The following is a 55,628-nucleotide window of genomic DNA, read 5'->3' on the forward strand; positions in this document are numbered from 1 at the left end:
AACCGGAATATCCCGTCCCGCATCTTGGCGCTACCTGGGTACGCTACCGGCCTGTTATCCCTGCCGAAAGCGCATATGTGGTCCGCGCGCTCTCTAACATAGGGCTAACTGGGCGGCAAAGCGGCATTCCGATGATAAATTGCCGTTTCTCCTTAGGTTTCTACCGCAGCTTGGATTCGTTCTAGTTGCGAAAAACTTGCATCTGATGGGCATCCTTTTTATATTTATAAGGAATATTGCCTGAGTTGGGTGCATAGAGTGGATATGAACGACGAAGTACCGGCTGTGAACGATGATGCCGTGCACCCGGCTGCCCGGGGCGCTGGGCACCACCCTGCCCTGACCGGTTGTCCGTGGCATGACGTCAACGAGATGCTGCAGTCTGCCGGCCTCCGGCCGACCCGTCAGCGCATGGCGCTGGGTTGGCTGCTGTTCGGCAAGGGAGCCCGCCACCTGACCGCTGAAATGCTGTACGAGGAAGCCACGCTGGCCAAGGTTCCGGTGTCGCTGGCGACCGTCTACAACACGCTCAACCAGCTGACCGATGCCGGCCTGCTGCGCCAGGTCAGCGTCGATGGCACCAAGACCTATTTCGACACCAACGTGTCGACGCATCACCACTTCTATCTCGAGCACAACCACGAGCTGGTCGACATTCCCGACCCGAACCTCGTGCTGTCGAAGATGCCCAACGTGCCTGATGGCTACGAGATTTCCCGCGTCGACATGGTCGTGCGGCTGCGCAAGAAGCGCTGATCCGGCCTTGGCATCGATTTGAGTTGTGATGGCCGGGCTCGTCCCGGCCATTGTCGTTTCAGGACTGCGTCAGTCCACCTTCTCGTCGGCGTAGACTCCCCACAGGCGTTGCTGCTCGATCCAGCCGTCGAACCCGTTACCGGTGACCCGGCACCAGTTATTGGCGCATTTTTTGACCTGCGCGACGACGCCGGCCTGCAGGCGCGCCGCGATGGCGCTGGTGGCGTCGGGACGATCGTACAGCGAGGCCAAATCGTCCTTGTTCTTCATCGTGACGACCGCGGTGCGGCGGCCGGACAGCAGGGAGTGATAGACCCAGCCTTCGGCGCCCTCGGAATCGCGCACCCGGCGCCAGTTCTCGAACTCGGCGGTGATCTCGACCGGCAGCCCCGACCGCGTGTAGACCCAGGCGACGTCATTGTCCTTGGTCGGGCCGGCCCGGACGTTCACGTGATCGGATTTCAGGCTGACATAGCGCGGAATCGGCAGGCCGCTGGTGGTGGGGCTCAGATCCTTGGCGGTATGTCCGGGCATGACCGACGCACTCAGCATGCTCCCGACCAAAGCCACCAATGAACCCAAACGCCAGACCATCAACTCGTCTCCTGCCGAGATGCCCAACCCGCATTCGGCGAGCTGCAACCCGAACCCAAATTCAAACCCGTGCCCGAAGGCCCCTGCGCGTCCCTGCCCGCATCGATCCGAGGGGTTCTTGTCTTGGCCCGGCCTTCTGCTAGAGAGGACGGAACGCCTGAGAGCCAGAACACCCGAATTTCCCGTTGTCTCCCCTTGGCGACAGCCGGGGCAAGTATCGGGGAACCCTAGGAAACGCGAAGGAAACGCCGGGACAGCGCGGCTATCAGCAGTGTCGAACAACCGGGTTAATGAGGCCTCAACGGCTCGGTTTTTGACGGGCCGCGCGCCTCATGAAAGCAGGACATGTCGGTGAAGAAAAAGCCTCTCGTCGTCGTCACCCGCAAGCTGCCGGACTCGATCGAGACCCGGATGCGCGAGCTGTTCGATGCCAGACTGAATCTCGACGACACGCCGATGACGCCGGAGCAGATCGCGGAGGCGGCGAGGACCGCCGACGTGCTGGTGCCGACCGTGACCGACATGATCCGCGAGGACGTGATCAATCAGCCCGACTGCAAGCTGAAGCTGATCGCCAATTTCGGCAATGGCGTCGACAATATCGACGTCACCGCCGCGCATGCCCGCGGCATCACGGTGACCAATACGCCGAAGGTGCTGACCGAGGACACCGCCGACATGACCATGGCGCTGATCCTTGCGGTGCCGAGGCGCATGATTGAAGGCGCCGCGATCCTGACCGAAGGCAAGCAGCACTGGGCCGGCTGGTCGCCGACCTGGATGCTGGGCCACCGCATCGGCGGCAAGCGGCTCGGCATCATCGGCATGGGCCGCATCGGCCAGGCCGTGGCGCGCCGCGCCCGCGCTTTCGGCCTCCAGATCCACTATCACAACCGCCGGCCGGTCGCGCCCGTCATCGCCGAGGAGTTGGGGGCGACCTATTGGGAAAGCCTCGACCAGATGCTGGCGCGGATGGACATCATCTCGGTGAACTGCCCGCACACGCCGGCGACCTATCATCTGCTCTCGGCGCGGCGGCTCAAGCTGATCCGGAAGGAAGCCTATATCGTCAACACCGCGCGCGGCGAGGTGATCGACGAGGACACGTTGATCAAGCTGATCGAAGCCGGCGATGTCGGCGGCGCAGGCCTTGACGTCTATGAGCACGAGCCCGCGGTAAACCCGAAGCTGGTGCGGCTCGCCAGAGCCGGCAAGGTGACGCTGTTGCCGCATATGGGCTCGGCCACGATCGAAGGCCGCGTCGAAATGGGCGAGAAGGTGATCATCAACATCCGAACCTTCCTCGACGCCCACAAGCCGCCGGATCGCGTGCTGCCGAGCATGTTGTAGGGTTCGTAGCCCGGATGGAGCGCAGCGAAATCCGGGACAGCATCGCCGCGTCAAGACCGCCCCCGGATTGCGCTTCGCTTCATCCGGGCTACGGGACGTGGATAGCCCTGCCGTCGCAGGGCTAGCCGCCAAAATATCGAAAACAACCCCATGCAAAGTAGCCGGCGCGGCCGACCAACATTCGGTGTCGTCCCTGCGAAGGCAGGGACCCATAACCACCGATGTTCATGGTTGCACCGAGCTGGAGCTCCAGCGTTCGTAATTGTAAGAGCTGTGGTTATGGGTCCCGGCTCAAGGCCGGGACGACGATGTGGGTCTAGCTCGGCTTCGTCTTCCGCCGCGCCTGCTTGCGCCAATCGGCAACGAACGACACGAACGCGGCGAGCGCCGGCGGCGGCTGACGGCGGCTCGGGTAGTACAAAAACGGCCCGTCAAACGGCGGACACCAGTCGTCGAGCACGCTGACCAGCGCGCCGGATTTGATGCCGTAGCGGACATAGCCCTCGAACGTCGCCCAGTAACCGACGCCGTCATGCACCGCGCGCAGCGCGAGGCCGAGATAGGTCGCGGTCAGCTTGGCCGGCGGCGAAATCTTCACCACGCGGCCGCTCTTCTCGAACTCCCAGTCGAACAACACGCCGTTGCTGAAGCGGCTGCGGATGCAGGCATGCGCCAGCAGATCCTTCGGATGCGTCGGCCGGCCATGCTTCGCGACATAGTCGCCTGACGCCACCACCGCGTAACGCTGCGGCGCGCCGAGTTGGACGGCAATCATGTCCTGCGCCAGGTGCTCGCCATAGCGCACGCCGGCGTCGAAGCCCTGCGCGACGACGTCAACGAACGCACTCTCGGCGACCACGTCGAGCTCGACTTGCGGATATCGGGCGAGGAACGGCGCGATCATCGGCGCCAGCACGAGATCGACCGCGGGCGGCGGCGCGTTGATGCGCAGGCGGCCCGACGGCTCGGTGCGCAGGCCGCGCACCTCGGTGATCGCGTCGGCAACGTTGACCATTGCCGGCGCGACACGGGCGAGCAGCAACTCGCCGGCCTCGGTCAATGCAACGCTGCGGGTGGTGCGGTTCATCAGGCGGACGCCGAGCCGCTCCTCCATGTCGCGCAGGCGCTGGCTGAGGCTCGAGACCGAGACGCGGCTCTCCAGCGCGGCACGCCGGAAGTTGCGCGTGCGCGCCACCGTCACGAAGGCATCGAGGTCGCGAAGGTCGAAATCCTGCATTGTTCGATATAGTGAACAACCCATTCGGGATTGTCCAGCTTATTCCAAAAACCGAACCGGCCCATATCAGCCGCGTCATTGGCGGCGGATCATCCGCTGCAACGTTTTGGGAACACCATCATGGACACACGCAAACTCGGTTCCACCGGCCCGGCGGTTTCGCTGATCGGCCTCGGCTGCATGGGCATGTCCGACTTCTACGGCCCGACCGACGGCGGCGAGAGCATCGCCACCATCCATGCCGCGCTCGAGGCCGGCATCACGCTGCTCGACACCGGCGACTTCTACGGCATGGGCCACAACGAGATGCTGATCGGCGAGGCGCTGAAGAGCCGCAGCCGCGACAATCTCGTGATCAGTGTCAAGTTCGGCGTGCTGCGCGATCGCAACTACGGCTTTCTCGGCTATGACTGCCGGCCCAATGCGCTGAAGAATTTCGTCGCCTATTCGCTGCAGCGGCTCGGCGTCGATCACATCGATATCTATCGCCCGGCGCGGCTCGATCCCAATGTGCCGATCGAGGACACTGTCGGCGCGATGGCGGACATGATCAAGGCCGGCTGGATCAGGCATATCGGCCTCTCCGAAGTGGGCTCCGACACCATTCGCCGCGCCCACAAGGTGCATCCGATCGCCGATCTGCAGATCGAGTATTCGCTGATCTCGCGTGGCATCGAGACCGACATCCTGAAGACCTGCCGCGAGCTTGGCATCGGCGTCACCGCCTATGGCGTGCTGGCACGCGGGCTGATCAGCGGGCACTGGTCGAAGAACCAGGCAGGCGAAAAAGATTTCCGCCTGATGAGCCCGCGCTTCCAGGCCGGCAACATCGACACCAACCTCGCTCTCGCCGATCGGCTGCGCGGCATCGCCGGCGAGATCGGCGCCTCCCCGGCCCAGGTCGCGATTGCCTGGGTCGCGGCGCAAGGCAAGGACATCGTGCCGCTGGTCGGCGCGCGGCGGCGCGAGCGGCTGACCGAGGCACTCGGCGCGCGCGATGTGAAACTGACCGCGGCGCATCTCGCCGCACTCGCCGAAGCGTTTCCGCCTGGCGCGGCCGCCGGCGGGCGCTATCCGGAGGAGCACCTGCGGCACATGGACAGCGAGAAGTCCGTGACTGCGTCCTGACCTCTACAGATGCCCGCTCAGATCGGTGATCCCTGGTGCATCACCGTTGAGCGGGTTCTGCGGATCGCGCGCGTAGCGCAAGGTTTCGAACCGCATCGCGCGCGCATCCACCATCAACAGACGGCCGACCAGGCCCTCGCCGAAGCCGACGATCTCGCGGATCGCCTCCAGCGCCATCATCGATCCCAGCACGCCGGCGAGCGCGCCCATCACGCCGGCCTCGGCGCAGGCCGGCACCGTGCCCGGCGGTGGCGCCTCCGGGAACAGGCAGCGATAGGTCGGGTTGAACACGCCGTCCGCATTCTTCTCATGCGCGCGGATCGTGGTCAGCGAACCGTCGAACTGGCCCAGCGCCGCCGTGATCAGCGGCCGCTTCGCGAGGAAGCAGGCATCGGCGACGAGGTATCGCGTTTCGAAATTGTCGGAGCCGTCGAGCACAAGATCGTAATTCGCAATCAGCGCCATCGCATTGTCGGCGGTGAGCCGCACTGGATGCGCCTCGAACGCCACATGCGGGTTGAGCGCACCAATCTGCGCCGCCGCGCTGTCGACCTTGCGCTGACCGATATCCGACGTCGTATGGATGATCTGGCGCTGCAAATTGGAGAGCGAGACGATGTCATCATCGATCACGCCGAGCCGGCCGACGCCGGCGGCGGCCAGATACATCAGCACCGGCGCGCCAAGACCGCCGGCGCCGATCACCAGTACCGACGCCTCTTTCAGCGCATTCTGACCGGGGCCGCCCACTTCGCGCAGCACGATGTGGCGGGCATAGCGTTCAAGTTCGTCGGCACTCAGCATCTTTATGTCCTGCGCGCTGTTCCCTGAACCGGAGCGCGGTTGTTGCCGACCAAGCAGATGTGCTTAATTGCGTGGACGTCAATGGTATCAGTCATTTCCCCCGGATTTGTCATGAGATTGGTGCTTTCGGCAACATCGATGGTCGCGGCCGTGATGGTCGCAGGTATGGGCGCCGCGCACGCCCAGTTGACGCCGCCGACGACGGCTGGGGCCAAGCCGAAGACCGTGACGACGGTGCCGGTCCGCCCCGCGCTGCAGAAGCCGGAGGACACCGCCAATGCGATGGCGCAGGCCGAGCGGCTGGCGCTGCAGTCTGACCTCGCCTGGGTCGGCGAATATAACGGCGCGATATCAGGCGACGTCAGCGAGCGCATGGTCAATGCGATCAAGGAATTCCAGAAGAACCGCGGCGGCAAGCCGACCGGGGTGCTGAATCCGCAGGAGCGCGGCGTGCTCGCCGACACTGCGCGGCGGAAGCAGGAGAGCGTCGGCTGGAGGGTCGTCACCGAGCCTGCCACCGGAGCGCGGCTCGGCATTCCCACCAAGCTGGTGCCACAGCTCACCAGCGACGCCTCCGGCGCCAAATGGACTTCGCCGACCGGTACCGTCCAGGTGCTGCTGACCCGGCGCAAGGAAGCGAGCCCGACCACCGCAAAGCTTGCCGAGCAGGAAAAGAAGGAGCCGGCCGGCCGCACCATCGACTACACCGTGGTGAAGCCGGATTTCTTCGTGCTGTCGGGCATGCAGGGACTGAAGAAGTTCTATCTGCGCGGCACCTTGAAGGGTGACGAGGTCCGCATCCTCACCATTCTCTATGATCAGGCGATGCAGACCACCGTCGAGCCGGTGGTGATCGCGATGTCGAGCGCCTTCAACGCATTTCCGTCCGGCGTGCAGGCCGGCCCGCCGCCGCGCAAGACCGTCGAATATGCCACCGGCGTCGTGGTCAGCGACGATGGTGCGGTCATCACCGACCGCGTCGCGACCGACGACTGCATCGCACTGACGATCCCGGGCTACGGCAATGCCGATCGGGTCGCGGCGGACAAGGAGCACGATCTCGCACTGCTGCGCATCTATGGCGCGCGCGGACTGAAGGCGCTCAACATCGCAGGCCAGGCGACGCAGACCGCGCTCGACATCACCGGCATCGCCGATCCGCAGAACCAGGGCGGCGGCGCGGCCGCGAGCAGCGTCAAGGCCTCGGTGGCGCAACTCGGCGGCGGCGATCAGGCGCTGTCACCGCCGCCCGCGATCGGATTCTCCGGCGCGGCGGCACTCGACGGCGGCGGCAAATTTGCCGGCATCGCGGTGCTGAAACCGGTCATCGTTGCAGGCCCAGCAAACGCGGCACCGCCGGCGCAGGCGGCTTTGGTGCCGGCCGACACGGTGCGCAGCTTCCTGAAAGCGCACGGCGTCAACGCGTCAGGCGAATCGGCTGACGCCAAGGCCGCCGTGGTCCGCGTGATCTGCGTCAGGAAGTAGAATGCGGTCGTCGCCCGCGCATGCGGGCGATCGGGTATTCCAGAGACTCCTGTGAATCAGCCACGACTCTTCCCATGCGTCGTCCTGGCGAAAGCCAGGACCCATAACCACCGCATTCAGCGATGGAAACGGATCGCGGCCCCCGGCGTCGCACAACAGTGAGATTTGGGGTAATGGGTCCTGGCTTTCGCCAGGACGACGTTGAGGCGGCGTCACCTTAGCGCAAACCGCACCCCGGCGCGGGCCAGGCCGCCGGCGATGCCGACCGGCGTGCCGTCGGCGCGCCAGCAGGCCGCGCCCGACATCGTCCCGTCAGCGTGGAACTGGATCGCGTTCATGCCGCCGGCAACCGTCGGCACCGCTTGCACCTTGTGGCCCTTCGCAGACAGCGCGGCGCGGATACTCTCCGGGACTGCCTGCTCGACCTCCAGGGCGTTGCCCTCGGTCCACACCCGTGGCGCCTCGACCGCCTCCTGCAGGTCCATGCCGTGGTCGATCAGGTTGATCAGCGCCTGCATCGCGCTCGGGAAGATGCGCTTCCCGCCTGGCAGGCCGAGCGCGTAAACCAGCCTGCCGTCGCGCAGCGCCATCATCGGCGACATCGAGGTGGTGACGCGCTTGCCCGCTGCGAGCGACAGCGCGTGTCCCGGCCGCGGATCGAACAGGTTCATGTAATTGTTCGGCACGGCGCCGAGGCCCGGGATCAGGATCTTGGCCCCGAACAGATTGTTGATGGTCTGGGTGGTCGCGACCACATTGCCCATCGCATCCGCCGAGGTCATGTGCGTGGTGTGCGCGCTCTCGAGCTGGCTGACGCCGGCGCCCCAGGCCTGCGCGCGGTCGGGATCGATCGCGCGGCGGCGCTCGTCGGCATAGGCCTTCGAGGTCAGCCGCTCCACCGGCACGTTGATATAGGCGGGATCGCCGCTCGCCGCCGCGCGATCGGCAAAGGCGATCTTCAGCACCTCGGCGAGATAATGGATCGTCTCGGTCGTGCCGAAGCCGAGGCGCGCGACGTCGTAGCCTTCGAGGATGTTGAGCATCTGCGTGATGTGCACGCCCGACGCTGCCGGCGGCGGGGGCCCGAGGATTTCCCAGCCGCGGTAGTCGCAGCGGATCGGCTGCCGCTCGACGGTCTTGTAGGTCGCGAGATCCTCCTGCGCGATGAAGCCGCCGTGCTTCTTCATGTAGTCGACCAGGATGTCGCCGAGCGGTCCCTGATAGAGCGCGTTGTCGCCGTGGTCGGCGATGTATTTCAGCGTCTCGGCATATTCGGCCTGCACCACACGCTCGCCCGGCTTCAGCGGGGTGCCGTTGGGCAGATAGATCGCCGAGATCGGCTTGTCCTTCAGCATCTCCTCGGCGCCGTCGGTGATGCATTCGTGTAAGTAGGGCGTCGCCGCATAGCCGCGCGCAGCATGCTTGATCGCGGGCTGCATCACGTCGGCCAAGCTCATGGTGCCGAAGCGGCGCAGGGTTTCGCACCAGGCCTTCAAGGAGCCCGGCACCGCGACCGCCTTCGGCCCGTTCAAATTCTCGTTGCCGACGGTGTCGAACACGTCATGCGCCGAGCCGGGCTTCGAGGTGTAGGTATCCGGCCGCACTGCCTTCGGCACCGTGCTCTGGCCGTCGATGAAGCGATGGCTGCCGTCCGCGAGGCGGATATGCGCCATGCCGCCGCCGATGATGCCGACCATCATCGGCTCGACCACGGTCAGCGTGAACAGGGTCGCAATCGCCGCATCGATCGCGTTGCCGCCGGCCGCCAGCATCTCGGCACCGGCGCTCGACGCCAGCGGATGATTGCTCACCACCATGCCGCGGCTGCTGGTGGCCGGCTGTTTCTCGCACTGAAAGCTTGTCGCGGCGCGATCGCGCCAGTTGCCGTTCATCGCCATTGTGTTCTCGTTGTTGATGGAGCGATGGGACCCATGTTCTGCGGCCTCGCATCCGCGGTCAAGCCGCCGCGAATTTCCCCACGGCGGCATTCGCAAACGGCGTCACGTCGCCGGGCGATCGCGCAGCCAGGTTTCGCGCGTGACCTTCCACTTCTCCGCTCGGGACTCGCCATTGTGGTGTGCAAGTTCGACGAAGCCGACGAATTCGGCTCCGGTCTTCTGCTTGACCCGGCGCGAGGCGACGTTGGACTGCGCGTTGCAGACGTGGAAGTGATCGAGGCCGAGCGTCAGGAAGGCGAAGTCATTCACCGCGGCGATCGCCTCGGTCATGAGGCCGCAATTCCAGTAAGGCTCGGCCAGCCAGAACCCGCGATTGCCTTTGCGGCCGTCGGCACGCGGCCGGAAATTGATGTTGCCGATCGCCTCGCCATCACCGGCGCGCAGCACCAGCACCCATTGATAGCTTTCCTCGCCGGCCGCGATCTTGTCCAACTCGCGCTTGATGAAACTTTCCGCGCCGTCGTCGGGATACGGCCACGGCACCACCGTGGCGAGCGTCTTGATCACGTTCCAATTGTTGAAGTGACGCTGGATCGCCGCGGCATCCGACAGCGCAAGCGGCCGCAGGATCAGGCGTCGCGTCTCGATGCGTGGCGTCTCGAACATGTTACTTCTGGCACTTCGGGCACCAGAACGTGGAGCGGCCGTTCTGGGTGAAGCGCCTGACGATGCCCGCGCAGCCCGACGTGCGGCATGTCTCGCCTTCGCGGTCGTAGACCTGGAAGGAATGCTGGAAGTAGCCGAGATCGCCGTTGGTCAATCGATGGTCGCTGATCGAGGAGCCGCCGGCCTTGATCGCCTGGTTGAGCACCGAATGAATCGCGTCGACCAGCCGTTTGGCGTGGTCGGTGGGCTCGGCCTTCTTGGTTGCAAGCGTCGCGGCCAATCGCCGCGGCGACAGATGCGAGCGAAACAGCGCCTCGCAGACATAGATGTTGCCAAGTCCTGCCACCACGCGCTGATCGAGCAGTGCGGCCTTCAGGCTGGTCTTCTTGTTGTGGCAGGAGCGCGCCAGCATCGCCGCGTCGAACTCATTGCCGAGCGGCTCGGGACCGAGCCCCTTCAACAGCGGTTCATCCTCGATCGCGTTGCGGGCAATGATCTTCATGTAGCCGAAGCGCCGCGGATCGTTGAAGACGACGGCCGCGCCGGACGACATGTGGAACACGACGTGATCATGCGCGCGATCCTCGCTGCGCGGATGATGGAATTGCCCCGGCGCCGCCGCGCCGTCCTGCTTCAGCACGCGGAACGAGCCCGACATGCCCAGATGCATCAGCAGCACGTCGCCGGAGTTCAGGTCCGCCATCAGATATTTGGCACGGCGGCCGAGCCCGGTGATGGTCTGGCCCTCGAGCCGGGCGATGAAGTCTTTCTGGAACGGAAACCGCAAATCCTTGCGGCGGGCCTCGGCCTTGAGGATTTTGGACCCTTCCATGGCCGGTTGCAGGCCGCGGCGGACGGTCTCGACTTCGGGTAATTCCGGCATAGGAGGCATTCACCTTTTGGAAGTGACGTGATAGCGCCATTGCGGCCGCCGCGCTATGGTCTGGCTGGAGCGTTTTCGAGCGAAGCGGGCACCGGTTCGCGTGAAGAAAACGCGACCAAAAAGGTAAGAGTTCTGAGTGATGGATCGGCCGGATCAAACCACCCATTTCGGCTTCAGGGACGTGCCCCTGGGCGAGAAGCAGACGCTGGTGAACGAGGTGTTTCACAGCGTGGCGTCCCGCTACGACCTGATGAACGATCTGATGTCGGTCGGCCTGCACCGGGCCTGGAAGGACGTCATGATCACGACGCTCGATCCGCCGAAGGGCGACCGGCCGTTCGCGCTGCTCGACGTCGCCGGCGGCACCGGTGACATCGCGTTCCGGGCGGCCAAGACCGCGGGCACCGGCTTTCATGCCACGGTCTGCGACATCAATACCGACATGCTCGCCATCGGCCGCGAACGCGCCGCCAAACAGCACCTCGATGACCGGGTGTCGTTCGTCGAGGGCAATGCCGAGGCACTGGGTTTCGCCGACCGCGCGTTCGACGCCTACACCATCGCGTTCGGCATCCGCAACGTGCCGCAGATCGACCTCGCGCTGCGCGAGGCCTACCGGGTGCTCAAGCCCGGCAGCCGCTTCCTGTGCCTGGAGTTCTCCACTGTCGATGTGCCCGGCCTCGACCGGATCTACGACCTGTTCTCCTTCAAGGTGATCCCGCCGCTCGGCCGCGTCGTCACCGGTGATGCCGAGTCCTATCAATATCTCGTCGAGTCGATCCGCAAATTCCCGCGGCCGAACGCGTTCGCCGACATGATCGGCGCCGCCGGCTTTGCGCGCGTGAAGTGGCAGAGCCTCTCCGGCGGCATCGTGGCGCTGCATTCGGGCTGGCGTTTGTGATCTCTGCACTGACCCACATCGCGCGCCTTGCCCGCGCCGGCTTCGTGTTTGCGCGCGAGGGCGTGTTCGGCGTCGTCGATCCCTCGCTGGTGCCGCCGCCCGGGCAGCTCGCGCTGAAGCTGGCGCGGCTGATCGAGCGCCGCTCCGCCAAGTCAGGTCCGCGGCTGTCGCGCGCGCTGACCCGGCTCGGGCCCGCCTATCTCAAGCTCGGGCAATTCCTCGCCACCCGGCCCGACGTCGTCGGCGTGGCGATGGCGCGCGATCTCGAAGCCCTGCAGGACCGGCTGCCGCCATTCGCGCAGGAAGAGGCCGAAGCGGTCCTCACGCAATCGCTGGAACGGCCGCTGTCGCAGGCCTTTGTGCATCTGGGTCCGGCGGTTGCCGCAGCCTCGATCGCGCAGGTGCACCGCGCCGAGGTCGAGCGCGACGGCGTCCGGCATCAGGTTGCGGTCAAGGTGCTCCGGCCCAACGTCGCGGCGCGCTTCCGCCGTGACCTCGGCGACTTCTTCTTTGTCGCGCACAAGGCCGAGACGCATTCCGCCGAGGCGCGACGTCTGCGGCTGATCGAGGTCATCAACACGATGTCGCGCTCGGTCGCGATGGAGATGGACCTGCGGCTCGAGGCGGCCGCGCTGTCCGAGATGGCCGAGAACATCCGCGACGATCCGGATTTCCGCGTGCCCGCGGTGGATTGGGATCGCACCGCCCACAGCGTGCTGACGATGGAGTGGATCGACGGCATCGCGCTGAACGACCACGCCCGGCTGGCGGAGGCCCAGGTCGACCTGCCCGATCTCGGCCGCAAGGTGATCCAGAGCTTCCTGCGCCACGCGCTGCGCGACGGCTTCTTCCATGCCGACATGCATCCGGGCAATCTGTTCCTCGACGAGGCCGGCCGGCTGGTCGCGGTCGATTTCGGCATCATGGGACGGCTCGGGCTGAAGGAGCGGCGCTTCCTTGCCGAGATCCTGCTCGGCTTCATCACCCGCGACTATCGCCGCGTCGCCGAGGTGCATTTCGAGGCCGGCTATGTGCCGAGCCATCATTCGGTGGAGAATTTCGCGCAGGCGATCCGCGCCATCGGCGAGCCGATCCACAACCGCACTGCCGAGGAAATCTCGATGGCGAAGCTGTTGACGCTTCTGCTCGAGGTCACCGGACTGTTCGACATGCAGACGCGGCCCGAACTGATCCTGCTGCAGAAGACCATGGTGGTGGTCGAGGGCGTCGCGCGCGGCTTCGATCCCAAGCTCGACATCTGGAAGGTCGCAGACCCGGTGGTGCGCGAATGGATCACGCACAATCTCGGTCCGGCCGGACGCATCCAGGGCGCGATATCGGGTGTGGGCGAGCTCGGCCGCGTCATCGCCAACCTGCCATCGATCGCCAGCCGCGCCGTGACGGTGCTCGAGCAGCTCGAGACCATGACGCGGGAGGGCCACATGCTGTCGTCGGACTCGATCGACGAAATGGCCCGCGCCGAGGCCCGCAAGGCGCGGGTGCAGACCGTCGGCCTCTGGGTCATTGCCGCCGCCCTGATCGCAATCTTTTTCGCCATTCGAGCCCACTGATTGCAATGCATGCACTATGTGATAGCATCGCTATCGTTCTTGAGCATGATGCTGGGGGCACGCCATGGCCAGCCTGACCATCCGCAAACTCGACGACACGCTGAAGGCCTATCTGCGGCTCCGCTCCGCCAAAAACGGGCGCTCGGTCGAGGAAGAGATCCGGGTGATCCTCCGGGAGCTCGCAGAGGGCGGTACGGCGCCCGCGGAGGCGCCCAGTCCGGGTTCCCTGACGGTTGCAGCCGCTGCTCCACGGGTCGCCAGCGTGGCCGGCGAGCCCCGCGTGACCCTGATCATCGGTGGCGGGATCGCGGCCTACAAGGCGCTGGATTTGATCCGGCGGCTCAAGGAGCGGCACATCCAGGTCCGCTGCGTGCTGACCAAGGCGGCGCAGCAGTTCGTCACGCCGCTCGCCGCCAGCGCCCTGTCGCATGAGCGGGTCTACACCGACCTGTTCGACGCCGAGAGCGAGTTCGACGCCGGCCATATCCGCCTGGCGCGGGACTGCGATCTGATCGTGGTGGCGCCGGCGACTGCCGACCTGATGGCCAAGATGGCGCAGGGCCATGCCGACGACCTCGCCACCGCCACGCTGCTTGCGGCCAACCGGCCGATCTTGCTGGCGCCGGCGATGAATCCGCTGATGTGGAACAATCCGGCGACCCGCCGCAACGTGCTGCAGCTGCGCCGCGACGGCGTCCACACCGTCGGTCCGAATGCAGGCGAGATGGCGGAAGCCGGTGAGGCCGGCGTCGGGCGGATGGCCGAGCCGACCGAGATCGCCGCCGCCGCCGACCGCATGCTGCGGCCGCCGCAGCCGCGCCCGCTCGCCGGCAAGCGCGTGCTGATCACCGCCGGCCCGACCCATGAGGCGATCGATCCGGTCCGCTACATCGCGAACCGCTCGTCCGGCAAGCAGGGCTTCGCCATTGCCGCCGCTGCGCGCGCCGCTGGCGCCGAGGTCGTGCTGGTGACCGGCCCGGTCGAGCTCGGCGATCCCCAGGGCATCTCCGTCATGCGGGTAGAGTCCGCGCGCGACATGCTGCACCGGGTCGAGGCCGCGCTGCCGGTCGACGTCGCGATCTTTGCCGCCGCGGTCGCCGACTGGCGGGTCGCAACCGAAGGCAGCCAGAAACTGAAAAAGACGGCGGCCGGGATGCCGCCGCTGCAGCTCGTCGAGAACCCCGACATCCTCGCGACGATCTCCAAGCTGAAGGAGAAGCGGCCGCCGCTGGTGATCGGCTTTGCCGCCGAGACCGAGCATCTGATCGAGAACGCCAAGGCGAAGTTCGCGCGCAAGGGCTGCGACTGGATCGTCGCCAACGACGTCTCGCCGGCGACCGGCGTGATGGGCGGCGATCGCAACACCGTTCACCTGCTCTCGCGCGAGGGCAAGGACGTCACCGTCGACTCCTGGCCGGTCATGACCAAGGAAGAAGTCGCGAGCGCGCTGGTGTCGCGCATCGCGAGAGCCGTAGGAACCGCATCGTGAGCGCCACCATCAAGGTTGAAGTCCACCAATTGCCGCATGGCGCAGATCTTCTGCTGCCGATCTACCAGACCGCCGACGCAGCGGGGCTCGACCTCCTGGCCGCGGTGCCGCGGTCGGCGCCGCTGCTGCTGCTGCCGGGCCGCTACGAGATGGTTCCGACCGGGCTGACGATCGCGCTGCCGCCGGGCTACGAGGCGCAGGTGCGGCCGCGTTCCGGCCTCGCCGTCAAATACGGCGTCACGGTGCTGAACTCGCCCGGCACGATCGACGCCGACTATCGCGGCGAGATCAATGTGCTCCTGATCAATCACGGCCAGGAGGTGTTTTCGATCCGGCGTGGCGAGCGCATCGCGCAAATGGTGATCGCGCCGGTCACCCGGGCCGAGCTGGTTCCGGTCGACGTGCTGTCGCCGACCGATCGCGGCAGCGGCGGCTTCGGCTCGACCGGACGCTAGAACGCGCTCGGAGAAGTGTGCGGCCGTCTCCGCAAGATCACGCTCCGGGCGCGCTCTCCGCGTGAATACGGAGTCAATTCGCGTAAAATCCGCATCAGCCGCCGCATTTTTTCACAGCGGATTCTGCGTTCACGGTCTGGACTCTTACTCGCCGAGTCCGGTTGGGACTATTCTGGATTGATTCGAGCGCGACGGGGGGGTCTTCGTCGGGCTGTTGGGTCCTGCTTGGGCATGATCCCCGGACAAACGTTATACGTTTGCCGTGGGGGAATACCGGTCTCCTGTTTTCCGGATCATGCCTTAAGGTTTGTGCGTTCTGGGGCAACATATGTCGGGCGTAGTCGCGGCAATGCGTCGAACCCTGCTGTCATGCACCTCACTGGCGCGCGACGGCATGCTTGGGCTCGCCATCACCGCATTGCTGCCGGCCCGCGCCTCGTTTGCCGCCGAGAGCCTGGTGACCCAGGCGCTGTCGGATCATTTCGGCTTCAATCATCAGGAGGTCGCGGTTCTCGCGACGTCGTTCGCGCTGGTCGGCTTCTCCGCCGTCGCCGCGATCCTCTTAATGCGCACCCGCCAGCGCGCGACGCGGAACGAGGAGCAGCTGCAGTCCGAGATCACGGACCTGCAGGCGCAATCGGACCGGCTGCGTGCCCTGTTGTTCGTCGAGCCGCAGGTCCTGATCTCCTGGGCCGCCGGCGACAACCGGCCGCAGATCTCGGGCGACGTCTCGCTGGTGATGTCGCAGGAAAGCGCGCCGCAACGCATCCTCGCCTTCGGAACCTGGCTGCCGCCCGAGCCGGCGCTGCAGATGGACCACGCGGTCGACGCGTTGCGCGAGAAGGGCGAGGCGTTCCTGCTCAACCTCTCGACCTCGGCCGGCCGCGCCATCGAGGCGATGGGCCGCGCGATCGGCGGCCAGGCCATCCTGCGTATCCGCGAACTCGGCGGCCTGCGCCGCGAGCTCGCCGAATCCAACCTGCGCTACAAGACGCTGCAGGAGGAGACCGAGCTGCTGCGCGATTTCGCTGCCGCCGCGCCATGGCCGATCTGGGCCAAGAGCCTCGAGGGCAATCTGCGCTATGCCAACGCGGCCTATGTCCGCGCCACCGAGGCCAAGAGCGTGTCGGATGCGCTGCAGCGCAACCTCGAACTGCTCGAAAGCGACCAGCGCACCGAGCTGACCCGCGCGCTGAACGACAACGCCAATTATGCCGCGCGGCTGCCGATCGTGGTCAGCGGCGAGCGGCGGATCTACGACGTGCAGGCGCTCAAGCTGTCCGGCGGCAGCGCCGGTATCGCGATCGACGCCAGCGAAGCCGCGGCGCTGCGCGCGGCGATCGCGCGGATGGTCGAAGCGCACCGGCGCACCCTCGATCAGCTATCCTCGGGCGTCGCGGTGTTCGATGCCGACCGGCGGCTCACCTTCTACAACGAGTCCTATCGGCGGCTGTGGGGCCTCGACCAGGCTTTCCTCGACAGCAATCCCGACGATTCCAGCGTCCTGGACCGGCTGCGCGCCAACCGCAAGCTGCCCGAGCAGCCGGACTTCCGCGCCTGGAAGGCCAAGCTGCACGAGGCCTATCGCGCGGTCGAATCCGAGACCTACACCTGGTTCCTGCCCGACGGCCGCGCCATCAGCGTCGTCACCACGCCGAACCTCGAGGGCGGCGTCACCTATCTGTTCGACAACGTCACCGAGAGCCTCGACCTCGCGCGCCGCTACGACCGCTTGACGCGGGTGCAGCGCGAGACCCTCGACAATCTCGGCGAGGCGGTCGCGGTGTTCGGCAGCAATGGCCGCGCCGAGCTGTTCAACCCGCCCTTCGCCAAGATGTGGAAGCTGCCGGCCGACGCGCTGCAGGGCGAGCCGCATATCGAGGCGGTGGAAGCGCTGTGCCGGCCGCTGTTCGACGACGCGCTGACCTGGCGGACGCTGCGCGAGCAGATCACCGCGATCGAGAACCGCGCCCAGGTCGCGCTCAAGCTGGAGCGCAAGGACGGCAGCGTGCTGAATTGCATGACCATCCCGCTGCCCGACGGCAAGACCTTGCTGGCCTTCCAGGACATCACCGACACCGAGAACGTCGAGCGGGCGCTGCGCGAGCGCAACGAGGCGCTGGAAGCCGCCGACCAGATGAAGGTGGATTTCGTCCACCACGTCTCCTACGAGCTGCGCGCGCCGCTCACCACCATCATCGGCTTCGCGCATTTCCTCAGCGATCCCTCGACCGGACCGCTGACGCCGAAGCAGGCCGAATATCTCGACTACGTCACCAAATCGACCAACGCGCTGCTGGCGCTGACCAACAACATTCTCGATCTCGCCACCATCGACGCCGGCGCGATGAAGCTCGAGCTCGGCCCGGTCAATATCGGCCAGGCGATCGAGGCCGCCGCCGAAGGCATCCAGGACCGCCTTGCAACCGACCGCATCACGCTGAAGGTCGATATCGAGCCCAACATCGGCGCCTTCGTCGGCGACGAGCGGCGCGTGGTGCAGGTGCTCTACAATCTGCTCGCCAACGCGGTCGGCTTCTCACCGCATGACGCCACCGTCGCGATCAGCGCGCACCGCACCGAGCACAGCGTGGTGTTTTCGGTGACCGACGCCGGTCCCGGCATTCCGGCCGAGATGCGCGACAAGGTGTTCAACTGGTTCGAGAGCCATTCCCACGGCTCGCGGCATCGCGGCGCCGGGCTCGGCCTGTCGCTGGTCCGCTCCTTTGTCGAACTGCATGGCGGACGGGTGCGCGTCGATTCGACCGTAGGCCGCGGCACGACCGTGACCTGCGACTTCCCGATCGACCAGACCGCACATCGCAACGCCGCGGAATGACGGCGACCTCGACATTCTCGGTGGCGCTCGCGAACGAAACCGCGACGGCCGAGCTGATGGCCGACCTCGCGCTCCTGATCGGCGCCGGCGACGTCATCACGCTGTCGGGTGACCTCGGCGCCGGCAAGACCGCGGCCGCCCGCGCGCTGATCCGCTATCTCGCCACGGACGAGACGCTGGAAGTGCCGAGCCCGACGTTCACGCTGGCGCAGACTTACGAACTGCCGTCGTTTCCGCTGGTTCATGCCGACCTCTACCGCATCAACGATGCCAGCGAGCTCGAGGAGATCGGGCTGTCGCCATTGCCCGACGACATCGTGGCGCTGATCGAGTGGCCGGAACGCGCGCCGGACGCCATGCCCTCCGACCGCATCGACATCGCGTTCAGCCACCGCCCGGCGCTCGGGTCGGCTGCACGCGCCGCCGAGATCACCGGCCATGGCAAAGGCGCGGCGAAGGTTGCGCGGCTCAACGAGCTGCGCCAGTTCCTCGAGCACGGCGGCTTCCTCAACGCCCGCCGCGAGCGCATGCCGGGCGATGCTTCGACGCGCTCCTATGCGCGGCTGCGCAACGACGACGGCAGCGTCATCCTGATGAACTCGCCGCGCCGTCCCGACGGCCCGGCGATCTACAACGGCCGGTCCTACAGCGCAGCGGTGCATCTCGCCGAAGACGTCAGGCCGTTCGTCGCCATCGGAAACGGCCTGCGCAAGCACGGCTTCTCCGCACCGGCGATCCGCCACATCGATCTCGAATCCGGCTTCCTGATCACCGAGGATCTCGGCGCCGAAGGCGTGATCGAGGGCGACCCGCCGCAGCCGATCGCCGAGCGTTACGAGGCCGCCGTCGACATGCTGGCGGCGCTGCATCGCGAGGCGCTGCCCGATACGCTGCCGGTGACACCAGACGAGAGCTACGACATCCCGGTGTTCGATATCGACGCCTGGCTGATCGAGATCGGGCTGATGCTGGAATGGTACCTGCCCGACCGCGGCGTGCAGCCGGACGAGGAGCTCCGCAGCGACTTCCTCGGGATGTGGCGCGGCCTTCTGCAGAAACCCGCCGCGGCGCCGCAGACCTGGGTGATCCGCGATTTCCATTCGCCGAACATCATCTGGCTTGCCGAGCGCACCGGCATCCTGCGCGTCGGCATCATCGACTTCCAGGACGCACTGCTCGGCCCTGCGGCCTATGACGTGGTGTCGCTGCTGCAGGATGCGCGGATCGACGTGCCCGAGCAGCTCGAACTGTCGCTCCTGACCCGCTACATCAAGGCGCGGCGCGCCACCGACGAGAGCTTCGATCCCGCAGGCTTCGCCGAGCTCTATGCGATCATGTCGGCGCAGCGCAACACCCGCCTGCTCGGCACCTTTGCGCGGCTCAACCGCCGCGACGGCAAGCCGCAATATCTGAAGCACCAGCCGCGGATCTGGACCTACCTCGAGCGGTCGCTGGCCCATCCGGCACTGGCCACCTTCCGCATCTGGTACACAGCGAACGTCCCTCCCCCAGTACCGTAGTTTACGGGTTATTAGCCTTGGGTCTCCTAAGGTCGCGGAGGCCGCATATCATCCAGGGCGCGGCCGATCGGGAGCGGGACCACACAATGGGGACGGAACGACGCAAGGGCGATCGTGTCACGTTTGAGCGCGGCATAGCGGCGCACATGATGGGCATCGACGGCACCTGGCGGCGCGACTGCACCATGGAAGACGTGTCGGAGACGGGTGCCAAGCTCTCCGTCGACGGCTCGGTCGAGGGCCTGAACCTGAAGGAGTTCTTTCTGTTGCTGTCGTCAACAGGATTGGCTTATCGCCGCTGCGAACTGGCGTGGGTCAATGGCGACCAGATCGGCGTCAACTTCCTCAAACAAGGCGACAAGAAGAAGACTGCCCGACGCGGCGCGCAGGCTGCCGACGTCTAGGCTATCGTCGCCATTGCCGTCTTACGGCCGTCATGTCCTGTGACTATGGCGTCTGATCGATGCGCTTGCCGAATCGCCGTGATATGATCGGCACCGAGAGATGATGACCGAGAACATCAGGAAAATGCCCGTCACTCCCCATAAGGCTATGGTGCTCGCTGCGGGCCTCGGCGTGCGCATGCGCCCCCTGACCGACACGATGCCGAAGCCGCTGGTGAGCGTCGCCGGTCAACCGCTGCTCGACCATGTGCTCGACAAGCTCGCCGGCGCCGGTGTCAGCGAAGCGGTCGTGAACGTGCATTATCTGCCCGACCAGATCATCGAGCACGTCAAGACCCGCAGCAGGCCGCGCGTGATCATCTCGGACGAGCGCGACCAGGTGCTCGGCACCGGCGGCGCGGTGGTGAAGGCGCTGCCGCTGCTCGGCGATGCGCCGTTCTTCCATCTCAATGCCGACACGATGTGGATCGACGGCGTGCGCTCCAATCTGGCGCGGCTGGCGGAGACCTTCGATCCCGCGCGGATGGATATTCTGCTGCTGATGGCGCCGACCGCCTCGAGCATCGGCTATAGCGGCCGCGGCGACTATTCGATGTTGCCGGACGGCGCGCTGCGCAAGCGGCGGGAGAACCAGGTGGTGCCGTTCGTCTATGCCGGCGCCGCGATCATATCGCCTGCGCTGTTCGCCGACGCCCCCGCCGGTGAATTCTCGCTGACCAAGATGTTCGACCGCGCCAACGAGCAGGAGCGGCTGTTCGGCCTGCGCCTCGACGGCGTCTGGATGCATGTCGGGACACCCGACGCGATCCTGGCCGCGGAAGAAGCTTTCCTGGAAAGCGTCGCGTAAGCGACCACCCCCTCAGCCTTCGCTGTCGATGGCGAGCACCGCAAAACTCGCGAGCCAGTGTTCGCCCATATAGTCGCTGGCGATATGCGGCAGGCCGGCGTCGAGATGGCCTCGCGCCGTATCCTGCAGGATCGGGCGCCGCGCATCGCCCTCCGGCAATGCGCCGGCCAGCGCGCGCCAGCACCATGCCCGGCTGAGATTGAGCCCGTCGAGATGCGCAAGCTTGCCGTCCGACCGATCGGTGACCGCTGCCGGCCGGAACAGGGTTGCGGGTTCGCGTTGCGCGAGCTGAGGCAGGAAGCGGTCGAACCAGGGTAGGAAGTCGCCGGGCGCCAGCAGCCGACGCATGCATTCGGCTTCGATCAGCGCCGACGACTGGAAATCATCGCCGCTGGGCTCACCCCAGGCGGGGCAATCGTGATCGGCTCCGTACCAACGCAGCGCCGTCTCGCGGAACAGCGCACTGAGCGCATCGTCCTGCGTCACTGCGGCGTAGTCGGCGGCCATGCGCAACCCGAACGCAGTGTTGAAGTGCGTGCCGACCCGCACCGGATAGGTGGCGAGCGGCAGGAAATCGCGGAAGCGCTGCGCGAAGATTGCGGCAAGCGGCGTGATTTGCTCGCGCCACTGCGTTTCATCGAGCAGCGCGAGCTCTGCCGCAAGCTTCAAGAGCCAGCCCCAACCGTAAGGCCGCTTGAACCCGCGCGCGGTCGGGGCTGCGAGATAGGCGCATTCGGCCGCGATCTTCTCCGTGACGAACTGCGCGTCGAACAAGGCGCGGATCTCGTCCGCCGCTTCGGACGCCGGATAGCGGCGCAGCAGCCGGGCGAGCATCCAGTAGCTATGGACGCAGGAGTGCCAATCGTAGCTGCCGAAGAACACCGGATGCAGCTCGCGCGGCGTGCGTGCATCCTGCGGACCCGCCAGCACATGATCCGGCTTGTTCGGATATTCGCGTGTGACATGGCCGAGCGCGATGCGGGCAAAACGGACGGCGAGGTCTTCGGTCAGGGTCGTCGCGCTCATGATGGGGCTTTCTCCTTGCGCTCGCGCCGAACCAGCATCTCGATCAGGCGCGGCATCATATAGATCGGAAACTGTGTGGCGGCGAAGAACAGCGCCGTCATCGGCGACACCGCCGCGCCCATTGCCGACCAGACCAGTCCGACGTTGCGGTTGCTCAGAATGAGGCCCGTGGTCAATCGCTCGGCCAGCGGACCCGGCGTCAGCAGCGCGCCAAGCGCTTGCAGCGCGAGATTACAGGCGAAGGCAAGGCCCACCAAAGTCAGCGCGGTGGCCGGCTGTGCTTGGATTTGTGCACACACCCCGGCCATGGTGGCGGTCGCGAACACGAGCAGCGAGGCGAGCACGAGCCCATCGACGATGCGCGAATGCCGCGCCAATTGTGCAGCGGCCTGACGGCGAAGCAGCAATGCCAGCGCGCCGGCGCCGACAACCAGCAGCGCGAGCCGCGCGGCGAGCGCCAGCGGATCGAGCGCGAGACCGGCAAACCCCGCCGCGATCAGCGGAACCGTGATCGGAGCCAGCGCCATCGACAGCAGCGTCACGGCGAGCGGAATGGCCGCGTCGAATCCGAGCATGCGCGCGACCGCCGCCGTGCCGGTCGATGGCGGCGCGCACACCGACAGCACCAGCGCAACGATCAGCTCCGGCCGAAATCCGGCGCCGCGCGCCGCGAAGCCGACCGCAAGCGGACAGGCCAGCATCGCCAGCGCCGGCAACAGCAGCGAAACCAGCGGACGCCCCAGCGCGCGCCGGAACGCCGCGCCGTCGACCTGGAGAAAGGTACCGAGAACCAGAACGAAGATCGCCGCCGCCATCAGCGGGCGTGCGCCGTCCGCGAGGGGCGGGAAAGCCAGCCCGGCCAGCACGCCGATGACCAGCAAGGTCGGCCCGCGCGGCATCAGCTTCGCGAATGATCGTCCCAAGTCTTTTCGCCTCGTGGTCGTGTCGGTCGCGACCGTAGGCGCACGCAAATCATTGTTGAAATCGATTGTTCTTATAAGCATTATTGTTATGATGAATTTAGCTGCCGTCGATCTCAACCTGCTGGTCGCCTTCGAGGCGCTGATCGAGGAGCGCCACGTCACCCGTGCGGCCGAGCGCATTGGCCTCGCCCAGCCCTCGATGAGCAGCGCTCTACGAAGGCTGCGCGCGCTGTTTGCGGACGAACTGTTCCTGCGCGCCGGCGCCGGCATGCAGCCGACCGAAAAGGCACTGGCACTGGCCGGGCCGATCGGAGAGGCGTTGCGGCAAATCAGGGGTGCGCTGGCGCCCGATCGGGGCTTCGATCCGGCCACCGCGCGAAGGCGCTTCACCATCGCGGCGACCGACTACGGCGACCTCGTTCTGGTGCCGGAACTGAGCCGCTTGTTGCGCTTGGAGGCCCCGGGCATCGACCTTGCCGTGCGCCCGCTGACTGACACGACGGCGGCCCTGGTCAAGCTCGAGCGCGCCGAACTCGATGCGCTGATCGGCGGCCATCTGCCGGGCTCGCCACGCTGTGTCCGGCACCGGCTGTTCGAGGAACGCTTCGTCTGCATCCGTGATGGCACGCGCGCAAGCCGATCAGAGGCGCTCAGCCTGGAAGATTACGAAACCCTGCCGCACGCGCTGTTCTCCGCGGCCGGCGGCGATGGGCTGCCGAGCGTGATCGACGCGCTGCTGGCGCGCCATCGGCTGAAGCGACGGGTGGCCGTGACGCTTGCCCATGTGGTGGCCGTTCCTTTCGCCGTGGCCGGCACCGATCTGATCGCCACGATGGCCGAGCGCGTCGCCCGCCGCTTCACGCATCTCGCCGAGATCGCCGTCGTGATGCCGCCGATCGACATCCCTGCCTTCGCGATCGATCTGATCCATACAGTCCGCGCGGCTGAGGATCCGGCGCTGCGCTGGTTCCTGGATGCCGTCGATCGCTGCGCCGCCCGGCTGCGATAATCAGCGGTGATGGCTGACCCGCAGGGGTGGCTAACGACGGCCGCCGCTCCCTATATTGGCGCCTGATTCGAACCAGGCAGCCCATGCGCGTTTTCAGCGTTCCCGTCTCTGCGCCGTTCCTGCGCACCGTCATTTCGGCGCTGGTCGATGGCCGGCTGGTCGCGGGATTCGAGGCACGCAACGATCCGGCGAAACTCGCCGGCGCCACGCTCTATCTGCCGACCCGCCGCGCCGGACGGCTGGCGCGCGAGATCTTCCTCGATGTGCTCGATTCCGACGCCGCGGTGCTGCCGCGCATCGTCGCGCTCGGCGAGATCGATGAGGACGAGCTCGCTTTCGCCGACCAGGGCGACGACGTCGGCGGCGCCGCGCCGCTGGAGATCCCGCCGAGACTCGGCGAGCTCGAGCGCCGGCTGACGCTGGCGCATCTGGTCGCGGCCTGGGCGAAGACGCCGGTGTCGGCGCCGCTGGTGGTCGGCGGCCCGGCCTCGACGCTGCAGCTCGCCGGCGACCTGGCGCGGCTGATGGACGACATGGTAACGCGCGGCGTCGACTGGCGCGCGCTCGACCGCCTGGTGCCGGACCAGCTCGACAAATACTGGCAGCATTCGCTCGACTTCCTGCGCATCGCGCGCGACGCCTGGCCGAACTACCTCAAGGAGATCGGCCGGATCGAGCCGGCCGCGCGACGCGATCTCCTGATCGAGGCAGAGGCGACGCGGCTGACCGCGCATCCCACGGGCCCGGTGATTGCGGCTGGTTCGACCGGCTCGATGCCGGCCACCGCAAAATTCCTCCACGCGGTGGCGAAGCTTCCGAACGGCGCCGTGGTGCTGCCCGGGCTCGACACCGATCTCGACGAGGACTCCTGGGACACGATCGGCGGCGAACGCGGCGACGACGGCAGGTTCACCACGCCGCCCTCGTCCAACCACCCGCAATTCGCGATGCACGCCTTGCTCGACCGCTTCGGGATCAAGCGCCGCGACGTCGAGAGCCTTGCTGAGCCTGCGCCGCTCGGCCGCGAGGTGCTGGTGTCGGAGACGATGCGCCCCTCGACCGCGACCGCGCAGTGGCACGACCGGCTGGAGCGGCCCGAGATCGTGGCGCGGATTTCCGCCGGGATGACCAACCTCACCGTGGTCGAAGCCCCCAATCCGGAAATGGAGGCGCTGGCGATCGCGGTTGCGATGCGCGAGGCACGGCATCTCGGCAAATCGGCAGCGCTGGTGACGCCTGATCGCGCGCTGGCACGCCGCGTGATGGCCTCGCTGACGCGCTGGAAGCTGGAGTTCGACGATTCCGGTGGCGATGCGCTGATGGAAACGCCACCCGGCGTGTTCGCCCGCCTCACCGCGGGGGCCGCGGCCAAGGGGCTGGAACCGCCGACATTGCTCGCTCTGCTCAAGCATCCGCTGTTCCGGCTCGGCGGCGCCCATGGCGCCCTGAAGCGCGCGATCGAGGTGCTGGAGATCGCGCTGCTCCGCGGCACACGGCCGCAAGCTGCGACCAACGGCCTCGCGCGCGATTTTGTGCGTTTCCGCGCCGAGCTCGTCAAGCTGCATGGCGGCGAGACCTCGTCGCTGCACGCCATGGAGCCGCGCGCCCGGCTGCGCGACAACGAGCTCAACCAGGCCCAGGACCTGATCGCCAGATTGCAGGCGGCGCTGGCGCCGCTGGAAGGCATGGCCTCGTCAAAGCCCTATGATTTCGCCGAGCTGGCCGCGCGTCATCGCGAGGCGCTGATCGCGCTGTCGGCCGACCAGAACGGCGTCGCCATCGTGTTCGAGGAGCGCGCCGGCGCGTCGCTCGCGTCCGCCTTCGACGAGCTGCTCGCCAAGCAGCAGCCGAGCGGGCTGATGACGCCGCTGTCAGACTATCCCGAGGTGTTCCAGACCGCATTCGCTGACCGCATGGTGCGGCGGCCGGAATCGGCGCGCGCGCAACTCAACATCTTCGGCCAGCTCGAGGCGCGTCTGACCGAGTCGGATCGCGTCATCCTCGGCGGTCTGGTCGAGGGCGTCTGGCCGCCGGCGCCGCGGATCGATCCGTGGCTGAGCCGGCCGATGCGGCACGAGCTCGGGCTCGATCTTCCCGAACGGCGCATCGGCCTCTCTGCGCACGACTTTACCCAACTGCTCGGCCATGACGAGGTGATCCTTACCCATGCGGCCAAGGTCGGCGGCGCGCCGGCGGTCGCCTCGCGCTTCCTGCATCGGTTAGAGGCGGTGGCGGGCGAAGCGCGCTGGAAGGCTGCGACATCGGCCGGCGAAGCTTACGTGCAATACGCCGCCGAGCTCGACCGACCCGATACAGTCCAGCCGATCCCGCAGCCGGAGCCGCGGCCACCGCGCGAGGCACGGCCGCTGAAAATGTCGGTCACCGCGATCGAGGACTGGCTGCGCGATCCCTACACGATCTATGCGCGCTACATCCTGAAGCTCGATCCGCTCGATCCCGTCGACATGCCGCTGTCGGCGGCCGATCGCGGCTCCGCAATCCACGAATCCCTCGGCGAGTTCACACAAACTTACGCCGACGCGCTGCCTGACGACATCAAGAGCGCGCTGCGCGACATCGGGGCCAAGCATTTCGCGCCGCTGATGGAGCGGCCCGAAGCGCGCGCGCTGTGGTGGCCACGCTTCCAGCGTATCGCGGCGTGGTTTGCCGAATGGGAGCGAGCCCGGCGCGGCAATATTGATTCGATCAAGGCCGAGATTCGCGGCGAGATCGGCATTCCGCTCGACGATGCCAGGACATTCGTGCTCTCGGCGCGCGCCGACCGCATCGAGCGGCGCGACGACGGCAGCTTTGCGATCCTCGACTACAAGACCGGCCAGCCGCCGACCGGCAAGCAGGTGCGCATGGGCCTGTCGCCGCAGCTCACGCTGGAAGCCGCGATCCTGCGCGAGGGCGGCTTCGCCGACATTCCGGCGGACTCTTCGGTCGGCGATCTCGTCTATGTCAGGCTGAGCGGCAACAACCCACCGGGCGAGCAACGTTCGCTGGAACTGAAGATCAAGACCAACGACACGCCGCAGCCGCCCGATGAGGCCGCCGACAGCGCCCGGCGCAAGCTGGAAGATCTGATCCGCGCGTTCGACGACGAGCAGCAGGCCTACACCTCGCTGAACCTCTCGATGTGGGCGAACCGTTACGGCGCCTATGACGACCTCGCGCGCATCAAGGAATGGTCCGCCGCCGGCGGCCTGGGGATCGAGGAATGGTGAAGGCTATCAGACCCATCCCGCCAGCGGTGCGCGACGCGCAGGCGCGCGCGTCCGATCCGAAGGTGTCGACGTTCGTGTCGGCCAATGCCGGTTCCGGCAAGACCCACGTGCTGGTCCAGCGCGTGATCCGCCTGCTGCTGTCCGGCGTGCCGCCAGAGAAGATCCTCTGCATCACCTTCACCAAGGCTGCCGCGGCCAACATGGCCGAACGCGTGTTCACGACGCTCGGCCACTGGGTGACGCTCGACGACGAGGCGCTCAACGTCGCGATCCGCGAGGCCGGCATTGCACATCCGAGCGCTTCGCTGCGGCGCGAGGCGCGCAAGCTGTTTGCCTGCGCGCTGGAAACGCCCGGCGGCTTGAAGGTGCAGACCATCCACGCGCTGTGCACCCGTCTGCTGCAACAGTTTCCGTTCGAGGCCAACGTGCCGGCGCGCTTCGCCGTGCTGGACGACCGCGACCAGAACGAAATGATGGAACGCGCCAATCTCGCGGTGTTCCTCGAGGCGTCGCGGATTCCCGACAGTCCCATCGGCCGCGCGCTGCGGACGGCGATGGCGAATGCCGCCGACGTCACCTTCAAGGAGGTGGTCCGCGAGGCTTGTCTGAGCCGCGACCATTTCATGGCCTGGACCGATGCCGCCGGCAACGCCGCGGCCGCTGCCGCGCAGATGTCGGCCGCGCTCGGTGTCTCCTCTGAGATTCGTATCGAGGATGTCGAACGCGAGATCGTCGACGGGCCGAACCTGCCGCGGTCTGGCTGGAAGGAGCTGGCGACGCTGCTCGACACCAGCAGCAAGGCGGACCAGAAGCAGGCCGAGCGGCTGCGGAGCGCGCTGACCTTCACCGGGGCAGCCCAGGTCGACGAATATCTCGGCGTCTTCCTGACCGATGACCGCGCGCCGCGCGCGTCTGTCATCACCAACAACTTCATCAAGAAGAATGCCGTCGCGGGCCACCGGTTCGAGGCGGAGGTCGACCGGCTCGGCCCGCTGATCGAGCGGAGGCGCGCCGTGGTCGCGCGCGACCGCACCGAGGCGCTGATCCACATCGCGACCGCGGCGGCCGCGCACTACCGGCGCGAGAAGCTGGAGCGCGGCCTGCTCGATTATGACGATCTGATCGACAAGACGCTGGCGATGCTCGACCGCGTCTCCTCAGGCTGGGTGCATTACAAGCTCGACCGCGGCGTCGATCACGTGCTGATCGACGAGGCGCAGGACACCAGCCCGCGGCAATGGGACATCGTCGCGCATATCATCTCGGAATTCACCTCCGGCGCCGGCGCGCGCGACGGCCTGGTGCGTACCGTGTTCGCGGTCGGCGACGAGAAGCAGTCGATCTTCTCGTTCCAGGGCGCAGCACCCCGCGAGTTCGATCTGCGGCGGCGCGAGCTGAAGCGGCGGTTCGAGGAAGCCGGGCTGAAATTCGATCCGGTGTCGTTCACCTATTCGTTCCGCTCGGGGCCGGTGATCCTGCATTCGGTCGACCATGTATTCCGCGAGCAGGAGATCTTCCGCAGCATCCATGCGGTGGAGAACGGCTATCCGATCCACAATGCGATGGCCGACGCCGGCCCCAGCCTGATCGAGCTCTGGGATCTCGCCGTAGCCGACGACCGCCAGGACATCGAGGGCTGGCGCGCGCCGTTCGACGGCGTCTCGGTGACCAGCCCCGAAGTAAAGCTCGCACGGCGCATCCAGGCCGAGATCAAGCGCCTCGTCTCTAGCGGCACCATGACCGGCAGTGAAGGCGGACGACGGCCGCTACGCTATGGCGACATGCTGATCCTGGTGCGGCGGCGCGGCAACGCCTTCGACGCGGTGATCCAGGCGCTGAAGCACGCCAACATTCCGGTTGCCGGCGCCGACCGGCTGAAGCTGACCGAGCACATCGCGATCATCGACCTGATGAACCTCGCCGACGCGCTGCTGCTGCCGCAGGACGACCTTGCGCTGGCGGTGGCGCTGAAGAGCCCGCTGTTCGGCCTCGATGACGACGACCTGTTCAAGCTGGCGTATCAGCGCCGCGGCTCGCTGCGCGAGGCGCTGGCCGCGCAGGCGCCGACCGATGAGCGCTTCTCGGCCGCGCTGCGCCGCCTCGAACAATGCGAGCGCCGCTTCACCGAGGAGACGCCGTTCGCGTTCTATGCTTGGCTGCTCGGCGGCGACGGCGGACGGGCGCGCATCCTGCGCCGGCTTGGCCACGAGGCCAATGATGCGCTCGACGAATTCCTCGAGCTCGCGCTGGGCTATGAGCGCAAGGCGCCGGCCTCGCTGCAGGGCTTTATCGCCTGGCTGCGCGCCGCCGACACCGAGGTGAAGCGCGACATGGAGATTTCGCGCGACGAGGTTCGCGTCATGACCGTGCACGGCGCCAAGGGCCTCGAGGCATCGGTCGTGTTCCTGGTCGACACCACGACCTCGCCGTCCGACACGCAGCGGCTGCGGCTGATCCATCTGCCGCAGGGCAATGCCGCGCCGAACGCGCCCGGCGTCGTGGTGTGGGCCAGCAAGAAGGCCGAGGATCCACCCAATGTCGCCGACGCGCGCAAGGCGATGCTCGGCGACACCGAGGACGAATATCGCCGCCTGCTCTATGTCGCGATGACCCGTGCGGCCGACCGGCTGATCGTCGGCGGCTGCATGCCCGGCAACATGAACACGGTGCGGAAATCCTCCTGGTACGATCTGATCACCAAGGGGCTCGCCAATGCCGGGCTGAAGCTCGAAGAGCTCGAGACGCCGGCCGGCAAGGTGATGCGCTATTCGCGGCCGGACGACGTCGCCGATCTCACCGGCGCCGCCGCTTCAACGGCCGCAGCGCCGATCGCGCTGCCGTCCTGGCTGCGGACCGCGGCCGCACCTGAAGCTTTCGCCGCGGGCGTACTGCGCCCGTCCGATCCGGCCGATGGCGACAGCCATCCGATACGAACCGGCGAATCGGTGCTGCTGCGCGCCCGCGCCCTGCAACGCGGCACGCTGGTACATCGCCTGCTGCAATCGTTGCCCGAAATTGCCGCCGAGCGGCGGCGCACCGCCGCGCTTGGCTACCTCGCGCGCAACGCCGACGGCTGGAGCGACGAGGAGCAAGCCGCGCTCGCAGACCAGGTGCTGGACTTGATTGCCGATCCGCGTTTCGCCGCGGTGTTCGCGCCCGGCAGCCGCGCGGAGGTCTCGATCGTCGGACGGCTCGAGCGGCCGGGCCAGCCGAAGGCGCTGGTCTCGGGCCAGATCGACCGGCTGGTGGTGACGCCGACCGACGTCCTGATCGTCGATTTCAAGACCAACCACGCCCCGCCGAAGACCGCCGCGGAGGCGCCACGGGGCTATGTGCGGCAGCTCGCGCTCTATCGGGCCGTGCTGGCGAAGCTTTATCCCCAGCTGCCCGTCCGGGCCGCGCTGCTTTGGACCGAAACACCTGAAATCATGGAGATTTCCGCCCCCGCGCTGGACGCCGGGCTGGCATAAGTTCATGTCGGCGTGAGCGAGCTTGACCCGGCAAGGGGGCGTTCATAGGTTTGACCCATGCTCCCCGGGCGCGATTCTCCGCCGCGCCCTTTTCTCAACTGTACGAGGTACTCACATGGCCGTTGGCAAGGTTTCTGACGCCGATTTCGAAGCCGAAGTGCTCAAGGCGACCGGGCCGGTGGTCGTCGACTTCTGGGCCGAGTGGTGCGGACCCTGCCGCATGATCGCGCCCGCTCTCGATGAGATTTCCGGCGCGATGGGCGACAAGGTCAAGATCGTGAAGCTCAACGTCGACGAGAGCCCGAAGACCGCGTCGAAGTATGGCGTGATGTCGATCCCGACCCTGATGATCTTCAAGGGCGGCGAGATGGCGTCCCGTCAGGTCGGCGCCGCGCCGAAGGCCAAGCTGCAGCAGTGGATCACCGCTGCGGTCTGATCTGTTTCGAATTAGCCGAATTGCGACACGGCCGGCGTCATGCCGGCCGTTTTGTTTTGAGCGAGATGAATCCTCGCTCGTCATGGCCGGGCTTGACCCGGCCATCCATCCGCTTTGGAAAAGAGGTACTTACGAAGATTGATGGACACGCGGGTCAAGCCCGCGTGTGACGAAGATTGCACGCAGGCAGATTACCTGATCCATCCCGTCGCCAGCGCCGAGGCGAGCTCGGCTTGACCATTGCGCCGCGCCAGCGCCGCCATCGCGGCGTGATCGTAGGGGATGTGGCGGAAGGTGACGTCCCAGTCGCGACCGACCTGTTCAAGAATCGCGTAGCGCGCATCGGGCGAACCGGCCTCCACGACATGCGGATATGGCTTGCCGGCGCGATAGCCGGGTGAGCCGACGCTGCCGGGATTGACGATCAGCCGCCCATCGCGAAACCGCACGGCGCGCGCGGTATGGGTGTGCGCGCACAGGATCAGCGATTGCGTCACGCCGGCCGCCAGCGCCTCGATCGATCCCAGCGTGGACATGCAGACTTCGCCGCCCGGCAGCACCGTCTCGAGCCAGTAGGTCTCGTCGTCCTGCGGCGTCGCGTGACACAGGAACACCTCGTCGCGATAGACCGCATTCGGCGGCAGCGTGCGCAGCCAGTCGAGATGCCGCGGCTCGAGCTGGGTGTAGGTCAGCCGCTCCCAGGAACCCATCTTCTCGTGCGGGCGGTCGATCAGATAGCGGTCGTGATTGCCGAGCAGATGGACCGCATCGAGCGCCATCAGCATGTCGATGGTCGGCCGGGCGTCGAGCGGCCCGCTCACCATGTCGCCGAGATCGACGATGTCGGAAATGCCCTGCGCGCGGATATCCGACAGCACCGCTCCAAGCGCGAGGTGGTTGCCGTGGATGTCGGCGATCGCAGCAAAACGCATGGTGTCTCGTCCTCCCACATGCGCACCGCATCCGGGACGCGGGACCATTTATGCAGGAGGCGTGCCGTTGGCCGCAAGCACGGGACCCGCGAGGTACAGCGAGCCGGTGATCAGGATGCGCGGCGGCACCTCGTAGGCCAGCCTGGCGAGCCGTTGCAGCGCGGCGTCGACGCCGGATGCGATCTCGACGCGCATGCCGAGCGCGCGCGCGGCGTCGGCGAGCTTGTCCGGCGCCATGCCGTTGTCGCGGCCGGGCACCGGGACCGCGATGATGTGGCGCGTCAGCCCGGCGAAATTGGCGAGGAAGGCATTGGCATCCTTGTTGGCCATCATGCCGGCAATCACAACGAGCGGCCGCGACACCCGCTCCTCGAGATCGCCGAGCGCCGCCGCCGCAACGCGGCCACCCTCGGCATTGTGGCCGCCATCGAGCCAGACCTCGGAGCCCTGCGGCCCCTGGCAGACGAGCGCGCCCGAGACCAGCCGCTGCATCCGCGCCGGCCATTCCGCATTGACGATGCCGGCCTCATAGGCCGCGATGTTGAGCTTGAAGGTGTCGATCGCACGCAAGGTCGCGATCGCGAGGCCCGCGTTGTCGAACTGGTGCCGGCCGAACAGCTTTGGCGCGGCGAGGTCCATCAAGCCGCGCTCATCCTGATAGACCAGCCGGCCGCGCTCGACGCCGACATGCCATTGCTGGCCGGCCGCATGCAGCGGCGCGCGCATGCGGTTCGCCTCCGCCTCGATCACGGCCATCGCGTCCGGCGCCTGTTCGGCAGAGATCACCGGCACCTTGCGCTTGATGATCGCGGCCTTCTCGCCGGCGATCAAAGTCAGCGTATCGCCGAGGAATTCCATGTGATCCATGCTGACCGGCGTAATCACCGAGGCCAGCGGCGTCTCCACCACATTGGTGGAATCCAGCCGGCCGCCGAGGCCGACCTCGAGCAGCGCGACGTCGGCCGGATGCTTTGCGAACAGGCAGAACGCGACTGCGGTTTCCATCTCGAATATGGTGATGGGGTTGCCGGCGTTGATGCGCTCGCAATGCTCGAACGTCGTTCGCAGCTCGTCGTCACCGACGAGCTTGCCGCCGCCTGTGGCACCCAGCCGGTAGCATTCGTTGAGCCGGACCAGATAGGGCGAGGTGAAGACGTGCACGCGCAGGCCGGCGGCTTCGAGGATCGCGCGCAGATAGGCAATGGTCGAGCCCTTCCCGTTGGTGCCGGCGACATGGATCACCGGCGGCAGCTTGCGCTCGGGATGATCGAGCCGCTCCATCAGGCCGCGCATGCGATCGAGGCTGAGATCGATGCGCTTCGGATGCAGCGCCGATATCCGCGCGATCAACGCCTCGAACGAGGGTTGCGATGGGGCGGCGCTTGCGGTCACGCGTGCGGCGCGGCCGGCACCGTCTCCGGTGCCGTGACGATCTGGGCCGGCTCGGTGACGGCAACCGTGGGCTTGGACGCGGTTTCAAGCGCCGGCGCCTTGGTCAGCAGGCGGCACAGCCGCGCCAGCATGGCCTTCATCTCATGGCGGTGCACGACCATGTCGACCATGCCGTGCTCGCGCAGATACTCGGCGCGCTGGAAACCTTCCGGCAGCTTCTCGCGAATGGTCTGCTCGATCACGCGGGCGCCGGCAAAGCCAATCAGCGCACCGGGTTCGGCAATCTGGACGTCGCCGAGCATCGCATAGGAGGCGGTGACGCCGCCGGTGGTCGGATTGGTCAGCACCACGATGTAGGGCTGCTTCGCCTCGCGCAGCATCTGCACGCCGACCGTGGTGCGCGGCATCTGCATCAGCGACAGGATGCCTTCCTGCATCCGCGCGCCGCCGGACGCGGCGAACACGATGAAGGGCGACTTCTTCTCGACCGCGAGCTCGAGCCCGCGCACGATCGCTTCACCGGCGGCCATGCCGAGCGAACCGCCCATGAAATCGAAATCCTGCACCGCGACCACGACGCCGGTGCCTTCGAGCTTGCCGTAGCCGACCTTGACCGCGTCGTTCAGGCCGGTCTTGGCCCGCGCATCCCTGATCTTGTCGACATATTTGCGCTCGTCGCGGAATTTCAGCGGATCCGCCGTCACCTCGGGCAACGCGACGTCGAACCAGGTCTCGTTGTCGAAGATCGACTTCAACCGCGCCACGGCGCCCATGCGCATGTGGTAGTTCGAGCCGGGGATCACGAACTGGTTGGCCTCGACGTCCTTGTAGAACACCAGCTGCCCGGAATCCGGGCACTTGATCCAGAGGTTTTCCGGCGTCTCGCGCCGCAGGATGTTACGGATCTTCGGCCGGACGACGTTGGTGAGCCAGTTCATGGTTCGCTCCGAAATGCGGGTCGGTCCCGCACCAGCTGGATATATGGCGGGCCGGGCGAACCCGGCAAGCCGCCGTCTGCGGCCTTGTTGCCGCAAAATGTGGCTTATTCAGCGGCCTGCTTGGCGCCCCGGACCCCCTGCGCCAGCGCGGACACCAGGTCCGCCACCGCGCTCACGGTATTCGGCGTCGCGCGGCCCTCGGCATCGAGATTGGCGCGCACCACGTCGACGATCGCGGTGCCGACCACGGCGCCGTTGGCGTTCTCGGCGATCGCGCGCGCCGTTTCCGGCGTGCGGATGCCGAAGCCGACGCAGACCGGCAGCTTGGTGTGCCGCTTGATGCGGGCAACGGCTTCTGCAACCGCGTTCGAATCGGCCGTCGCAGCGCCGGTGATGCCGGTGATCGAGACGTAATAGACAAAGCCCGAGGTGTTCGCGAGCACCGCCGGCAGGCGCTTGTCGTCGGTGGTCGGCGTCGCCAGCCGGATGAAGTTCAGCCCGGCCTTCAACGCGGGGATGCAGAGCTCGGTATCTTCCTCCGGCGGCAGGTCGACGATGATCAGGCCGTCGACGCCGGCGGTCTTGGCATCGGCCAGGAAGCTCTCGACGCCGTAGATGTAGATCGGATTGTAGTAGCCCATCAGCACGATCGGCGTCGTGTTGTCGTCCTTGCGGAAGTCGCGGACCATCGCCAGCGTCTTGCGCAGCGTCATGCCGCCCTTGAGCGCGCGCAGGCCGGCGGCCTGGATCGACGGGCCATCGGCCATCGGATCGGTGAAGGGCATGCCGATCTCGATGACGTCGGCGCCGGCCTTCGGCAGCGCCTTGAGGATGTCGAGCGAGGTTTTTGCGTCGGGGTCGCCGGCCATCACGAAGGTGACGAAAGCGGAGCGGCCCTGCTGCTTCAGCTCGGCGAAACGTGCGTCGATACGGGTGGTCACTTCTTCCTCGCCTTCAAGATGTCGCCGACCTGCGGCACGTCCTTGTCGCCACGGCCCGAGAGATTGACCACCATCAGATGATCCTTCGGCCGCTGCGGCGCGAGTTCGGACAGTTTTGCGATCGCGTGCGCGGATTCCAGCGCGGGGATGATGCCCTCGAGGCGCGACAGCAGCTGGAATGCGGCCAGCGCTTCCTCGTCGGTCGCCGAGAGATACTTCACGCGGCCGGTCTCATGCAGCCAGGCGTGCTCGGGGCCGATGCCGGGATAATCGAGGCCGGCGGAGATCGAGTGCGCTTCCTCGATCTGGCCGTCGGCATCCATCAAAAGATAGGTGCGGTTGCCGTGCAGCACGCCGGGGCGCCCGCCGGCGAGCGAGGCCGCATGCAGCTGCGTCAGCCCGTGACCGGCCGCCTCGACACCGAATATCTCGACCGAGGGATCGTCGAGGAACGGATGGAACAGTCCCATCGCATTGGAGCCGCCGCCGATGCAGGCGATCAGCGAGTCCGGCAGCCGGCCCTCGGCCTCCTGCATCTGCGTGCGCGTCTCGTGGCCGATGATCGACTGGAAATCGCGCACCATCATCGGATAGGGGTGCGGGCCCGCCACCGTGCCGATGCAATAGAAGGTGTTGTGCACGTTGGTGACCCAATCGCGCAGCGCGTCGTTCATTGCGTCCTTCAGCGTGCGCGCGCCCGACTGCACCGGGACGACCTTGGCACCCAGCATCTCCATGCGGATCACGTTGGGCTGCTGCCGCTCGACGTCGACCGCGCCCATATAGACCACGCATTCGAGCCCGAACCGCGCGCACAGCGTCGCCGTCGCCACGCCATGCTGGCCGGCGCCGGTCTCGGCGATGATGCGCTTCTTGCCCATGCGGCGCGCGACCATGATCTGGCCGAGCACGTTGTTGACCTTGTGCGAACCGGTGTGGTTGAGCTCCTCGCGCTTCAGATAGATCTTGGCGCCGCCGAGATGCTCGGTGAGCCGTTCGGCGAAATAGAGCGGCGAGGGCCGGCCGACATAGTCCTTTAGATAGACATTCATCTCGGCCTGGAACGCCGGATCGGCCTTGGCGTCGGCATAGGCCTTTTCGAGATCGAGGATCAGCGGCATCAGCGTTTCCGCGACGAAGCGTCCGCCGAAAATGCCGAAATGCCCGCGCTCGTCGGGGCCGCTGCGGAAGGAATTGGGCAGGTTTTGATTCATCGAACCATCAGTTCTTGGGTTGCGCGTGCGGCGCGGATGAAGGCGCGGATCAGCTCGGGATCCTTGACGCCCGGCGTGCGCTCGACGCCCGACGACACGTCGACCCCGCCGGCGCGGGTGACGCGGACAGCTTCAGCGACGTTGGCGGCGTTGAGCCCGCCGGAGACCATGTAGGGCAGCGCGAGATCGAGATTTTCCAGCAGGTGCCAATCGAACGGCGCGCCGAGACCGCCGGGCCGGGTGGCATCCTTCGGCGCGCGGGCATCGAACAGGATACGGTCGGCGACGCCGGCATAGCCCGGCAGCGGGGCGAGGTCGGCCGCGGTCTCGACCGGCAGCGCCTTCATCAGCGGCAGGCCGAACTTCTGCTTGATGTCGCGCAGCCGCGCGGTGGTTTCCTTGCCGTGCAATTGCAGGATATCCGGGCGCAGCGTCTCGACGATGTTTTCGAGCGTGGCGTCGTCGGCATCGACCGTCAGCGCGACCTTGACGGCGCGGCCCTTGGCGCGGCTGCCAAGCTCGCGCGCGGTCTCGAGGCTGATATGGCGCGGCGACGGGGAGAAGAACACGAACCCGACCATGTCCGCGCCGCCCTCAAGCGCGACGTCGAGCGTCTCGCGCGTGGACAGGCCGCAGATTTTGACGAGCAGGGGCATGGTCTCGAAACGGGTCTCAAAAACGGGTTTTCGGGCGGCCGGAACAGGGGTTGCCCCGGGTCCGACGGGGCGGGTTCTACAACGTCGCGCCCTGCTTGTCTCGCCCATTGGGCCCGTAAAAGCCCAGCTGGGCCGGGGCCGAACGACGCTGCGCGTCGTCCCGGGAGGCCGTGGCCCTGAGGTCGGCGAGCTCGGCGCGGACGTGGCGGGCGTCGGCCTCATGCTGCCGGGCAGCGCGCCGCCAGCGCCCTTGCTTGAACCAGGTTCCAATGCCACCGGCGATCACGCCGAGAATGGCGGACGCGATGATGACGACGAACAGCGGCAGTGTGACCGCAACCGTCGGCGTCACAGAGTTGAAGGGATCAAACGACACCGTCACCCAGTGACGGTTGGCGACGGCGAAGATGATGAAGATCAGTCCGAGCGGAACGACGACCACTGCCGTGAAGAACTTTCGCATGACCATCTCTCGCAGCGATGGAGAAAGTGCGGGCCCATCGCTCGCAGCAACGACAACGCCGGGCGTCGCGCTAAGCGTCAGCCTTAAGCATCAGCCTTGGGCGCGTCGATCTTGGAGGCTCCCGCCTCAGCCTCGTCGCGATTGAGGCGCTCGCGCATTTCCTTGCCGGTCTTGAAGAACGGCACGCTCTTCTGGTCGACCGGCACATGCTCTCCGGTACGCGGATTGCGGCCGGCACGGGCCGGGCGATGCTTCACCGAGAAAGCGCCAAAACCGCGCAGCTCGACGCGGTCGCCACGCGCCAGCGCCGCGACGATTTCATCGAGAATCGCATTCACAATATTCTCGACGTCCCGCTGATAGAGGTGCGGGTTGTGCTCGGCGATACGCTGAACAAGTTCGGATTTGATCATCGAAAATGGGATCCGGGCTCTTGCGGAAACCCATTTCCGTGAAAATGCCGTGCACTGTCAAGACGCTAAATCGATTTAGGACGCCGTGAAATCGCGTGACAAATAGCCCAATTGGGGCATGCGGCGATTCCCGCAGAGCGAGAATACCCTGATCAGTACGCCTTTCGCTCTCGACTAGTCGGTTCCTCCGGGAGTCCACAACGCCAGCATGCCGTCGAGCCCGAACCGGTCGACCGCCTGGGCAACGCCACCCTGCTCGATCCGCCGCGCGATGCCGCCAAGGCCGAACGCATCGAGCGTCATCGACGCCGCGGTGCGCAGGAAGGTCAGGTCGCTGAATCGCGGATTGAGCTTGTAATTGCGCACCGGCAGGTCGCTTTTGACCTTCTTCTCCGCAACCAGCCAGGCGATCGCGGTCTTCTCATCCCCGAGCTGATCGATCAGCTTGAGATCGACCGCCTGCCGGCCAGTGAAGACGCGGCCATCCGCGACCTTCTCCAGCAGGGCGTCGTCCATGCCGCGCCGTTCCTTCACCAATCCACGGAACCACGCATAGGAATCCTTGACCAGGCCGTCGATCGCAGCGCGGGCCTCCGGACTGGTCGGCTCGAAGCCGTTGGGCGCCGCCTTCAGCGGGGAAGACTTGATCTCCTCCATCTTCACGCCGACGGTCTTGAGCAATTCGGACACGTTGGGAAACTGGAACAGCACGCCGATCGAGCCGACCAGCGAGGTCTGCTGGGCGACGATATGGTCCGAGGCGATCGCCGTGATGTAGCCGCCCGAGGCCGCCAGTCCCTCGACCACGACGACGAGCGGCTTCTTCGCCTTCAGCTGCATCAGCGAGTCGTAAAGCTGCTCGGAGCCCGCAGTGGTGCCGCCGGGCGAATTGATGTGCACGACCACGGCCGCATAGCTTGACTTGCCGAGCCGCTCCAGCGCTTCGACGCGCTCCTGGTCGCTGCGGATCAGGCCGTCGATATTGATCCGCGCGATCGTGTTCGACGTCGAAAAGGTGCCGCGTCCGCCGGCGGCGATCACGCCCACGCCGACGATGGCCGCGATTGCAATGACCGCAGCGGCGACGCGCCAGAACGTCAGCTTGCGCCTGATCCGGCGGCGGTCGACGATCACGTCTGAATCCAGCGACATCCGATCTCTCCCGAAATAGTCAGCGCGCAATCCGCGCGTTTTGCCGTCGCAGCGTCACTATCAGCTTAGCCAAATACATCAATTGCGACGCAATATGAAGAAAACAAGGCCCGTCATGTTGCCTGCATCGTAGCCCGGATGAAGCGCAGCGTAATCCGGGAAGAATCGTCGCGGGGACAGAGCCCCGGATTTCGCTGCGCTTCATCCGGGCTACGGATTACGGGATAACAAAAAGGGCCCCGGCTTGCGCCGGGGCCCCGATTGTTCGCCTCAACGAGACGAAGGCTTACTTGTCGGTGCCGCGGTTCTTCAGCGCGGTGCCGAGGATGTCGCCAAGCGTCGCTCCCGAATCGGAGGAGCCGTACTGCGCGATGGCTTCCTTCTCTTCAGCAACTTCCAGCGCCTTGATCGAGACCTGCACCTTGCGGGCCTTCTTGTCGAACTGGATGACGCGGGCATCGACCTTCTCGCCGACGGCAAAGCGTTCGGCGCGCTGGTCGTTGCGATCGCGGGCCAGCTCGGACCGCTTGATGAAGGTGGTGAACTCGGTGCCCGAAATCCGGACCTCGATGCCGCTCTCCTTCACTTCGAGCACTTCGCAGGTCACGACCGCGCCCTTCTTGACGTCGCCCGGCTCGGCGAAGGGATCGCCTTCGAGCTGCTTGACGCCGAGCGAGATACGCTCCTTCTCGACATCGACATCGAGCACCACGGCCTTGACCATGTCGCCCTTCTTGAAGTTGTCGATGACCTGCTCGCCCGGAAGCTTCCAGTCGAGGTCGGAGAGGTGAACCATGCCGTCGACGTCGCCCTCGAGACCGAGGAACAGACCGAACTCGGTCTTGTTCTTGACCTCGCCCTCGACCACCGAACCGACCGGGAACTTCTCGACGAAGACTTCCCAGGGATTGCGCATGGTCTGCTTGAGACCGAGTGAGATGCGGCGCTTGACCGAATCCACTTCGAGCACCTGCACTTCGACTTCCTGCGAGGTCGAAACGATCTTGCCGGGGTGCATGTTCTTCTTGGTCCACGACATCTCGGAGACGTGGATCAGGCCTTCGATGCCCGGCTCGAGCTCGACGAACGCGCCGTAGTCGGTGATGTTGGTGACGCGGCCGGTGAAGCGGGCACCCAGCGGGTACTTGGCTTCAATGCCCTGCCACGGATCATCCAGCAGCTGCTTCATACCGAGCGAGATGCGGTGCGTCTCGTGGTTGATCTTGATGATCTTGACCTTCACGGTCTGGCCGATGGTCAGCACCTCGGTCGGGTGGTTGACGCGACGCCAGGCGATATCGGTCACGTGGAGCAGGCCGTCGATGCCGCCGAGATCAACGAACGCACCGTAATCGGTGATGTTCTTGACCACGCCGTCGATCACCTGACCCTCTTCGAGGTTCTGCACCAGCTCCTGGCGCTGCTCGGCGCGGGTCTCTTCGAGAACCGTGCGGCGCGACACCACGATGTTGCCGCGGCGGCGGTCCATCTTGAGGATCTGGAACGGCTGCGAGTTGTTCATCAGCGGCGCAACGTCGCGGATCGGACGAATGTCGACCTGCGAGCGCGGCAGGAAGGCCACCGCACCGTCGAGGTCGACCGTGAAGCCGCCCTTGACCTGGTTGAAGATGACGCCGTTGACCTTTTCGTTGTTCTGGAACGCCTTCTCGAGCTTGCCCCAGCTTTCCTCGCGGCGCGCCTTGTCGCGCGACAGCACGGCTTCGCCGAGCGCATTCTCGATCCGGTCGAGGAACACCTCGACTTCGTCGCCGACTTTCAGATCGCTTTCACGGCCGGGGCCGGCGAATTCGCGCAGCGCCACGCGGCCTTCGGTCTTCAGGCCGACGTCGATGACGGCCATGTCCTTCTCAATTGCAACCACCTTGCCCTTGATGACCGAGCTTTCCTGCAAATTGCCGCCGGCAAAGGATTCATCAAGCATCGCCGCGAAATCGTCGCGGGTGGGGGTATAGGAAGACACAGTATTCGAAGCCATTTGTTCTCCAAATGCGGGATCATGCCGGCCGTTCGGGTTGATGGGCGCACCGCGCGCGAAGTGTCAGGGTTCCGCAAACCCTGACGACCGCTCATTGCAGGAGGTGCAACAGCGGGCCGGCAGTAAAACTGCACGTTCGGTACGTTTGAATTGTCGGGAGCCTGAAACGAAAATATCGCCTTCAAGACCTGGGAGCGGGCGTTCCTCCAGATGCGGCGAGGGCTCAAACCCGGCGCCGGCCCGCTCAGACACGGCCTCGACACGGTCGATGGCGCTCCGAACGGCGCTGATATAGCTCCGGGGCCCATTTTGAGCAAGCCGGAAATGCCCGATTTGCGGGCGCTTAAGGCTAATCGCGCCCCGACGGCGCTCCAGATCCGGCGTCGCAACGCGCTGTTGACCGAGTCGCGTGAAATGCCCCCGCAGGAGAACGCCGCGGAACCCACCCTTAAGCAGCACCCCATACGATAGCACCGTTCAAAACAGGGGGATTACCAATGAAAAGCTTTGTGGTGCTGGCGGCGATTGCCGTCCTGACGATTGGAAATGCGATTGCCGGGATGCCCGGCGCTGCTCCGGCCGCACACGGCACGTCTGCCGCGGTGGCGCAGCCGCTGCTCAGCATGGCCGAGCAGGAATTGCCGTTCGACCGCTACTGGTCGAAGAACTGATCCAATGGCTCCAAAACCACACGATCTAGGTGCGCCTGGCGCGGTGACCTCGTCATCGCGCTTTTTCTTTTCCGGGGCTTGGCGGCGGGATCAGCGCCGGGCGCGCGCCGCCTCGACGATGGCGATGGCGGCGCGGACGCCGGCCTCGATGTCGAGATTGGAATTGTCCAGCGTGTGGGCGTCCGCCGCCGGCCGCAACGGCGCAACGGCACGGTTCTTGTCCCGCTCGTCGCGCTTGAGGATGTCAGCCAGCACCGCCTCCTCGTCGGCGTCCTCGCCGCGGGCGCGGGCCTCCAGGGTGCGCCGCCGCGCCCGCACGCGGGGATCGGCCACTACGAAGATCTTCACGTCGGCGTCCGGGCAGATCACGGTGCCGATGTCGCGTCCATCCAGCACCGCACCGGGCGGATCGGCGGCGAACTGGCGCTGGAAGTTGACCAGCGCCTCGCGCACCTTGGGAAAGGCCGAGACGACAGATGCGCCCTCGCCGACCTTCTGGGTCTTCAGGATCGGATTGCCGAACTTCTCGGGATCGAGCTCGAGCGCGACGGCCACCGCCAGCGCCTCATCGTTGAGATCGGCGCCCTGCGCCATCATCGCATAGGCCACCGCGCGGTAGATCACGCCGGTGTCGAGATGGCGGTAGCCGTAGTGGTGGGCGAGCCGCTTGCCGAGCGTGCCCTTGCCGGAGGCGGCGGGTCCGTCGATGGCAATGATCATGCGAAGTCAGCTCCGAGCGCGCGCATCATCGGTATGAAATCCGGGAAACTGGTGGCGATGAAGGCGGTGTCATCGATCTTCACCGGCCGATCCGAAGCACAACCCATCACCAGCGCCGACATCGCGATGCGATGATCCATATGGGTGGCAACAAGGCCGCCGCCCGGAACGTGGCCGCGGCCCTCGACGATCAGGTCATCGCCGGAAACCTCGACCTTGACGCCGTTGACGCGCAGCATGTCGGCGGTGGCTTCGAGACGGTCGGACTCCTTGACGCGCAGCTCCTGCAGGCCGCGCATGATCGTGGTGCCCTCGGCAAACGCCGCCGCAACCGCCAGCACCAGATATTCATCGATCATCGACGGCGCGCGCTCCGGCGGCACCTCGACGCCCTTCAACTTCGAGGCCCGCACGCGCAATTGCGCCATCGGCTCGCCGGCATCGCCGCGCAGATCGCTCTCCTCGATCGAGGCGCCCATTTCGCGCAATGTGGTGAACAGGCCGGTGCGCAGCGGATTGGTCATCACGTCGGAGAACACGACGTCGGACCCTTCGACGATCAGCGCCGCGACGATCGGGAACGAGGCCGAGGACGGATCGGCGGGCACCACGACCTCCGCGCCGTGCAGCTCGGGCTCACCGTTCAGCGAGATCCTGCGGCCGTGGCTGCCTTCCTTCTCCGTGGAGATCTCGGCGCCGAAATGCTTCAGCATCAGCTCGGTGTGGTCGCGGCTCGCCTCCTGCTCGATCACCGTGGTGATGCCGGGCGCGGACAGGCCCGCCAGCAGCACCGCGGACTTGATCTGGGCCGAGGCGACCGGCGTCTTGTAGACGATCGGCACCGGATAGCGGGCACCGTGCAGGGTGAGCGGCAGCCGGCCGCCCTCCCTGACGTCGCTGGTCCGGGCGCCCATCAGCTCCAAGGGATCGAGAATCCGGCGCATCGGCCGCGTACGCAGCGAGGCGTCGCCGTCGAAAATGGCCGCGATCGGGCAGCCGGCCACCGCACCCATCACCAGCCGGCAGCCGGTGCCGGAATTGCCGAAATCGAGCGGCGCCGAGGGCTGGGCGAAGCCCCCGACGCCGACGCCCGAGACCGACCAGGCAAAGGGCGCTGTCCGCTCCACCTTGGCGCCCAGCGCGCGCATGGATTTGGCGGTATTGAGGACGTCCTCGCCCTCCAGAAGGCCGGAAATGCGGGTTTCGCCGACCGAAAGCGCCCCGAGGATCAGGGCACGGTGGGAAATCGATTTGTCGCCGGGAACGCGGACCTTGCCGGCCAGGGGGCCGCAAACGCGCGATTCCAGCGGGGTCGGGGTGTCGGAATGGGCCAAGATTGTGTCCTCTCGCGCCGCGGCAGGTATCACATAGGCAACACCGCGTCACGCGCCCGTCACTTGCGCGCAAACCGCTATTGACAGCGGCTCCTCAACTAGCCAAGTGAAGCACCGTTTTTCAGCAAAATTCTGGGATGACCACGTTGGCCAAGTCCGAGCTCGGAACCAAGCGCATTTGCCCGACCACGGGCAAGAAGTTCTACGACCTCAACAAGAATCCGGTGATTTCGCCCTACACCGGCGAGGTCGTGCCGATCGCGCCCGTAGCCCCGCCGCGGGGCGGCCGTGGCGCCACCGTCAGTTCACCTGCGACCGCCGCCGAGATGCCCGAGGCGGCCGAGACCGAAGAGTTGGTCTCGCTCGAGGAGGCCGATGCCGAGGAGAACACCGGCAAGGTCAAGGCCGTGGTTCCCGAATCCGAGGACGATATCGAGGTCGACGAGACCATCGACGACGATGACGACGACGATTCGACCTTCATCGCCGACGAGGAAGAGGGCGATGAGGACGTGACCGATATTATTGGTGACGTCGGCGGTGACGAAGAGACTTGAGATCGGCGCCGATCTATGATCAACGGTGCTGCCGCGCGAGTCATCCAGGCCGCGCGGGCCGGGATCGATCCCCCAGGATCATCCCAACTGGATAAGGGGCCATAGCTCAGCTGGGAGAGCGCTTGCATGGCATGCAAGAGGTCGGCGGTTCGATCCCGCCTGGCTCCACCACGCTTCGCCCTTCGGGCTACGCGTGGCGCAGCCACGAGTTGCCTGAAGGGCGAAGCGTGGTGTCCGGCGTAGCCCGAAGGGCGAAGACGGACTGCCAAGGGTTCTACTCCCGTCCGGCCTCAGTGGATGCGAATGTGGTGCGTCTACATCATCCGCAGCATCAACTTCCCTGAGCAAGAATACATTGGCGCCACCGAGGATCTGAAACGGCGGATTCCCGAGCATAACGCCGGCAAGTCCGCGCACACCTCAAAATTCAAGCCGTGGCAGCTCGTCTGGTACTGCGCATTTCCCGACAAGTACAAAGCCCTGGCGTTCGAGAAATACCTCAAATCCCATAGCGGCCGCGCCTTCGCCAAGAAGCGCCTCTAGCAACCTCCGCGCCGCATTTTTGATCCAGAACAAAGCTCGAGCGTCCATTGGTTGCTATCTTCTCCGGTGCCAACGGACGCCAAGCCATGCGCGATTCCAGCTGGACCGAATTCTTGCGGTGCCCGAGGTGCCAGCGCACGGGCCATGCCCGGCTTTCGGAGATCACGCCCTTCCGAAATCGGATCGAACTGGTCCCGGAGGGCTTCGAGATTCGTCACGACGAGCGCGGCAGTGATTTCCAGTGCGCGACTTGCAGAGTGCCGGTGCAGCCCTAACAAGCGCGCCCCGTTTCGCGCCCGCTACTCCCCCAGCACCGCATTGAGCCGGTCGCGCAGCGCGACGATCTCGTTCTTCATCGCCATCAACTCGCCAACCGTACAGTCCGAGGCCGCGAGGATCGACTGCGGAACGGCCTTGGCCTTTTCACGCAGCGCGTGGCCCTGCGGCGTCAGCGCGATCAGCACCACCCGCTCGTCTTCGGTGCTGCGGGTTCGCCTGATCAGTTCCGCCGCTTCCAGCCGTTTCAGCAGCGGCGTCAGCGTGCCGGAATCCAGGAACAGCCGCTCGCCGAGGTCCTTCACCGGCACGTCGTCGCGCTCCCACAGCGCCAGCATCACGAGATACTGCGGATAGGTCAGCCCGAGCCGGTCGAGCAGCGGCTTGTAGACGCGGTTGAAGGCGTGCGCGGTCGAATAGACCGCAAAGCAGATCTGGTTATCGAGCCGCAGCGCCTGATCCGCCGCCGTCTGTTTCCTGACCATGATTCCCATCGAATCCATCTCGTTTCCGGGTCATTCTGGGCCCACAGGACCGCGGATTCAATTGCGAACAATTAAATGTGAGACCGCATAATTTATATTGTGCACAATCTAATTGGATGCAATACATGGCTTGTTGAATTCAAGCTGAAGTCCAAACCCAAGGGAGACCACAATGTCTGTGAACGTGCTCTACAAGACCAGCGCCAAGGCAACCGGCGGCCGCGACGGCCATGCGGCAACGCTCGACGGCGCGCTCGACGTCAAGCTCACGACCCCGAAGGAGCTCGGTGGCGGCGGTGGCGCCGGCAACAATCCGGAGCAGCTGTTCGCAGCCGGCTATGCCGCCTGCTTCATCGGCGCCATGAAGTTCGTGGCCTCCCAGGGCGGCCCCAAGGTTCCCGCCGACGCCTCGGTGACCTCGACGGTCGGCATCGGCCCGCGTTCGGAAGGCGGCTTCGGCCTTGCCGTCGACCTCGCCGTCTCGCTGCCCGGCCTCTCCCGCGCTGACGCCGAAGCGCTGGTCGAGAAGGCCCACCATGTGTGCCCCTATTCCAACGCGACCCGCGGCAATGTCGACGTCAAGCTGAGCGTCGTCTAGTTCACCGACTGCCGATAGTCCGCCACGTCCCGCGTGGCGGACTATTGCATTTCAAGAGAGCATTGCATTGCGGATGCCAGTTCGCTCTTTTCAGTTCGCTTGGCGAACGCACGCGCCGCCTGCTGCATGGGCCTGCGCCGACGGAAGCATTGCTGCCTCGCCTGAAGACCGTTAGCTCTGGGACCCTCGTTTTCCGATCCCAACTGAGCGAAGGTTGTTTCCATGAATACCCCAGCGGCTACCGGCGCGATGACCGGACTGCGCGTGATCGATCTGACGCGCGTGCTCGGCGGCCCGTATTGCACCCAGATCCTTGCCGACCACGGCGCCGACGTGATCAAGGTCAAGCCGCCCGCCGGCGACGAGGTGCGCGACTGGGGCCCTCCCTTCCATGAGGAAGACGCGGCCTATTTCGTCGGCATCAACCGCAACAAGCGCTCGATCGGCCTCGACCTCGCCTCCGAGGGTGGACGCGCGGTGCTGATGAAGATGCTCGAAACCGCCGACGTGCTGATCGAGAACTTCAAGCCGGGCACGCTCGACAAATGGGGCATCGGCAACGACGTGCTGCGCGCGAAATTTCCGCGCCTCGTACATTGCCGGATCTCCGGCTTCGGCGCCGACGGCCCGCGCGGCGGCAATCCCGGCTATGACGCGATCATCCAGGCGATGACCGGCATGATCGCGGCGACCGGTTCGCCCGAGAGCGGCCCGATGCGCATCGGCGTGCCGCTGGTCGACATCACGACCGGGCTCTATGCGGCGATCGGCATCCTGATGGCGCTGTCGGAGCGGCAGCGCTCGGGGCTCGGCCAGTTCATCGAGACCACGCTGTACGAGACCGGGCTTGCGATCATGCATCCGCACACCGCGAACTATTTCATGCATGGCAAGCCGCCGTCGCTCACCGGCAACGAACATCCCAACCTCGTGCCTTACGCGATCTTCCCGACCAAGACCGACAACATCTTCATCGGTGTCGGCAATGACGGCACCTTCCGCAAGCTCGCCAAGGAAATCGGCAAGCCCGAGCTCGGCACCGATCCGCGCTTTGCCCGCAACAAGGACCGCATCGCCAACCGCGATGCGCTGAGGGCCGAGCTTGCCGCGGTGTTCAGCCAGCACGAGGCCGAACCGCTGTGCAACCGGCTGCTCGCCGCCGGCTTGCCGGCCGGCCCGGTGCAGAAGATCGACCAGGCGCTGACCAACCCGCACACGATCCATCGCGGCGACGTCATCGAGAAGGATTGGTACAAGGGCGTCGCCTCGCCGATCCGCCTCGAACGCACCAAGCCGAGCCTGCGCCGCACGCCACCGAAGTTCAGCCAGCACGCTGCGGAAGTGCTCGGCGAGTTCGGCTACTCCAAGGACGAGATCAACGGCCTGGTCGACAAGGGCGTGGTCTGCGGTCCCCAGCGCCAGCGCTGACGCGTCAGGAGATCACGTCGAATACCGACCGCGATGGCGGTGCACTCCCTCGCCCCGTTCTTACGGGGAGAGGGTTGGGGTGAGGGGCTGTCTCCGCGCATACGACAGTAGCGGCGTTTGCGGAGAATCCCCCTCACCCGGAACGCATCTAACGATGCGTTCCGGCCTCTCCCCGCACGCGGGGCGAGGTGATGCGGAGTCCGTGTCTTCGAGAACCGTCAGCCCCTGCGGTGCAACGTCGCGTCCGGCGTTGCACCGCACGCACGCGGCTGCGTTCTCCGCCTTTTTTAGCGCTTCCCTTTGCTTCGGCTTCCCCCGTACCATGGCTTTCGTTTATACGGTCATTTGAACGTCATCCGGCGCTGTTAACGCGCGCAACGAAAGATGACGTTCCAACCGGGAGGGGCTTTTGATGATTTTCAGACGACTCGGCGCTGCTGCGGCAGCTGCTGCCACGCTTGTATTCGCGTCGCCTGCGTTTGCAGTGACGGAGATTCAGTGGTGGCACGCGATGACCGGCGCCAACAACGACGTCATCGTCAAGCTGGCCAACGATTTCAACGCCTCGCAGTCCGACTACAAGGTGATCCCGACCTACAAGGGCGGCTACGCCGACACCATGAACGCCGGCATCGCTGCGTTCCGCGCCGGCAACGCGCCGCACATCATGCAGGTGTTCGAGGTCGGCACCGCAACGATGATGGCCGCCACCGGCGCCGTCAAACCGGTCTACAAGCTGATGGCCGACGCCGGCGAGAAGTTCGATCCGAGCGTCTATCTGCCCGCGATCACCGGCTATTACTCGACCTCAAAGGGCGAGATGCTGTCGTTCCCCTTCAACTCGTCGTCGACCGTGATGTGGGTCAATCTCGATGCGCTGAAGAAGGCCAACATCGCGGAGATTCCGAAGACCTGGCCGCAAGTGTTCGAGGACGCCAAGAAGCTGAAGGCGGCCGGCTACACCACCTGCGGCTTCTCCGGCTCGTGGGTCACCTGGGTCAATCTCGAGCAGCTCTCGGCCTGGCACAACGTGCCGCTCGCCAGCAAGGCCAACGGCCTCGACGGCTTCGACACCGTGCTCGAATTCAACGGTCCGCTGCAGGTCAAGCATCTCGAGAACCTGGTCGAGCTGCAAAAGGACAAGACCTACGACTATGCCGGCCGCACCAACACCGGCGAAGGCCGCTTCACCGCGGGCGAGTGCCCGATCTACCTGACCTCGTCGGCCTTCTTCGGCAACGTCAAGGCGCAGGCCAAGTTCAACTTCACCGCCGCGCCGATGCCGTATTATCCCGACGTCAAGGGCGCGCCGCAGAACTCGATCATCGGCGGCGCCTCGCTGTGGGTGATGGGCGGCAAGTCGGCCGAAGAATACAAGGGCGTGGCCAAGTTCCTGACCTTCCTCTCCGACACCGATCGCCAGATCTGGATCCACAAGGCCTCGGGCTATCTGCCGATCACGAAGGCAGCCTACGCCAAGGCCAAGGAAGAGGGCTTCTACAAGGACCAGCCCTATCTCGAGACCCCGTTGCTCGAACTCACCAACAAGGAGCCGACCGAGAATTCCCGCGGTCTGCGCCTCGGCAACATGGTGCAGCTCCGCGACATGTGGTCGGAGGAGATCGAGCAGGCGCTGGCCGGCAAGAAGACCGCCAAGCAGGCGCTGGACTCGGCCGTCGAACGTGGCAACCAGATGCTGCGGCAGTTTGAAAAGACCGCCGTCCACTGACATGATGTCTTGAGACCATCAACCGGCAGGCCGCAAACGCGGCCTGCCATTTTGCCGAGATCATGCAAAAGCAAGCGATTTTCCAGTCAAAGCTGTTGCCTTACGCGCTGGTTGCCCCGCAACTCGCAATCGTCCTGATCTTTTTCTACTGGCCGGCCGCGCAGGCGGTGATCCAATCCTTCCTGCTGCAGGACGCCTTCGGCCTTTCGACCACCTTCGTGTGGTTCGAGAACTATCTCGAATTGTTCAAGGACCCGGCCTATTTCGCCGCCATCGTCCGAACCTTCGCGTTCTCGCTTGCGATCGCGGTGTCCTCGTTGTCGTTCGCGCTGCTGCTCGCGGTGATGGCCGACAAGCCGCTGCGCGGCTCGACGCTGTACCGCACGCTGCTGATCTGGCCGTACGCCGTCGCCCCGCCGGTGGTCGGCGTGCTCTGGGTGTTCATGCTGCACCCCTCGCTCGGTGTGCTGTCGCGCTATCTGCGCGCCATGGGCGTCGACTGGAATCCGCTGCTCGACGGCGACCAGGCCGCAGCCCTGATCATCCTCGCCGCGGCCTGGAAGCAGATCTCGTACAATTTCCTGTTCTTCCTTGCCGGGCTGCAGAGCATCCCGAAGAGCGTGATCGAAGCCGCTGCGATCGACGGCGCCCGCCCGATGCGGCGGTTCTGGACCGTGATCTTCCCGCTGCTGTCGCCGACCATCTTCTTCCTCTTGGTGATCAACATCGTGTACGCCTTCTTCGACACCTTCGGCATCATCGACACGATGACCCGCGGCGGCCCGGGCAAGGCGACCGAAACGCTGGTCTACAAGGTCTATACCGATGGCCTGCTCGGCGGCAATCTCGGCTCCTCCGCGGCACAGTCGGTCATCCTGATGGTCATCGTCATCGTGCTGACCGGCATCCAGTTCCGCTTCGTCGAACGCAAGGTGACCTACTGATGGTCGAGGAGGAGGGTTTCCAGCGCTATCTGGCTCACGCCATCCTGTGGATCGGGATCGCGATCGTCGCCTTCCCGGTCTATCTGGCGATCGTCGCCTCGACCCAGGACAACGCCGTCATCGCCAATGGCCAGATGTCGCTGTTGCCCGGCGGCCATTTCTTCAAGACCTACTACCAGACGCTGTTTGTCGGCACGAGCGGCTCGACCCGCGAGCCGGTGCTCAACATGATGCTGAACTCGCTGATCATGGCGCTCTTGATCGCGGTCGGCAAAATCGCGATCTCGATCATCTCGGCCTATGCGATCGTCTATTTCCGCTTTCCGTTCCGGATGGCGATCTTCTGGATCATCTTCATCACCTTGATGCTGCCGGTCGAGGTGCGCATCTATCCGACCTACAAGATCGTCGCCGACCTGCATCTGCTCGACAGCTATGCCGGCCTGTCGCTGCCGCTGATCGCCTCGGCCACCGCAACGCTGCTGTTCCGGCAGTTCTTCATGACCGTGCCGGATGAATTGCTGGAGGCCTCGCGCATCGACGGCGCGGGCCCGTTCCGCTTCTTCTGGGATACGCTGCTGCCGCTGTCGCGCACCAACATGGCCGCGCTGTTCGTGATCCTGTTCATCCTCGGCTGGAATCAGTATCTCTGGCCGCTTTTGATCACCACGCGCGACGACATGCAGACCATCCAGGTCGGCATCCGCAAGATGATCACCACGACCGACGCGCTGACCGAATGGCCCGTCGTGATGGCGACCGCGCTGCTCGCGATGCTGCCGCCGGTGTTCGTCGTCGTCGTGATGCAGAAACTGTTCGTGCGCGGATTGGTGGAGACGGAAAAGTAATGGCTAACGTCACGCTGCGCAGCGTCCGCAAGACCTATCCCGGCGGCTTCGAGGCCATCAAGGGCGTCGATGTCGACGTCGGCGACGGCCAGTTCTGCGTGCTGGTCGGCCCAAGCGGCTGCGGCAAGTCCACGCTGCTGCGCATGGTCGCGGGGCTCGAGACCATCACCGGCGGCGAGATCGACATCGGCGGCCGCATCGTCAACCAGATCGAGCCCGCCGATCGCGACATCGCGATGGTGTTCCAGAACTACGCGCTTTATCCGCATATGAGCGTCTACAACAACATGGCCTACGGCCTGCGCAACCGCGGCATGGCCGAAGCCGAGGTCAAGACCCGCGTCGAGGAGGCCGCGCGCGTGCTTGAGCTCTCGCCGATGCTGGAGCGCAAGCCGCGGCAGCTGTCCGGCGGCCAGCGCCAGCGCGTCGCGATGGGCCGCGCCATCGTGCGGCAGCCGAAAGTCTTCCTGTTCGACGAGCCGCTGTCGAACCTCGACGCCAAGCTGCGCATCGCGATGCGGGTCGAGATCCGCAAGCTGCAGCGCCGGCTCAACACCACCTCGATCTACGTCACCCACGACCAGCTCGAGGCGATGACGCTCGCCGACATCCTCGTGGTCATGAATGGCGGCCAGGTCGAGCAGATCGGCAATCCCCTGGAAATCTATCAGAAGCCGGCGACCACCTTCGTCGCCTCCTTCATCGGCGCCCCGCCGATGAACCTGATGCCGCTGCGCTCGGACGAGCTGCAATCCCAGATCGGGGGCGCCGATGGTGCCGGCATCGTCGGCATCCGGCCGGAGGATTTCGTGATCACCGGCGAGACCGCATCCGGCGGCGTCGCGCTCGGCCTGACGGTCGAGGCGATCGAGCATGTCGGCGCCGAGACCTTCGTCTATGGCAGCCGCCAGCGCGAGGAACGGGCCATCGCCGCCAATCCGGGCGAGCTGCCGCCGGGCGAGGTGATCGTCCGGGTTCCCGGCGCCACGGGGCCTGCGATCGGCGAGCAGATCCGGGCGGTCGCGCCGCGCGACAAACTGCATCTTTTTACCGCTGACGGCCGCAAGCGCGTCGGCCCGTAACCGATCAGGAACGATCGGGGGCCATCCTGGCGCGTTTTCGAGCGAAGTGGACACCGGTTCGCATGAAGAAAACGCGCCCAAAACAAAAAGTGGAATATATCGGTCCTGATTTGATCAGAACCGATATGCGTCAGGCGGCATTTACGCTGGTTTCAGAAGCGCTTGAACGCTATCCAGATCACTCCCATATTGGCTTATGACCGACGGGCAAGCGGCCCGCCGGTTGCATGGGGTGCCGCAAGGGCCCCTCAAAGTCGCTTCGAGAGGACTTTGTAATGTCTCGTGTTCCATCGTTGTCCAGTCCGTTCCTTCTGGGATTCGACGAGATCGAGCGTGCGCTCGACCGCGTCGTGAAGGGCGCTGACGGCTATCCTCCGTACAATATCGAGCGGTGCGACCGTACCAACGGGCAGCCCGAGCGGTTGCGCATCACGTTGGCGGTGGCGGGCTTCACCCGCGACCAACTCGATGTAACTATTGAGGAAAATCAGCTCGTCATCCGCGGCCGCCAGCAGGACGACAAGGCTCGGCAATACATCCATCGCGGCATCGCCGCGCGCCACTTCCAGCGCACCTTCGTGCTGGCGGAGGGGATGCAGGTGCTGGGCGCGGATCTGAAGAACGGGTTGTTGTCGATCGACCTGGCCAGGCCGGAACCTGAACGGGTCGTTAAGACAATCGCTATCAATGAACACGAATAATAGAAACAACGAGCGGACTCGACCGCTTATCTGACTGAGGAGTCGAGACCATGAGTGAAGCGAATATCATCTTCCAATCCGAGAGCGTCACGCCGGAAGCGCTGGCCCATCTAGGCGAGGGCCATATCGCCTATGTGAAGCAGGTCCGTTCCGAGGACGTGCCGGACCTCTTTCCGCAGGCGCCGAAGATCGCGCCGGGCCTCAAGCTGTTCGCATTGCATGCCGCCGACGGCACGCCGATCATGCTGACCGACAGCCGCGAAGCCGCGATCGCGAACGCCTGGAGCAACGAGCTGCAGGCCGTCAGCGTGCACTAGCGCACGGCTAATTCAGCATCCGCGAGTTCAATGCGCGGGCACGCCTCGACACCGATCGAGGCGGCCCGCGCATTTTTTTGCGGACGTCGTTTGGATCACTCCATCAGGGCCTGTCGTGCTCCTCCGAAATGTCCTTGTTGGTGTAGTCGGGCATCATCGCGGTCGCGACAATGCTGACCACCGCGCAGAACAGAATGTAGAGCGCGATCACGTAGCCGGAGCCGGTGGCGGCCAGCAGCGCAGTGGCGATCAACGGTGCCGGTCCGCCTGAGATGACCGAGGAGAGCTGGTAGCCGATCGAGCAGCCGCTGTAGCGCAGCCGCGGCGTGAAGCATTCGGCGATCAGCGCCGCTTGCGGACCATACATCAGGTCGTGCGGCACGAATGACAGCACGATGGCGATGAAGATCAGCGCCGGCGCTGCGGTGTTCAGCAGGCCGAAATAGACGAAGCCGAACAACCCGGTCAGGACCGAGCCGATCAGATACATCCGCTTGCGCCCGATGCGATCCGACAGGTGCCCGGCCAGCGGGATGGTGACGAGTGAAACGAGACCGGCACAGATCAGGCAGATCAGCAGGAAGTCGCGGTCTTGGTGGATGACCTGGGTGCCGTAGGCGAACACAAAGGCGAGATAGATGTAGGCCGGCGCCTGTTCGGCCATCCGCGCCAGCGCTGCGAGAATGATCGACCGCGGCTGCCTCCTGATCACCTCGATCACCGGAACGCGCGCGACGCGATTCTCGGCCACGATCCGCCGGAACGTCGGCGTCTCCATGATGCCGAGCCGGATGTAGAGCCCGATCGCGATCATCACGAGGCTGAGCAGGAACGGAATGCGCCAGCCCCAGACCAGAAACTGGTCGCCGGAGATTCGGCTGAACACCAGCACCGCGATATTTGCCAGCAGCAACCCGGCGGGGCCGCCGAGCTGCGGCCACGAGGTGATGAAGCCACGGTGCTTGTTGGTTCGCGCCCACTCCATCGAGAGCAGCACCGAGCCACCCCACTCGCCGCCGACGCCGACACCCTGGAGGAAACGGATGACGGTCAGGATGACGGCGCCCCAGATGCCGATCTGGTCATAGGTGGGGACGAGGCCGACCGCCGCGGTGGCGATCCCGGTCAACAGCAGCGTGGCGATCAGCGTCGCCTTGCGGCCGATGCGATCGCCGAAGTGGCCGAAGATCGCGGCACCGATCGGCCGCGCGATGAAGCCCACCGTGTAGATGGCGAAGGCCTCCAGCACGCCGACCAAAGGATCGGACTTGGGAAAGAACAGCTTGCCGAAGACCAGGCCGGTCACCGTGCTGTAGAGCAGAAAGTCGTACCATTCGATGGTGGTGCCTACCGTGCTGGCAATCAATGCGCGACGCAATTGCGCATGATGCTCGGCTTCCGGGAGCGGGGCGACTGCAATGTCCAATGTCGTCATTGTACATCTCCCTGGCCCGACATGTTCGGGCCATCTGGAATGCGTTTCGTCCCCCGTCCACGGCAGTGGACGGGGGTATCGATGCCCGGTTATTTGTTTGGTTGGGGCAGGGCCGCAAATCGCGGGGCGTGCCCATGCAGGCCTCAAGGAAGCCGGTCCTGGATCGCGCGCGGCCTAACCGATCGCCATCGCGGGAGTACGACATCCCTTCATGACACGGTCTTGCAATCCGAAATCTAGTCCTTCGGTCCGCCCGGTAAATTCGACCTTGGTCTGTGGGAATGCTCGTCGGCCACTGCTGCAGCGCGGTGGCGGTCCACGCCTTTATGGCGATGCGGTCGATGTGGCGAGCATCGGGCCCATGCAGTGCTGTACCTCGCCGGGCACATTGTATGTGCGCATGATCGCGCGGCTGTCGCGCATGCCGCACGCTTCCCGCTGCACCACGAACATCCAGAGCGCATGGCCAGCTTCCCGCACCAGGATGCGCCGCGCCTGTTGGGCGGATGCCGGTGCTTCAGCGCGCGGATGAGCGGCATCGAGCTCGCGCAATCTAGCGAGAGCCTGCTCCAGCGCGCGGCCCATGCGTCCGAGCGCGGAGGCCTTCTCCTCGGCGAGCTCGTAAGCGAGAACGTCGACGGGAGTGCGATGGAAGCGAAAGTCGAGGGACATCGGAATCCCCTGGGGTCGGATGCACGACGATGACCCTTGAGTCTTCTGGCGCGATGGGACGCTTGTCAATAGGTGCTCACGCCGGTGCTTCGGGCCGCGGACCATGGCAGCGGCCCCATTTCGCTCCGCGCCATTCCATGCTGTAATTCGTTCCCGCGACCAACGGTCCGCGCAGCCTTGGGCCTCGGAGAAGGCAACGCGATAAGAGGAATTTCCAGCAAGAGAATATCCGCCGCCAAATCGATTGAGGGAGATACGACCATGCGGAAG

52 protein-coding genes and 1 tRNA gene (1 of these 53 only partly in view) are annotated in these 55,628 nt (G+C 65.7%); 30 read left to right on the forward strand and 23 right to left on the reverse strand.

The genetic code is table 11. The annotated features are described in order from the left end of the window. Positions 1–264: 264 nt before the first annotated feature. On the forward strand, positions 265–756 hold the full coding sequence (gene irrA / locus JQ573_RS22525; RefSeq protein ID WP_163156898.1) for an iron response transcriptional regulator IrrA: 492 nt from the start codon (positions 265–267) through the stop codon (positions 754–756). A 69-nt stretch (positions 757–825) separates the two neighbouring features. On the opposite strand, the gene JQ573_RS22530 is transcribed toward irrA, so the two are convergent. Further along, positions 826–1,350: an SH3 domain-containing protein gene (locus JQ573_RS22530; protein WP_097671295.1), complete on the reverse strand. Its 525-nt coding sequence runs from the start codon at positions 1,348–1,350 to the stop codon at positions 826–828. A gap of 345 nt (positions 1,351–1,695) precedes the next feature. Between JQ573_RS22530 and JQ573_RS22535 the strand changes: the two genes are divergently transcribed. Then, positions 1,696–2,700, forward strand: a complete 1,005-nt coding sequence (locus tag JQ573_RS22535; RefSeq protein WP_212312485.1) for a D-glycerate dehydrogenase — start codon at positions 1,696–1,698, stop codon at positions 2,698–2,700. Between the two features lie 316 nt (positions 2,701–3,016). Here JQ573_RS22535 and JQ573_RS22540 read toward each other — a convergent pair whose 3' ends face one another. Beyond that, entirely contained in the window at positions 3,017–3,937 is a 921-nt protein-coding gene (locus JQ573_RS22540; RefSeq protein WP_212312487.1) for a LysR family transcriptional regulator, read from the reverse strand. A gap of 120 nt (positions 3,938–4,057) precedes the next feature. On the opposite strand from JQ573_RS22540, the gene JQ573_RS22545 reads away from it, so the two are divergent. After that, a complete protein-coding gene (locus JQ573_RS22545) occupies positions 4,058–5,065 on the forward strand; it encodes an aldo/keto reductase (protein ID WP_212312495.1) in 1,008 nt (335 codons plus the stop codon). A 3-nt stretch (positions 5,066–5,068) separates the two neighbouring features. Here JQ573_RS22545 and JQ573_RS22550 read toward each other — a convergent pair whose 3' ends face one another. Then, entirely contained in the window at positions 5,069–5,869 is an 801-nt protein-coding gene (locus tag JQ573_RS22550; protein WP_212312502.1) for a molybdopterin-synthase adenylyltransferase MoeB, read from the reverse strand. 111 nt (positions 5,870–5,980) lie between these two features. Here JQ573_RS22550 and JQ573_RS22555 point away from each other — a divergent pair, with 111 nt between their 5' ends. Continuing rightward, on the forward strand, positions 5,981–7,354 hold the full coding sequence (locus JQ573_RS22555) for a serine protease (protein WP_212312504.1): 1,374 nt from the start codon (positions 5,981–5,983) through the stop codon (positions 7,352–7,354). Between the two features lie 212 nt (positions 7,355–7,566). Here JQ573_RS22555 and ggt read toward each other — a convergent pair whose 3' ends face one another. The 3 genes from ggt to mutM all read right to left on the reverse strand — a co-directional run bounded on the left by ggt (position 7,567) and on the right by mutM (position 10,801). Then, positions 7,567–9,246, reverse strand: coding sequence for a gamma-glutamyltransferase (ggt, locus tag JQ573_RS22560; protein ID WP_212312963.1), 1,680 nt, complete (start codon positions 9,244–9,246; stop codon positions 7,567–7,569). 108 nt (positions 9,247–9,354) lie between these two features. After that, a complete protein-coding gene (locus JQ573_RS22565; RefSeq protein WP_212312506.1) occupies positions 9,355–9,918 on the reverse strand; it encodes a GNAT family N-acetyltransferase in 564 nt (187 codons plus the stop codon). Position 9,919: 1 nt separating this feature from the next. Then, entirely contained in the window at positions 9,920–10,801 is an 882-nt protein-coding gene (mutM, locus tag JQ573_RS22570; RefSeq protein ID WP_212312508.1) for a bifunctional DNA-formamidopyrimidine glycosylase/DNA-(apurinic or apyrimidinic site) lyase, read from the reverse strand. A 139-nt stretch (positions 10,802–10,940) separates the two neighbouring features. Between mutM and ubiE the strand changes: the two genes are divergently transcribed. The 8 genes from ubiE (at position 10,941) to JQ573_RS22610 (ending at position 20,827) form a co-directional block, all read left to right on the forward strand. Then, complete coding sequence (gene ubiE, locus JQ573_RS22575; RefSeq protein ID WP_212312511.1) at positions 10,941–11,702, forward strand: bifunctional demethylmenaquinone methyltransferase/2-methoxy-6-polyprenyl-1,4-benzoquinol methylase UbiE; 762 nt, start codon at positions 10,941–10,943, stop codon at positions 11,700–11,702. After that, a complete protein-coding gene (ubiB, locus tag JQ573_RS22580) occupies positions 11,699–13,273 on the forward strand; it encodes a 2-polyprenylphenol 6-hydroxylase (RefSeq protein ID WP_212312519.1) in 1,575 nt (524 codons plus the stop codon). Before ubiE ends, ubiB begins: the two co-directional genes overlap by 4 nt. 64 nt (positions 13,274–13,337) lie before the next feature. Next, on the forward strand, positions 13,338–14,762 hold the full coding sequence (gene coaBC, locus JQ573_RS22585; RefSeq protein WP_212312521.1) for a bifunctional phosphopantothenoylcysteine decarboxylase/phosphopantothenate--cysteine ligase CoaBC: 1,425 nt from the start codon (positions 13,338–13,340) through the stop codon (positions 14,760–14,762). Continuing rightward, the gene (gene dut, locus JQ573_RS22590) at positions 14,759–15,217 is read left to right on the forward strand and encodes a dUTP diphosphatase (RefSeq protein ID WP_212312523.1); all 459 of its coding nucleotides are present in this window, start codon (positions 14,759–14,761) and stop codon (positions 15,215–15,217) included. The genes coaBC and dut overlap by 4 nt, the downstream gene beginning before the upstream one ends. A gap of 328 nt (positions 15,218–15,545) precedes the next feature. Continuing rightward, positions 15,546–18,056, forward strand: coding sequence for a PAS domain-containing sensor histidine kinase (locus tag JQ573_RS22595; RefSeq protein WP_212312525.1), 2,511 nt, complete (start codon positions 15,546–15,548; stop codon positions 18,054–18,056). Next, positions 18,053–19,576: a tRNA (adenosine(37)-N6)-threonylcarbamoyltransferase complex ATPase subunit type 1 TsaE gene (tsaE, locus tag JQ573_RS22600; protein WP_212312527.1), complete on the forward strand. Its 1,524-nt coding sequence runs from the start codon at positions 18,053–18,055 to the stop codon at positions 19,574–19,576. The genes JQ573_RS22595 and tsaE overlap by 4 nt, the downstream gene beginning before the upstream one ends. An 86-nt stretch (positions 19,577–19,662) precedes the next feature. After that, a complete protein-coding gene (locus JQ573_RS22605; protein ID WP_212312529.1) occupies positions 19,663–19,980 on the forward strand; it encodes a PilZ domain-containing protein in 318 nt (105 codons plus the stop codon). Positions 19,981–20,104: 124 nt separating this feature from the next. After that, complete coding sequence (locus JQ573_RS22610) at positions 20,105–20,827, forward strand: nucleotidyltransferase family protein (protein ID WP_212312965.1); 723 nt, start codon at positions 20,105–20,107, stop codon at positions 20,825–20,827. Positions 20,828–20,839: 12 nt separating this feature from the next. Here JQ573_RS22610 and JQ573_RS22615 read toward each other — a convergent pair whose 3' ends face one another. Next, positions 20,840–21,853, reverse strand: a complete 1,014-nt coding sequence (locus JQ573_RS22615) for a DUF2891 domain-containing protein (protein ID WP_212312531.1) — start codon at positions 21,851–21,853, stop codon at positions 20,840–20,842. After that, on the reverse strand, positions 21,850–22,776 hold the full coding sequence (locus JQ573_RS22620) for a hypothetical protein (protein ID WP_249132095.1): 927 nt from the start codon (positions 22,774–22,776) through the stop codon (positions 21,850–21,852). The genes JQ573_RS22615 and JQ573_RS22620 overlap by 4 nt, the downstream gene beginning before the upstream one ends. Here JQ573_RS22620 and JQ573_RS22625 point away from each other — a divergent pair. The 4 genes from JQ573_RS22625 (at position 22,724) to trxA (ending at position 30,921) form a co-directional block, all read left to right on the forward strand. Then, positions 22,724–23,785 carry a LysR family transcriptional regulator gene (locus JQ573_RS22625; RefSeq protein WP_249132097.1) on the forward strand — a complete coding sequence of 354 codons (1,062 nt, stop codon included), beginning with the start codon at positions 22,724–22,726 and terminating at the stop codon, positions 23,783–23,785. The genes JQ573_RS22620 and JQ573_RS22625 overlap by 53 nt on opposite strands. An 83-nt stretch (positions 23,786–23,868) precedes the next feature. After that, entirely contained in the window at positions 23,869–27,015 is a 3,147-nt protein-coding gene (gene addB, locus JQ573_RS22630) for a double-strand break repair protein AddB (protein ID WP_212312533.1), read from the forward strand. Next, positions 27,009–30,485: a double-strand break repair helicase AddA gene (addA, locus tag JQ573_RS22635; protein ID WP_212408738.1), complete on the forward strand. Its 3,477-nt coding sequence runs from the start codon at positions 27,009–27,011 to the stop codon at positions 30,483–30,485. The genes addB and addA overlap by 7 nt, the downstream gene beginning before the upstream one ends. Positions 30,486–30,600: 115 nt before the next feature. Next, positions 30,601–30,921, forward strand: coding sequence for a thioredoxin (trxA, locus tag JQ573_RS22640; protein WP_016847387.1), 321 nt, complete (start codon positions 30,601–30,603; stop codon positions 30,919–30,921). A 191-nt stretch (positions 30,922–31,112) separates the two neighbouring features. On the opposite strand, the gene JQ573_RS22645 is transcribed toward trxA, so the two are convergent. The 10 genes from JQ573_RS22645 to rpsA all read right to left on the reverse strand — a co-directional run bounded on the left by JQ573_RS22645 (position 31,113) and on the right by rpsA (position 41,018). After that, a complete protein-coding gene (locus JQ573_RS22645; RefSeq protein ID WP_212312537.1) occupies positions 31,113–31,853 on the reverse strand; it encodes a metallophosphoesterase in 741 nt (246 codons plus the stop codon). 48 nt (positions 31,854–31,901) lie between these two features. Beyond that, a complete protein-coding gene (locus tag JQ573_RS22650) occupies positions 31,902–33,146 on the reverse strand; it encodes a bifunctional folylpolyglutamate synthase/dihydrofolate synthase (protein ID WP_409334682.1) in 1,245 nt (414 codons plus the stop codon). 95 nt (positions 33,147–33,241) lie between these two features. Continuing rightward, positions 33,242–34,183, reverse strand: a complete 942-nt coding sequence (gene accD / locus JQ573_RS22655) for an acetyl-CoA carboxylase, carboxyltransferase subunit beta (RefSeq protein ID WP_212312550.1) — start codon at positions 34,181–34,183, stop codon at positions 33,242–33,244. A gap of 104 nt (positions 34,184–34,287) precedes the next feature. Beyond that, on the reverse strand, positions 34,288–35,124 hold the full coding sequence (trpA, locus tag JQ573_RS22660) for a tryptophan synthase subunit alpha (RefSeq protein ID WP_212312552.1): 837 nt from the start codon (positions 35,122–35,124) through the stop codon (positions 34,288–34,290). Further along, positions 35,121–36,338, reverse strand: a complete 1,218-nt coding sequence (gene trpB / locus JQ573_RS22665; protein ID WP_194457488.1) for a tryptophan synthase subunit beta — start codon at positions 36,336–36,338, stop codon at positions 35,121–35,123. The genes trpA and trpB overlap by 4 nt, the downstream gene beginning before the upstream one ends. Next, positions 36,335–36,994: a phosphoribosylanthranilate isomerase gene (locus tag JQ573_RS22670; protein WP_212312554.1), complete on the reverse strand. Its 660-nt coding sequence runs from the start codon at positions 36,992–36,994 to the stop codon at positions 36,335–36,337. The genes trpB and JQ573_RS22670 overlap by 4 nt, the downstream gene beginning before the upstream one ends. A 76-nt stretch (positions 36,995–37,070) precedes the next feature. Beyond that, positions 37,071–37,457 (reverse strand): lipopolysaccharide assembly LapA domain-containing protein, encoded by a 387-nt coding sequence (locus tag JQ573_RS22675; RefSeq protein ID WP_207834248.1) that lies wholly within the window; start codon positions 37,455–37,457, stop codon positions 37,071–37,073. A gap of 83 nt (positions 37,458–37,540) precedes the next feature. Further along, positions 37,541–37,870: an integration host factor subunit beta gene (locus JQ573_RS22680; RefSeq protein ID WP_050426527.1), complete on the reverse strand. Its 330-nt coding sequence runs from the start codon at positions 37,868–37,870 to the stop codon at positions 37,541–37,543. A gap of 174 nt (positions 37,871–38,044) precedes the next feature. Beyond that, positions 38,045–39,022, reverse strand: coding sequence for a signal peptide peptidase SppA (sppA, locus tag JQ573_RS22685; protein ID WP_212312556.1), 978 nt, complete (start codon positions 39,020–39,022; stop codon positions 38,045–38,047). Between the two features lie 286 nt (positions 39,023–39,308). Beyond that, a complete protein-coding gene (gene rpsA, locus JQ573_RS22690; RefSeq protein WP_050404279.1) occupies positions 39,309–41,018 on the reverse strand; it encodes a 30S ribosomal protein S1 in 1,710 nt (569 codons plus the stop codon). A gap of 497 nt (positions 41,019–41,515) precedes the next feature. On the opposite strand from rpsA, the gene JQ573_RS22695 reads away from it, so the two are divergent. Beyond that, the gene (locus JQ573_RS22695; RefSeq protein WP_212312558.1) at positions 41,516–41,689 is read left to right on the forward strand and encodes a hypothetical protein; all 174 of its coding nucleotides are present in this window, start codon (positions 41,516–41,518) and stop codon (positions 41,687–41,689) included. Between the two features lie 90 nt (positions 41,690–41,779). Here the strand turns inward: JQ573_RS22695 and cmk are convergent, their stop codons facing one another. Both cmk and aroA read right to left on the reverse strand, forming a co-directional pair. After that, positions 41,780–42,409 (reverse strand): (d)CMP kinase, encoded by a 630-nt coding sequence (gene cmk / locus JQ573_RS22700; protein ID WP_176534641.1) that lies wholly within the window; start codon positions 42,407–42,409, stop codon positions 41,780–41,782. Beyond that, positions 42,406–43,743: a 3-phosphoshikimate 1-carboxyvinyltransferase gene (gene aroA / locus JQ573_RS22705; RefSeq protein WP_212312560.1), complete on the reverse strand. Its 1,338-nt coding sequence runs from the start codon at positions 43,741–43,743 to the stop codon at positions 42,406–42,408. Before aroA ends, cmk begins: the two co-directional genes overlap by 4 nt. A gap of 146 nt (positions 43,744–43,889) precedes the next feature. Here aroA and JQ573_RS22710 point away from each other — a divergent pair, with 146 nt between their 5' ends. The 3 genes from JQ573_RS22710 (at position 43,890) to JQ573_RS22720 (ending at position 44,843) form a co-directional block, all read left to right on the forward strand. Then, positions 43,890–44,300 (forward strand): TIGR02300 family protein, encoded by a 411-nt coding sequence (locus tag JQ573_RS22710; protein ID WP_092126373.1) that lies wholly within the window; start codon positions 43,890–43,892, stop codon positions 44,298–44,300. Between the two features lie 95 nt (positions 44,301–44,395). Then, positions 44,396–44,471 (forward strand) — tRNA-Ala (locus JQ573_RS22715). A 132-nt stretch (positions 44,472–44,603) separates the two neighbouring features. Further along, complete coding sequence (locus JQ573_RS22720; protein WP_212312562.1) at positions 44,604–44,843, forward strand: GIY-YIG nuclease family protein; 240 nt, start codon at positions 44,604–44,606, stop codon at positions 44,841–44,843. 299 nt (positions 44,844–45,142) lie between these two features. Here the strand turns inward: JQ573_RS22720 and JQ573_RS22725 are convergent, their stop codons facing one another. After that, positions 45,143–45,604 (reverse strand): MarR family winged helix-turn-helix transcriptional regulator, encoded by a 462-nt coding sequence (locus tag JQ573_RS22725; RefSeq protein ID WP_212312971.1) that lies wholly within the window; start codon positions 45,602–45,604, stop codon positions 45,143–45,145. 172 nt (positions 45,605–45,776) lie between these two features. On the opposite strand from JQ573_RS22725, the gene JQ573_RS22730 reads away from it, so the two are divergent. The 9 genes from JQ573_RS22730 to JQ573_RS22770 all read left to right on the forward strand — a co-directional run bounded on the left by JQ573_RS22730 (position 45,777) and on the right by JQ573_RS22770 (position 53,251). Then, positions 45,777–46,202: an organic hydroperoxide resistance protein gene (locus JQ573_RS22730; protein WP_076863571.1), complete on the forward strand. Its 426-nt coding sequence runs from the start codon at positions 45,777–45,779 to the stop codon at positions 46,200–46,202. 222 nt (positions 46,203–46,424) lie between these two features. Beyond that, a complete protein-coding gene (locus JQ573_RS22735) occupies positions 46,425–47,630 on the forward strand; it encodes a CaiB/BaiF CoA-transferase family protein (protein ID WP_249132098.1) in 1,206 nt (401 codons plus the stop codon). A gap of 412 nt (positions 47,631–48,042) precedes the next feature. After that, a complete protein-coding gene (gene ugpB / locus JQ573_RS22740; protein ID WP_212312564.1) occupies positions 48,043–49,359 on the forward strand; it encodes a sn-glycerol-3-phosphate ABC transporter substrate-binding protein UgpB in 1,317 nt (438 codons plus the stop codon). Positions 49,360–49,421: 62 nt separating this feature from the next. Further along, positions 49,422–50,303, forward strand: coding sequence for a sn-glycerol-3-phosphate ABC transporter permease UgpA (gene ugpA / locus JQ573_RS22745; protein ID WP_212312565.1), 882 nt, complete (start codon positions 49,422–49,424; stop codon positions 50,301–50,303). Beyond that, on the forward strand, positions 50,303–51,151 hold the full coding sequence (ugpE, locus tag JQ573_RS22750; protein WP_212312573.1) for a sn-glycerol-3-phosphate ABC transporter permease UgpE: 849 nt from the start codon (positions 50,303–50,305) through the stop codon (positions 51,149–51,151). The genes ugpA and ugpE overlap by 1 nt, the downstream gene beginning before the upstream one ends. Then, positions 51,151–52,233, forward strand: coding sequence for a sn-glycerol-3-phosphate import ATP-binding protein UgpC (locus JQ573_RS22755; protein ID WP_212312575.1), 1,083 nt, complete (start codon positions 51,151–51,153; stop codon positions 52,231–52,233). The genes ugpE and JQ573_RS22755 overlap by 1 nt, the downstream gene beginning before the upstream one ends. A gap of 62 nt (positions 52,234–52,295) precedes the next feature. Further along, positions 52,296–52,433 (forward strand): hypothetical protein, encoded by a 138-nt coding sequence (locus tag JQ573_RS22760; RefSeq protein ID WP_212312577.1) that lies wholly within the window; start codon positions 52,296–52,298, stop codon positions 52,431–52,433. Between the two features lie 75 nt (positions 52,434–52,508). After that, positions 52,509–52,934, forward strand: a complete 426-nt coding sequence (locus JQ573_RS22765) for an Hsp20 family protein (RefSeq protein WP_092120814.1) — start codon at positions 52,509–52,511, stop codon at positions 52,932–52,934. Positions 52,935–52,984: 50 nt separating this feature from the next. Then, positions 52,985–53,251, forward strand: coding sequence for a DUF1150 domain-containing protein (locus tag JQ573_RS22770; RefSeq protein WP_176534635.1), 267 nt, complete (start codon positions 52,985–52,987; stop codon positions 53,249–53,251). Positions 53,252–53,354: 103 nt separating this feature from the next. On the opposite strand, the gene JQ573_RS22775 is transcribed toward JQ573_RS22770, so the two are convergent. Beyond that, on the reverse strand, positions 53,355–54,686 hold the full coding sequence (locus JQ573_RS22775) for an MFS transporter (protein ID WP_212312579.1): 1,332 nt from the start codon (positions 54,684–54,686) through the stop codon (positions 53,355–53,357). 324 nt (positions 54,687–55,010) lie between these two features. After that, positions 55,011–55,358: a DUF6665 family protein gene (locus JQ573_RS22780; RefSeq protein ID WP_212312580.1), complete on the reverse strand. Its 348-nt coding sequence runs from the start codon at positions 55,356–55,358 to the stop codon at positions 55,011–55,013. 261 nt (positions 55,359–55,619) lie between these two features. On the opposite strand from JQ573_RS22780, the gene JQ573_RS22785 reads away from it, so the two are divergent. After that, positions 55,620–55,628 carry the 5' end (the start) of a cytochrome P460 family protein gene (locus JQ573_RS22785; RefSeq protein WP_212312589.1) on the forward strand. It continues 549 nt past the right edge of the window, so 9 of the gene's 558 nt are visible here — the first part of the coding sequence; its start codon is at positions 55,620–55,622; the stop codon falls past the right edge of the window.

Source organism: Bradyrhizobium sp. AUGA SZCCT0105, assembly GCF_018129565.1.
Taxonomy (GTDB): domain Bacteria; phylum Pseudomonadota; class Alphaproteobacteria; order Rhizobiales; family Xanthobacteraceae; genus Bradyrhizobium.

What these genes read in the sequence shown, in the direction of transcription:
- irrA (WP_163156898.1), top strand. Translation starts at nt 265, where the DNA reads ATGAACGACGAAGTACCGGCTGTGAACGATGATGCCGTGCACCCGGCT.
- JQ573_RS22530 (WP_097671295.1), bottom strand. Translation starts at nt 1,350, where the DNA reads ATGGTCTGGCGTTTGGGTTCATTGGTGGCTTTGGTCGGGAGCATGCTG.
- JQ573_RS22535 (WP_212312485.1), top strand. Translation starts at nt 1,696, where the DNA reads ATGTCGGTGAAGAAAAAGCCTCTCGTCGTCGTCACCCGCAAGCTGCCG.
- JQ573_RS22540 (WP_212312487.1), bottom strand. Translation starts at nt 3,937, where the DNA reads ATGCAGGATTTCGACCTTCGCGACCTCGATGCCTTCGTGACGGTGGCG.
- JQ573_RS22545 (WP_212312495.1), top strand. Translation starts at nt 4,058, where the DNA reads ATGGACACACGCAAACTCGGTTCCACCGGCCCGGCGGTTTCGCTGATC.
- JQ573_RS22550 (WP_212312502.1), bottom strand. Translation starts at nt 5,869, where the DNA reads ATGCTGAGTGCCGACGAACTTGAACGCTATGCCCGCCACATCGTGCTG.
- JQ573_RS22555 (WP_212312504.1), top strand. Translation starts at nt 5,981, where the DNA reads ATGAGATTGGTGCTTTCGGCAACATCGATGGTCGCGGCCGTGATGGTC.
- ggt (WP_212312963.1), bottom strand. Translation starts at nt 9,246, where the DNA reads ATGAACGGCAACTGGCGCGATCGCGCCGCGACAAGCTTTCAGTGCGAG.
- JQ573_RS22565 (WP_212312506.1), bottom strand. Translation starts at nt 9,918, where the DNA reads ATGTTCGAGACGCCACGCATCGAGACGCGACGCCTGATCCTGCGGCCG.
- mutM (WP_212312508.1), bottom strand. Translation starts at nt 10,801, where the DNA reads ATGCCGGAATTACCCGAAGTCGAGACCGTCCGCCGCGGCCTGCAACCG.
- ubiE (WP_212312511.1), top strand. Translation starts at nt 10,941, where the DNA reads ATGGATCGGCCGGATCAAACCACCCATTTCGGCTTCAGGGACGTGCCC.
- coaBC (WP_212312521.1), top strand. Translation starts at nt 13,338, where the DNA reads ATGGCCAGCCTGACCATCCGCAAACTCGACGACACGCTGAAGGCCTAT.
- JQ573_RS22595 (WP_212312525.1), top strand. Translation starts at nt 15,546, where the DNA reads ATGTCGGGCGTAGTCGCGGCAATGCGTCGAACCCTGCTGTCATGCACC.
- tsaE (WP_212312527.1), top strand. Translation starts at nt 18,053, where the DNA reads ATGACGGCGACCTCGACATTCTCGGTGGCGCTCGCGAACGAAACCGCG.
- JQ573_RS22605 (WP_212312529.1), top strand. Translation starts at nt 19,663, where the DNA reads ATGGGGACGGAACGACGCAAGGGCGATCGTGTCACGTTTGAGCGCGGC.
- JQ573_RS22610 (WP_212312965.1), top strand. Translation starts at nt 20,105, where the DNA reads ATGCCCGTCACTCCCCATAAGGCTATGGTGCTCGCTGCGGGCCTCGGC.
- JQ573_RS22615 (WP_212312531.1), bottom strand. Translation starts at nt 21,853, where the DNA reads ATGAGCGCGACGACCCTGACCGAAGACCTCGCCGTCCGTTTTGCCCGC.
- JQ573_RS22625 (WP_249132097.1), top strand. Translation starts at nt 22,724, where the DNA reads ATGACCAGCAAGGTCGGCCCGCGCGGCATCAGCTTCGCGAATGATCGT.
- addB (WP_212312533.1), top strand. Translation starts at nt 23,869, where the DNA reads ATGCGCGTTTTCAGCGTTCCCGTCTCTGCGCCGTTCCTGCGCACCGTC.
- addA (WP_212408738.1), top strand. Translation starts at nt 27,009, where the DNA reads ATGGTGAAGGCTATCAGACCCATCCCGCCAGCGGTGCGCGACGCGCAG.
- trxA (WP_016847387.1), top strand. Translation starts at nt 30,601, where the DNA reads ATGGCCGTTGGCAAGGTTTCTGACGCCGATTTCGAAGCCGAAGTGCTC.
- JQ573_RS22645 (WP_212312537.1), bottom strand. Translation starts at nt 31,853, where the DNA reads ATGCGTTTTGCTGCGATCGCCGACATCCACGGCAACCACCTCGCGCTT.
- JQ573_RS22650 (WP_409334682.1), bottom strand. Translation starts at nt 33,146, where the DNA reads ATGCGCGGCCTGATGGAGCGGCTCGATCATCCCGAGCGCAAGCTGCCG.
- accD (WP_212312550.1), bottom strand. Translation starts at nt 34,183, where the DNA reads ATGAACTGGCTCACCAACGTCGTCCGGCCGAAGATCCGTAACATCCTG.
- trpB (WP_194457488.1), bottom strand. Translation starts at nt 36,338, where the DNA reads ATGAATCAAAACCTGCCCAATTCCTTCCGCAGCGGCCCCGACGAGCGC.
- JQ573_RS22670 (WP_212312554.1), bottom strand. Translation starts at nt 36,994, where the DNA reads ATGCCCCTGCTCGTCAAAATCTGCGGCCTGTCCACGCGCGAGACGCTC.
- JQ573_RS22675 (WP_207834248.1), bottom strand. Translation starts at nt 37,457, where the DNA reads ATGCGAAAGTTCTTCACGGCAGTGGTCGTCGTTCCGCTCGGACTGATC.
- JQ573_RS22680 (WP_050426527.1), bottom strand. Translation starts at nt 37,870, where the DNA reads ATGATCAAATCCGAACTTGTTCAGCGTATCGCCGAGCACAACCCGCAC.
- sppA (WP_212312556.1), bottom strand. Translation starts at nt 39,022, where the DNA reads ATGTCGCTGGATTCAGACGTGATCGTCGACCGCCGCCGGATCAGGCGC.
- rpsA (WP_050404279.1), bottom strand. Translation starts at nt 41,018, where the DNA reads ATGGCTTCGAATACTGTGTCTTCCTATACCCCCACCCGCGACGATTTC.
- JQ573_RS22695 (WP_212312558.1), top strand. Translation starts at nt 41,516, where the DNA reads ATGAAAAGCTTTGTGGTGCTGGCGGCGATTGCCGTCCTGACGATTGGA.
- cmk (WP_176534641.1), bottom strand. Translation starts at nt 42,409, where the DNA reads ATGATCATTGCCATCGACGGACCCGCCGCCTCCGGCAAGGGCACGCTC.
- JQ573_RS22720 (WP_212312562.1), top strand. Translation starts at nt 44,604, where the DNA reads ATGTGGTGCGTCTACATCATCCGCAGCATCAACTTCCCTGAGCAAGAA.
- JQ573_RS22725 (WP_212312971.1), bottom strand. Translation starts at nt 45,604, where the DNA reads ATGGTCAGGAAACAGACGGCGGCGGATCAGGCGCTGCGGCTCGATAAC.
- JQ573_RS22730 (WP_076863571.1), top strand. Translation starts at nt 45,777, where the DNA reads ATGTCTGTGAACGTGCTCTACAAGACCAGCGCCAAGGCAACCGGCGGC.
- JQ573_RS22735 (WP_249132098.1), top strand. Translation starts at nt 46,425, where the DNA reads ATGAATACCCCAGCGGCTACCGGCGCGATGACCGGACTGCGCGTGATC.
- ugpB (WP_212312564.1), top strand. Translation starts at nt 48,043, where the DNA reads ATGATTTTCAGACGACTCGGCGCTGCTGCGGCAGCTGCTGCCACGCTT.
- ugpA (WP_212312565.1), top strand. Translation starts at nt 49,422, where the DNA reads ATGCAAAAGCAAGCGATTTTCCAGTCAAAGCTGTTGCCTTACGCGCTG.
- ugpE (WP_212312573.1), top strand. Translation starts at nt 50,303, where the DNA reads ATGGTCGAGGAGGAGGGTTTCCAGCGCTATCTGGCTCACGCCATCCTG.
- JQ573_RS22755 (WP_212312575.1), top strand. Translation starts at nt 51,151, where the DNA reads ATGGCTAACGTCACGCTGCGCAGCGTCCGCAAGACCTATCCCGGCGGC.
- JQ573_RS22760 (WP_212312577.1), top strand. Translation starts at nt 52,296, where the DNA reads ATGAAGAAAACGCGCCCAAAACAAAAAGTGGAATATATCGGTCCTGAT.
- JQ573_RS22765 (WP_092120814.1), top strand. Translation starts at nt 52,509, where the DNA reads ATGTCTCGTGTTCCATCGTTGTCCAGTCCGTTCCTTCTGGGATTCGAC.
- JQ573_RS22770 (WP_176534635.1), top strand. Translation starts at nt 52,985, where the DNA reads ATGAGTGAAGCGAATATCATCTTCCAATCCGAGAGCGTCACGCCGGAA.
- JQ573_RS22775 (WP_212312579.1), bottom strand. Translation starts at nt 54,686, where the DNA reads ATGACGACATTGGACATTGCAGTCGCCCCGCTCCCGGAAGCCGAGCAT.
- JQ573_RS22780 (WP_212312580.1), bottom strand. Translation starts at nt 55,358, where the DNA reads ATGTCCCTCGACTTTCGCTTCCATCGCACTCCCGTCGACGTTCTCGCT.